Annotated in this window: 46 protein-coding genes, 10 tRNA genes and 1 other RNA gene (2 of these 57 only partly in view); 25 read left to right on the forward strand and 32 right to left on the reverse strand. The window is 72.0% G+C overall.

Features of this window, described 5'->3' with window-relative positions; all coding sequences use genetic code 11:
* Together OHA89_RS18035 and OHA89_RS18040 are read left to right on the forward strand one after the other, a co-directional pair.
* Positions 1-106: the final stretch of a TetR/AcrR family transcriptional regulator gene (locus tag OHA89_RS18035; RefSeq protein WP_266608674.1), read on the forward strand. The gene continues 671 nt to the left of window position 1, outside the view; 106 of the gene's 777 nt are visible here — the last part of the coding sequence; the start codon falls outside the window, past its left edge; its stop codon occupies positions 104-106.
* A 177-nt stretch (positions 107-283) separates the two neighbouring features.
* Positions 284-2,317 carry a sigma-70 family RNA polymerase sigma factor gene (locus tag OHA89_RS18040; RefSeq protein WP_406366627.1) on the forward strand — a complete coding sequence of 678 codons (2,034 nt, stop codon included), beginning with the start codon at positions 284-286 and terminating at the stop codon, positions 2,315-2,317.
* A 51-nt stretch (positions 2,318-2,368) separates the two neighbouring features.
* Here the strand turns inward: OHA89_RS18040 and OHA89_RS18045 are convergent, their stop codons facing one another.
* Positions 2,369-4,600, reverse strand: a complete 2,232-nt coding sequence (locus OHA89_RS18045; RefSeq protein WP_406366628.1) for an asparagine synthase-related protein — start codon at positions 4,598-4,600, stop codon at positions 2,369-2,371.
* A gap of 630 nt (positions 4,601-5,230) precedes the next feature.
* On the opposite strand from OHA89_RS18045, the gene OHA89_RS18050 reads away from it, so the two are divergent.
* The 4 genes from OHA89_RS18050 to OHA89_RS18065 all read left to right on the forward strand — a co-directional run bounded on the left by OHA89_RS18050 (position 5,231) and on the right by OHA89_RS18065 (position 10,532).
* A complete protein-coding gene (locus OHA89_RS18050) occupies positions 5,231-6,889 on the forward strand; it encodes a sporulation protein (protein ID WP_406366629.1) in 1,659 nt (552 codons plus the stop codon).
* A 30-nt stretch (positions 6,890-6,919) separates the two neighbouring features.
* On the forward strand, positions 6,920-8,152 hold the full coding sequence (gene lhgO, locus OHA89_RS18055; protein WP_215146356.1) for an L-2-hydroxyglutarate oxidase: 1,233 nt from the start codon (positions 6,920-6,922) through the stop codon (positions 8,150-8,152).
* Positions 8,153-8,245: 93 nt separating this feature from the next.
* Positions 8,246-9,058, forward strand: a complete 813-nt coding sequence (gene trmB, locus OHA89_RS18060) for a tRNA (guanosine(46)-N7)-methyltransferase TrmB (RefSeq protein ID WP_215146355.1) — start codon at positions 8,246-8,248, stop codon at positions 9,056-9,058.
* Positions 9,059-9,101: 43 nt separating this feature from the next.
* Positions 9,102-10,532, forward strand: coding sequence for a PrsW family intramembrane metalloprotease (locus tag OHA89_RS18065; RefSeq protein ID WP_266608681.1), 1,431 nt, complete (start codon positions 9,102-9,104; stop codon positions 10,530-10,532).
* Here OHA89_RS18065 and OHA89_RS18070 read toward each other — a convergent pair.
* The 3 genes from OHA89_RS18070 to OHA89_RS18080 all read right to left on the reverse strand — a co-directional run bounded on the left by OHA89_RS18070 (position 10,441) and on the right by OHA89_RS18080 (position 13,257).
* Positions 10,441-11,502 carry a M23 family metallopeptidase gene (locus OHA89_RS18070; protein ID WP_406366630.1) on the reverse strand — a complete coding sequence of 354 codons (1,062 nt, stop codon included), beginning with the start codon at positions 11,500-11,502 and terminating at the stop codon, positions 10,441-10,443. The two genes, OHA89_RS18065 and OHA89_RS18070, sit on opposite strands and share 92 nt — an antisense overlap.
* A gap of 297 nt (positions 11,503-11,799) precedes the next feature.
* Complete coding sequence (locus tag OHA89_RS18075; protein WP_406366631.1) at positions 11,800-12,996, reverse strand: PP2C family protein-serine/threonine phosphatase; 1,197 nt, start codon at positions 12,994-12,996, stop codon at positions 11,800-11,802.
* Positions 12,997-13,183: 187 nt separating this feature from the next.
* Positions 13,184-13,257 (reverse strand) — tRNA-Met (locus OHA89_RS18080).
* 301 nt (positions 13,258-13,558) lie between these two features.
* Between OHA89_RS18080 and OHA89_RS18085 the strand changes: the two genes are divergently transcribed.
* A complete protein-coding gene (locus OHA89_RS18085; RefSeq protein WP_406366632.1) occupies positions 13,559-14,827 on the forward strand; it encodes a hypothetical protein in 1,269 nt (422 codons plus the stop codon).
* A gap of 96 nt (positions 14,828-14,923) precedes the next feature.
* On the opposite strand, the gene OHA89_RS18090 is transcribed toward OHA89_RS18085, so the two are convergent.
* The 7 genes from OHA89_RS18090 to OHA89_RS18120 all read right to left on the reverse strand — a co-directional run bounded on the left by OHA89_RS18090 (position 14,924) and on the right by OHA89_RS18120 (position 22,026).
* A tRNA-Lys gene (locus OHA89_RS18090) sits at positions 14,924-14,996 on the reverse strand.
* Between the two features lie 76 nt (positions 14,997-15,072).
* Positions 15,073-17,397 (reverse strand): hypothetical protein, encoded by a 2,325-nt coding sequence (locus OHA89_RS18095; RefSeq protein WP_266608699.1) that lies wholly within the window; start codon positions 17,395-17,397, stop codon positions 15,073-15,075.
* A gap of 164 nt (positions 17,398-17,561) precedes the next feature.
* Entirely contained in the window at positions 17,562-19,895 is a 2,334-nt protein-coding gene (locus OHA89_RS18100; protein ID WP_257555216.1) for a DEAD/DEAH box helicase, read from the reverse strand.
* Positions 19,896-20,169: 274 nt separating this feature from the next.
* Entirely contained in the window at positions 20,170-20,739 is a 570-nt protein-coding gene (locus OHA89_RS18105) for a hypothetical protein (protein ID WP_257555217.1), read from the reverse strand.
* An 86-nt stretch (positions 20,740-20,825) separates the two neighbouring features.
* The gene (locus OHA89_RS18110; protein WP_266608702.1) at positions 20,826-21,200 is read right to left on the reverse strand and encodes a CrcB family protein; all 375 of its coding nucleotides are present in this window, start codon (positions 21,198-21,200) and stop codon (positions 20,826-20,828) included.
* Complete coding sequence (locus OHA89_RS18115) at positions 21,197-21,679, reverse strand: FluC/FEX family fluoride channel (protein ID WP_406366633.1); 483 nt, start codon at positions 21,677-21,679, stop codon at positions 21,197-21,199. Before OHA89_RS18115 ends, OHA89_RS18110 begins: the two co-directional genes overlap by 4 nt.
* Complete coding sequence (locus tag OHA89_RS18120; RefSeq protein ID WP_030012899.1) at positions 21,676-22,026, reverse strand: metallopeptidase family protein; 351 nt, start codon at positions 22,024-22,026, stop codon at positions 21,676-21,678. Before OHA89_RS18120 ends, OHA89_RS18115 begins: the two co-directional genes overlap by 4 nt.
* Before the next feature lie 127 nt (positions 22,027-22,153).
* Between OHA89_RS18120 and OHA89_RS18125 the strand changes: the two genes are divergently transcribed.
* The 3 genes from OHA89_RS18125 (at position 22,154) to OHA89_RS18135 (ending at position 22,438) form a co-directional block, all read left to right on the forward strand.
* Positions 22,154-22,226, forward strand: a tRNA-Glu gene (locus OHA89_RS18125).
* Positions 22,227-22,265: 39 nt separating this feature from the next.
* Positions 22,266-22,339: transfer RNA gene (locus OHA89_RS18130), tRNA-Asp, on the forward strand.
* 22 nt (positions 22,340-22,361) lie between these two features.
* A tRNA-Phe gene (locus OHA89_RS18135) sits at positions 22,362-22,438 on the forward strand.
* Positions 22,439-22,493: 55 nt separating this feature from the next.
* Here the strand turns inward: OHA89_RS18135 and OHA89_RS18140 are convergent.
* From OHA89_RS18140 to OHA89_RS18150, 3 genes are read right to left on the reverse strand one after another with little or no spacing between them, the layout of a single operon-like run.
* Positions 22,494-23,336, reverse strand: coding sequence for a cytochrome c biogenesis CcdA family protein (locus OHA89_RS18140; protein ID WP_406366634.1), 843 nt, complete (start codon positions 23,334-23,336; stop codon positions 22,494-22,496).
* On the reverse strand, positions 23,333-24,070 hold the full coding sequence (locus OHA89_RS18145; RefSeq protein ID WP_266608707.1) for a thioredoxin domain-containing protein: 738 nt from the start codon (positions 24,068-24,070) through the stop codon (positions 23,333-23,335). The genes OHA89_RS18140 and OHA89_RS18145 overlap by 4 nt, the downstream gene beginning before the upstream one ends.
* Positions 24,071-24,122: 52 nt before the next feature.
* Entirely contained in the window at positions 24,123-24,497 is a 375-nt protein-coding gene (locus OHA89_RS18150) for a hypothetical protein (RefSeq protein WP_266608709.1), read from the reverse strand.
* Positions 24,498-24,586: 89 nt separating this feature from the next.
* Between OHA89_RS18150 and hrpA the strand changes: the two genes are divergently transcribed.
* On the forward strand, positions 24,587-28,510 hold the full coding sequence (gene hrpA, locus OHA89_RS18155; RefSeq protein ID WP_406366636.1) for an ATP-dependent RNA helicase HrpA: 3,924 nt from the start codon (positions 24,587-24,589) through the stop codon (positions 28,508-28,510).
* A gap of 93 nt (positions 28,511-28,603) precedes the next feature.
* A tRNA-Asp gene (locus tag OHA89_RS18160) sits at positions 28,604-28,677 on the forward strand.
* 632 nt (positions 28,678-29,309) lie between these two features.
* On the opposite strand, the gene bldC is transcribed toward OHA89_RS18160, so the two are convergent.
* Together bldC and OHA89_RS18170 are read right to left on the reverse strand one after the other, a co-directional pair.
* A complete protein-coding gene (bldC, locus tag OHA89_RS18165) occupies positions 29,310-29,516 on the reverse strand; it encodes a developmental transcriptional regulator BldC (RefSeq protein ID WP_003949541.1) in 207 nt (68 codons plus the stop codon).
* A gap of 567 nt (positions 29,517-30,083) precedes the next feature.
* Positions 30,084-30,938 carry a hypothetical protein gene (locus OHA89_RS18170; protein ID WP_257555227.1) on the reverse strand — a complete coding sequence of 285 codons (855 nt, stop codon included), beginning with the start codon at positions 30,936-30,938 and terminating at the stop codon, positions 30,084-30,086.
* A gap of 182 nt (positions 30,939-31,120) precedes the next feature.
* Between OHA89_RS18170 and OHA89_RS18175 the strand changes: the two genes are divergently transcribed.
* The gene (locus OHA89_RS18175) at positions 31,121-32,215 is read left to right on the forward strand and encodes a Glu/Leu/Phe/Val dehydrogenase (RefSeq protein WP_308296749.1); all 1,095 of its coding nucleotides are present in this window, start codon (positions 31,121-31,123) and stop codon (positions 32,213-32,215) included.
* Positions 32,216-32,505: 290 nt separating this feature from the next.
* Entirely contained in the window at positions 32,506-32,766 is a 261-nt protein-coding gene (locus tag OHA89_RS18180) for a DUF3073 domain-containing protein (protein WP_031141582.1), read from the forward strand.
* Between the two features lie 84 nt (positions 32,767-32,850).
* Here the strand turns inward: OHA89_RS18180 and purM are convergent, their stop codons facing one another.
* Positions 32,851-33,921, reverse strand: a complete 1,071-nt coding sequence (gene purM / locus OHA89_RS18185) for a phosphoribosylformylglycinamidine cyclo-ligase (RefSeq protein WP_215146312.1) — start codon at positions 33,919-33,921, stop codon at positions 32,851-32,853.
* A 106-nt stretch (positions 33,922-34,027) separates the two neighbouring features.
* On the reverse strand, positions 34,028-35,545 hold the full coding sequence (gene purF / locus OHA89_RS18190) for an amidophosphoribosyltransferase (protein ID WP_215146310.1): 1,518 nt from the start codon (positions 35,543-35,545) through the stop codon (positions 34,028-34,030).
* Positions 35,546-35,692: 147 nt separating this feature from the next.
* Here purF and OHA89_RS18195 point away from each other — a divergent pair, with 147 nt between their 5' ends.
* Both OHA89_RS18195 and OHA89_RS18200 read left to right on the forward strand, forming a co-directional pair.
* Positions 35,693-35,788, forward strand: a complete 96-nt coding sequence (locus tag OHA89_RS18195; protein ID WP_324617183.1) for a putative leader peptide — start codon at positions 35,693-35,695, stop codon at positions 35,786-35,788.
* Positions 35,789-35,878: 90 nt separating this feature from the next.
* Positions 35,879-37,294: a sulfatase gene (locus OHA89_RS18200; protein WP_406366638.1), complete on the forward strand. Its 1,416-nt coding sequence runs from the start codon at positions 35,879-35,881 to the stop codon at positions 37,292-37,294.
* A gap of 22 nt (positions 37,295-37,316) precedes the next feature.
* Here OHA89_RS18200 and OHA89_RS18205 read toward each other — a convergent pair whose 3' ends face one another.
* The 6 genes from OHA89_RS18205 to purS form a co-directional block, all read right to left on the reverse strand.
* Positions 37,317-38,111, reverse strand: a complete 795-nt coding sequence (locus tag OHA89_RS18205) for an META domain-containing protein (protein ID WP_266608716.1) — start codon at positions 38,109-38,111, stop codon at positions 37,317-37,319.
* Positions 38,112-38,147: 36 nt separating this feature from the next.
* Positions 38,148-38,939: a maleylpyruvate isomerase family mycothiol-dependent enzyme gene (locus OHA89_RS18210; RefSeq protein ID WP_266608718.1), complete on the reverse strand. Its 792-nt coding sequence runs from the start codon at positions 38,937-38,939 to the stop codon at positions 38,148-38,150.
* 9 nt (positions 38,940-38,948) lie between these two features.
* Complete coding sequence (locus OHA89_RS18215; RefSeq protein ID WP_266608719.1) at positions 38,949-40,211, reverse strand: hypothetical protein; 1,263 nt, start codon at positions 40,209-40,211, stop codon at positions 38,949-38,951.
* A 116-nt stretch (positions 40,212-40,327) separates the two neighbouring features.
* A complete protein-coding gene (purL, locus tag OHA89_RS18220) occupies positions 40,328-42,577 on the reverse strand; it encodes a phosphoribosylformylglycinamidine synthase subunit PurL (protein WP_266608720.1) in 2,250 nt (749 codons plus the stop codon).
* Positions 42,574-43,278: a phosphoribosylformylglycinamidine synthase subunit PurQ gene (purQ, locus tag OHA89_RS18225; RefSeq protein ID WP_257555237.1), complete on the reverse strand. Its 705-nt coding sequence runs from the start codon at positions 43,276-43,278 to the stop codon at positions 42,574-42,576. Before purQ ends, purL begins: the two co-directional genes overlap by 4 nt.
* Before the next feature lie 2 nt (positions 43,279-43,280).
* Positions 43,281-43,526: a phosphoribosylformylglycinamidine synthase subunit PurS gene (gene purS / locus OHA89_RS18230; RefSeq protein WP_030009438.1), complete on the reverse strand. Its 246-nt coding sequence runs from the start codon at positions 43,524-43,526 to the stop codon at positions 43,281-43,283.
* Between the two features lie 326 nt (positions 43,527-43,852).
* Here purS and OHA89_RS18235 point away from each other — a divergent pair, with 326 nt between their 5' ends.
* From OHA89_RS18235 to OHA89_RS18270, 8 genes are all read left to right on the forward strand, one after another.
* Positions 43,853-44,170, forward strand: coding sequence for an Lsr2 family protein (locus OHA89_RS18235; protein ID WP_215146290.1), 318 nt, complete (start codon positions 43,853-43,855; stop codon positions 44,168-44,170).
* 88 nt (positions 44,171-44,258) lie between these two features.
* A tRNA-Gly gene (locus tag OHA89_RS18240) sits at positions 44,259-44,330 on the forward strand.
* Between the two features lie 79 nt (positions 44,331-44,409).
* Positions 44,410-44,485 (forward strand) — tRNA-Gly (locus tag OHA89_RS18245).
* A gap of 149 nt (positions 44,486-44,634) precedes the next feature.
* Complete coding sequence (locus OHA89_RS18250) at positions 44,635-45,597, forward strand: ABC transporter ATP-binding protein (RefSeq protein WP_406366641.1); 963 nt, start codon at positions 44,635-44,637, stop codon at positions 45,595-45,597.
* Complete coding sequence (locus OHA89_RS18255) at positions 45,594-46,358, forward strand: ABC transporter permease (protein ID WP_266608724.1); 765 nt, start codon at positions 45,594-45,596, stop codon at positions 46,356-46,358. Before OHA89_RS18250 ends, OHA89_RS18255 begins: the two co-directional genes overlap by 4 nt.
* A gap of 20 nt (positions 46,359-46,378) precedes the next feature.
* Positions 46,379-47,614 carry a sensor histidine kinase gene (locus OHA89_RS18260; RefSeq protein ID WP_406366643.1) on the forward strand — a complete coding sequence of 412 codons (1,236 nt, stop codon included), beginning with the start codon at positions 46,379-46,381 and terminating at the stop codon, positions 47,612-47,614.
* Positions 47,611-48,222 carry a response regulator transcription factor gene (locus OHA89_RS18265; RefSeq protein WP_266608728.1) on the forward strand — a complete coding sequence of 204 codons (612 nt, stop codon included), beginning with the start codon at positions 47,611-47,613 and terminating at the stop codon, positions 48,220-48,222. Before OHA89_RS18260 ends, OHA89_RS18265 begins: the two co-directional genes overlap by 4 nt.
* Positions 48,223-48,246: 24 nt before the next feature.
* Positions 48,247-48,319 (forward strand) — tRNA-Gly (locus OHA89_RS18270).
* A gap of 47 nt (positions 48,320-48,366) precedes the next feature.
* Here the strand turns inward: OHA89_RS18270 and OHA89_RS18275 are convergent.
* The 6 genes from OHA89_RS18275 to ffs form a co-directional block, all read right to left on the reverse strand.
* Positions 48,367-49,281 carry a phosphoribosylaminoimidazolesuccinocarboxamide synthase gene (locus OHA89_RS18275; protein ID WP_257555245.1) on the reverse strand — a complete coding sequence of 305 codons (915 nt, stop codon included), beginning with the start codon at positions 49,279-49,281 and terminating at the stop codon, positions 48,367-48,369.
* 106 nt (positions 49,282-49,387) lie between these two features.
* On the reverse strand, positions 49,388-50,869 hold the full coding sequence (locus OHA89_RS18280) for a N,N-dimethylformamidase beta subunit family domain-containing protein (RefSeq protein WP_266608730.1): 1,482 nt from the start codon (positions 50,867-50,869) through the stop codon (positions 49,388-49,390).
* Between the two features lie 201 nt (positions 50,870-51,070).
* A complete protein-coding gene (locus OHA89_RS18285; RefSeq protein ID WP_406366646.1) occupies positions 51,071-52,750 on the reverse strand; it encodes a hypothetical protein in 1,680 nt (559 codons plus the stop codon).
* A 300-nt stretch (positions 52,751-53,050) separates the two neighbouring features.
* Positions 53,051-54,304: a phosphoribosylamine--glycine ligase gene (gene purD / locus OHA89_RS18290; RefSeq protein WP_406366647.1), complete on the reverse strand. Its 1,254-nt coding sequence runs from the start codon at positions 54,302-54,304 to the stop codon at positions 53,051-53,053.
* Between the two features lie 61 nt (positions 54,305-54,365).
* Positions 54,366-56,507 (reverse strand): DNA polymerase III subunit gamma and tau, encoded by a 2,142-nt coding sequence (locus OHA89_RS18295; protein ID WP_406366649.1) that lies wholly within the window; start codon positions 56,505-56,507, stop codon positions 54,366-54,368.
* A gap of 53 nt (positions 56,508-56,560) precedes the next feature.
* Positions 56,561-56,659, reverse strand: an RNA gene (ffs, locus tag OHA89_RS18300) — signal recognition particle sRNA small type.
* Between the two features lie 107 nt (positions 56,660-56,766).
* On the opposite strand from ffs, the gene OHA89_RS18305 reads away from it, so the two are divergent.
* Positions 56,767-56,854, forward strand: a tRNA-Ser gene (locus tag OHA89_RS18305).
* A 130-nt stretch (positions 56,855-56,984) separates the two neighbouring features.
* On the opposite strand, the gene OHA89_RS18310 is transcribed toward OHA89_RS18305, so the two are convergent.
* Both OHA89_RS18310 and OHA89_RS18315 read right to left on the reverse strand, forming a co-directional pair.
* A complete protein-coding gene (locus OHA89_RS18310) occupies positions 56,985-57,413 on the reverse strand; it encodes a type II toxin-antitoxin system VapC family toxin (protein WP_266608736.1) in 429 nt (142 codons plus the stop codon).
* Positions 57,410-57,671, reverse strand: partial view of a hypothetical protein gene (locus tag OHA89_RS18315; protein ID WP_266608738.1) — the 3' portion only. Its footprint extends 14 nt past the window's final position; 262 of the gene's 276 nt are visible here — the last part of the coding sequence; its start codon lies beyond the right edge, outside the window; the stop codon is at positions 57,410-57,412. Before OHA89_RS18315 ends, OHA89_RS18310 begins: the two co-directional genes overlap by 4 nt.

Here is a 57,671-nt window from a genome sequence, read left to right on the forward strand (position 1 = left end):
GATAGCGACGGCAGCGCCCGCGCTGCCCGACCCGGCGCACCAGGCGGCGGCTTCGACACGGCTGCTCGACATCCTGCTCGAAGGGCTGCGGTCCCGGACGATGTGACCACCGCCGGGGGCGGTGTCCGCTCGCACGACCGTGCGTCAATGCACGTGCCCGTACGGGGTTTCGTCGAATTGTGCCCGGATGAGTGGATGGCCTGCGGAAGGGTTCGGCGCGTGGCCGCCGTGTGACACGCTTGATCGGTGTACCGGTTGAGTGTGTCGTGCGGGGGCTTCCGCGATGAACGTTGACGGGCGTGAAGAGCCACTCGGTGGCGCCGGCGGCGAGGTCGGGGCGGGCAGCCTGCCAGCTCGGCAGGTACCCGCGCAGCGCGATCCGGGAGGTCGGCACGCCGCCCCTGCGGGCATCGGTGGTGAGCTGCCACCGTCCGACGGGGACTTGATCGCCCGGATGCGGGGCGGTGACGACGGCGCGTACGAGGAGCTGTTCCGCCGGCACGCCGATTCCGTACGTCGCTACGCGCGGACCTGCTGCCGGGACGGGCACACCGCCGACGATCTGACCGCCGAGGTGTTCGCGCGGACCCTTCAGGCGGTACGGGGCGGGGCCGGGCCGGACCAGTCGGTGCGGGCCTATCTGCTCACCACCGTGCGCCGGGTCGCCGCGGCCTGGACGAAGACCGCCAGGCGGGAGCACCTCATCGAGGACTTCGCCGTCTTCGCGGAGCAGGCGTCCACGGGTACGGAGGGCGGGGCCGGGATGTCCGGCCTGTCCGGGGACGACACCCTCGAACTGGGCGCGGACGTCCGGGCGATGCACGAGGCCGAGCAGTCGCTGGCCATGCAGGCCTTCCGGAGCCTGCCGGAGCGGTGGCAGGCCGTGCTGTGGCACACCACCGTCGAGGAGGCCTCGCCGAGTGCGATCGCGCCGCTGTTCGGGCTGAGCGCCAACGCGACGGCGGTGCTGGCCAGTCGCGCCCGCGAGGGGCTCAAGCAGGCGTATCTGCAGGCGCATGTGAGTTCGGCGCTGAGTGAGGGCGGCGACTGCGCGCGGTACGCGGACCGGCTGGGCGCGTATGCGCGCGGCGGGCTGCGGATGCGGGCGGAGCGGGGGCTGCGCAAGCACTTGGAGGAGTGCGCGAAGTGCCGGCTGGCCGCCGGGGAGCTCAGGGACGTCAACGCGGGCATTCCCGCGCTGCTTCCGGTCGCGGTCATCGGATGGTTCGCCGCCGGGTACGCGGCCAAGGCCGCCGGGGTGGTGGCCGGTGGGGCCGTCGCCGCGGGCGGAGCCGGGGCCGCTGCGGCTGCCACGGCCGGGTCGATGGCCGGGGCCGGAGCCGCCGGTGGGGCGGCCGGTGCGGGTGCCGCCGGTGGAGCGAGTGCTGCGGGTGGGTCAGGAGGTGCCGCCGGCGGGGCTGCCGGTGGGGCCGGGTCGGGTGCCGGGGCCGGGGGCGCCGTGGTGTCCGAGGGGCTGGGGATGCCGGCCAAGGCCGCCATCGCCGCCGGGATCGCGGTCGCGGCCGCCGCCGGGGTGGTGTTCGCGCTGGCCGGGGACGACACCGAGCCTCAGGCCCAGGCGAAGCCCGCCCCCAGCGTGGCGGCGCCGGCGGTGCCGAACGCCCCCGCCTCGCCCGCGCCGAGCCCGCCCGAGGAGGAGCCGCCGCCCGCGCGGGGCTCCGTACCGCCGCGGCCGGAGGCCAAGCCATCGGCGTCGGCCGCGCCGGCTCCCGCCCCGCCGAGCCCCTCGCCTTCTTCCTCGCCGAGCCGGGAGAAGCCGTCGCCCGCCCCGTCTCCGAGCCGGACCTCGGCGAAGCCCAGCCCCGCCCCCACACCGCCCGCGCCGAAGCCGGCCCAGGGGTTCCAGCTGGCCCGGCTCGGTCAGTCGGTCTACGGGGACCACGACGGCCCGGAGATCCAGACCTGGCGCAGCAGCTGGGTGTGGCAGCGCTGGGGCCTGGAGGCGGGAGACCGGCGGTTCGGGCAGGGGATCACCGTGAACTCCCGTTCCTCCGTGGAGATCACCCTCAACCGGCAGTGCACCGCCTTCTCGGCGCACGCCGGGGTGGACGGCCTGTCGATGGTCACCTGGGGGTCCCCCCGGACGGAGTCCGGGGGAGGCTCGGTGCGGTTCTCCGTGTACGCCGACGGGCAACGGCTGTGGCAGTCCGCGGCCCTCGGTTACGGGGATCCGCCGGCGGCCGTGCAGGTCTCACTGGCCGGGCGCAAGACGCTGCGCCTGGTGGCGGAGAAGGCCGGCCCGGGCCACCTGCCCGCGCTGGCGAGCTGGGCCGACTCGGTGATCAGCTGCCGCTGAGCGCCCGGCGTCCGGGGTTCGGGGTTCGGGGTTCGGCGTCCCGCGTTCGCGTCAGGACAGGGCCGGGCGGTGCACGGGGACTCCCTCCGGCACCGCGCGGCGGCGGGCCGCGGACGTGCCCGTCCAGCAGGTGCCGCGGCGGGCCAGGAGGCGGTGCAGCCACAGCTCCATCGAGACGAGTTCCGCCAGCCCGTCGAGCGGGACGGGGCGGCCGTCCGCCGCGTCGAGCAGGGCCTGTTGGACGACCCGGGCGTCGATCAGCCCGGCGTCCGCGAGCAGCGGCGAGGTGAAGAGGGCGAGCAGGTCGCTCAGGGCGGCGCGCAGCCCCAGCCGGGTCGCCGTCTCGTTCGGGGTGTGGGCGGTGGCCCCCCAGCCGGGCGGGAGTTCCCGCACCCCGGCCGAGGACAGGACGGTGCGCAGGATCGCGGCACGGGCCCCGGGCTGGACGCGCAGGGATTCGGGGAGGCCGCGGGCGGCCCGTACGACCTGGTTGTCCAGGAACGGGGCGTGCAGCCGCTGGCTGCGGACCTCCACGGCCTGTTCGAAGACCCGGTGGTCCGCGGCGTGCCGGGCGAGGACCGCGCGGGCCCTGGCCTCTCCCGGCCGCAGCGACAAGGGAGGGCGGCCGGCCGCGGCCGCGAGACGGATCGATACTTCCGCCAGGGCTTCGCCCGTCAGCCAGCCCGCCGCCGGGCCCGGACGGGACCAGGTCAGGGCGGCCAGGGAGGCGTCCACCGGACCGGAAGCGCGCTGGGTGACCCCGCCTTCGCGGAGCCTGGCCGCGGCGGCTTCCATGCCCGCGCGGTACGTCGTACGGGCAAGTCTGCGGGCCGCGGAGTACACGGTCAGCGGCACCAGCAGGGACTCCCCGGAAGCGGATGCCGAGCGGGCCAGTGCCGCCACCGGGCGCAGCAGGTGGCGCCGGCGGCGGTCCATCAGGAGGTCGGCCAGGCGGGCGGGGTGCGCGTCCAGGACCTGGCGGGCGCCGTGGCCGGTGAAGTGGTCCGCGGAACCGGCGGCCAGCCGGCGCCGCTCGCGGGCGGCGAAGACCAGCGAGGGGCCGGGTTCGTCGGTCAGCGGACCGTCGAGTTCGGCGTACGGGAGGGCCTCCTCGGCGGCGGCCACCACGACGTGGTGCAGGCGCGGGTCGGCCGCGATGGCGCGGGCCCGCTCCAGTTCGTCCTCGCGGCCCTGCGGGGTGGCCAGGTCGTTGAAGGTGACCGCCAGCAGCCGGGCCCCGGCGGGGCTGGTGAGGGTGCCGGGCGCGCCGGGCAGGCCGGCCGCCAGCAGGGCCAGGGTCGCGGAGGCGCTGCCGCCTGAGAGGTCGGCGCCGACCCCCGGCGCCGGGGCGCCCCGGGCCGCACGCCGGTCGGCGGGGCCCATACCGGGTACGGGGCCGGGATCGTACGGCGGAGCTGCGTCGGGGGCATGGCGGGGGGCCGTGAGCCGGGCGCGCACGGCATCCACCAAAGCTTCCCGTACGCCCTCCACCGCGCGGTCGGGATCGGCCTGGGGCCCGGCCACGGCGAGCGAGGCGACGGGCTCGTAGCCGGTGATCTCGCGGGAGCCCTCGCGCAGGATGAGCGCGTGCCCGGGCGGGATGCGGCGGACCCCGGCGTACGGTGTGCCGTCGCCCAGTGCCTCCGGACTGTCGGGGCAGGCCAGCAGGGCGGCGAGATGGCCGATGTCGAGCTGCGCCTCGATGAGGTCGGCGAGCGGGAGGGCGGCGGTCGAGTACGCGGTGCCGCTGGCCCAGGGGGTGTAGAAGACGGGCCGCGCGCCCGCGAGGTCGCCGACGACGGTGATCCGGCGACCGGCCTGGACGACGGCGGTGTAGCTGCCGGACCACTGGGTGAGGTGGCGCAGGGCTCCGCCGCGAGCGGCGTAGAGGGCTCTTCTCAGCTCGGCGTCGGTGGCGCCGCAGCAGCCGAGGACCGCGAGCCGGGTGAAGGGGTCGGCCGGGTCGGCGGTGAGGGTGCGGATCTCGTCGGGGCGCCAGTCGCCGACGGCCCAGAGCGGGTCGGGGTCTCCCCACAGCAGCTGGGCTCCGACGGGGTGGACGGTGCGCTCGGCGTCCGCGCCGGGGTCGTCGGCGTGGGCGGCGTCCGCGATGCCGCCGTGCGGCGGGGCGCCGCCTCCCGGGTACCCGGTGTCGGGGTAACCGCCCTGGCCGGAGCCGTCTTTGGGCCCATGTCCGGAGTCACGGCCGGAGTCGCGGCCGAAGACGCGGCCGGCCGTGCCGAAGCTCGCGGCGATACTGCTCCAACCCACCAACCAGCGCACCGCCGCCTCCCCAGCCTGTGGGCACATGACCGGGGCACGGGCAGCACGGCGGCGCTGAGGGCGCGGTCGGCGGGACCCCGGGTGGCTCGGGTCCATGCTGCCACGGGACAGGCGTGCGAGAGTGATTAAAGGGGGCGCACATGCAAACGAACACGCCCCCGCCACGCGGTATTTGGCGTTCCGTTCCCCCCGCCCCATAGGTCGCTTTCGGCCATTCTTAGGCCGTCCTGAGAGCCGTCGGGGGCCGCCGGCCCCCGGGTGCGCGGGCGCGGTCCGGGAGGCGGAATCCGCCCCCCGGACCGTTCCGCCACCCGCGGGGATTGAGGTAGCGGCATCCCCCGGCCCGCCCGATCCGCGCAGCGGGCCGACCCACGCACCGCACATCGAATCGCCGGGTCCCCGGACGGACCAGAGCGCACGGGCGGGCGCACGGCCACACGGACGGAGCACGCGATGACACGTGCGCCCCGGAGACCAGGCCGGGGCGGACTGTGCAAACGGACAACAATCCCGCCATACGGAAGTCGGGGCCTTAACGCTTGGGAGGCGGGGAACTACGCTGGGTTTACGAAATGCCGGGCGCCTATGCCCCGGCGGCGTCTGCGTTCCGCGTGTGACGAGGGGTGGCGCATGTCCAGGGAGCTCCGCGAGCCCAATGAGAAGCTCGGCGCCGTCCTCGCCCTCGCGGGCATCAGCAACGCGGGGCTGGCCCGGCGGGTCAACGACCTCGGTGCACAGCGCGGCCTGACGCTTCGGTACGACAAGACGTCGGTGGCCCGGTGGGTGTCGAAGGGGATGGTGCCGCAGGGCGCCGCACCTCATCTGATCGCCGCCGCCATCGGCGCGAAGCTGGGGCGGCCGGTGCCGCTGCACGAGATCGGGCTGGCGGACGCGGATCCCGCGCCCGAGGTCGGGCTGGCCTTCCCGCGCGATGTGGGCGCGGCGGTGCGGTCGGCCACCGACCTCTACCGGCTCGACCTGGCCGGGCGGCGCGGCGGTGGCGGGATCTGGCAGTCGCTGGCGGGTTCGTTCTCGGTGGCGGCCTACGCGACGCCCGCCTCGCGCTGGCTGATATCTCCTGCCGACGGCTCGGTGGCGCGCGAGCCCTCGGGTGCGGGCGGCTCGGTTCTGACCTCCTCGGCTCAAGACGTGCCGGTGCACGACGCAGCGGCGAGCGACGCACCGGTACGCAAGACACCGGCCGTGGGACAGGTCGTCGGACAGGTCTCGGGACAGGCCACGGGGCAAGCCGCTGGACCGGCGACCGGTCCGACGACAGGGCCCGTGACGGGTGCGGCGGGAAGCCTGCCGGCTCCGCCGTCCACCGTTGTGCCCGCCCAGCCCGGACCCGAAACGCCCCGTGACCACGGTCAGCGCGTGGGCCACAGCGATGTGACCAAGCTGCGCGAGGCCGCCGAGGACGCCCGCCGCTGGGACTCCAAGTACGGGGGCGGGGACTGGCGTTCGTCGATGGTGCCCGAGTGCCTCCGGGTGGACGCGGCGCCCCTGCTGCTGGGCTCCTACACCGACGAGGTGGGCCGCGCCCTGTTCGGCGCGACCGCCGAGCTGACCCGGCTCGCGGGGTGGATGGCCTTCGACACCGGCCAGCAGGAGGCGGCCCAGCGCTACTACATCCAGGCGCTGCGCCTCGCCCGGGCGGCCGCGGACGTACCGCTCGGCGGATACGTCCTGGCCTCGATGTCCCTGCAGGCGACCTACCGGGACTTCCCGGACGAGGGCGTGGACCTCGCGCAGGCGGCCGTCGAGCGCAACCGCGGTCTGGCCACCGCCCGCACCATGAGCTTCTTCCGCCTCGTCGAGGCCCGGGCCCACGCGAAGGCGGGCGATTCCACGGCCGCGGGTGCCGCGCTGCGGGCGGCCGAAGGCTGGCTCGAACGCGCCCGGGCCGGCGACCCGGACCCGACCTGGCTGGGCTTCTACTCGTACGACCGCTTCGCGGCGGACGCGGCGGAGTGCTACCGGGACCTCAAACTCCCGCGGCAGGTAAGGCGTTTCACCGAACAGGCCCTGTCCCGGCCCACCGAGGAGTATGTACGGTCACATGGGCTGCGCCTGGTCGTGAGCGCGGTCGCCGAGCTCGAGTCGGGCAATCTCGACGCGGCCTGCGCGGCGGGCACCCGGGCGGTGGAGGTGGCGGGCCGGATCTCCTCGGCGCGGACGACCGAATACGTACGGGACCTGCTGCACCGCCTGGAACCGTACGGGGACGAACCGCGCGTGGCGGAGCTGCGCGAGCGGGCGCGGCCGCTGCTGGTGGCGCCCGCGTAGGGGCCGCGTGGCCGCGTTGTCGGTGGCGGGGTGCAGTATGCAGGGGTGGGAGGTGTCAGCGTGGGCGGCGGCGTGGACTGCGATGTGCTGGTGATCGGTGGCGGGATCGTCGGCCTGTCGACGGCGCATGCCCTGTCACGTCTGGCTCCGGGGACCAAAGTGGTCGTCCTGGAGAAGGAGGCCGGCCCGGCCCGGCACCAGACGGGCCGCAACAGCGGGGTGATCCACAGCGGGATCTACTACCGCCCCGGCTCGCTCAAGGCGCGCTTCGCGGTGCGCGGCGCCGCCGAGATGGTCAAGTTCTGCGCGGAGCACGGCATCGCGCACGAGGTGACCGGCAAGCTGATCGTCGCCACGGAGCGCGAGGAGCTGCCGCGGCTGCACGCGCTGGTGCAGCGCGGCCGGGAGAACGGCATTCCGGTGCGCGAGCTCGGCCCGGCGCAGATCTCGGAGTACGAGCCGGAGGTCCAGGGCCTGGCCGCGATCCACGTGGGCAGCACCGGCATCGCGGACTACGGCCGGGTGACGGCGCAGCTGGCCGAGTCCTCGGGCGCGGAGATCGTCTACGGCGGCGCGGTGGACCTGATCTCCCGCCGCGCATCGGCGGTGGCGGTCCGCACCACCTCGGGCCTGGTGGTCCGCGCCCGGGTCCTGGTGAACTGCGCGGGCCTCCAGTGCGACCGGATCGCCCGCCTGGCCGGAGACGACCCGGGCATGCGGATCATCCCCTTCCGGGGCGAGTACTACGACCTGACCCGACCGGATCTGGTCCGCGGGCTGGTCTACCCGGTCCCCGACCCCGCCTTCCCCTTCCTGGGGGTCCACCTGACCCGGGGGATCGCGGGCGGCGTCCACGTCGGCCCGAACGCCGTGCCCGCGCTGGCCCGCGAGGGATACGCCTGGTCCACCATCCGCCCGCGCGACATCGGCTCCGAGCTGGCCTGGCCGGGATCCTGGCGGATGGCCGCGCGGCACTGGCGGTACGGGGTGGGCGAGATCCACCGCTCGCTGTCGAAGCAGGCCTTCACCCAGGCGGTACGCCGGCTCCTGCCCGCCGTGACCGCGGCGGACCTCCGCCCCGCCCCGGCCGGGGTCCGCGCACAGGCCGTCCTGCGGGACGGCACGCTGGTGGACGACTTCCTGATCCGGGACGCCCCGCGCACGGTCCACGTGCTGAACGCCCCGTCGCCCGCCGCCACCGCCTCGCTCCCGATCGGCCGCGAGATCGCCACCCGCGCGCTGCGCACGCTCGCCTCGGCCTGAGGCGTCCCGGGAACGGGGGCCCGGGGCCCGGGGGCCCGCAGCGGCGGCCGGGGCCCGGCAGCGGCACCGCCCCCGTCGTAGAATCAGCGCATTGTGTCTGAGTCCTTGAACCCCCAGCCGCCCAGCCTCCCGGACGCCGCGCCGGAGGCGAACGCGTACGTGCCGCCCAAGTGGCGCACCGAGCCCCGCTTCCCCGACGGGCCCTCCCCGGATCCGGCCGGCTCGCACCACGAGCGGCGCATCCGGAGCTTCCAGCCCCGCCGCAGCCGGGTCACCACCGGACAGGGCGAAGCCCTGAAGCGCCTGTGGGGGACCTGGGGTCTGGACATCGACGGCCACGAGGTCATCGATCTGAAGACCCTCTTCGACGGCCTCCCCGTCGTCCTGGAGATCGGCTTCGGCATGGGCGAGGCCACCGCGCAGATGGCCGCCGCCGACCCCGGCACCGGCATCCTCGCCGCCGACGTCCACACTCCCGGGCAGGGCAACCTGCTCGCCCTCGCGGAGCGGGGCGGCCTCACCAACGTCCGGGTGGCCAACGGCGACGCCATCATCCTGCTCCGCGAGATGCTGCCGCCCGACTCCCTGGCCGGGATCCGCGTGTACTTCCCGGACCCCTGGCCCAAGGCCCGCCACCACAAGCGCCGGCTGATCCAGCCCGAGTTCCTGACCCTGGCCGCGACCCGCCTGGCCCCCGGGGGCGTGCTGCACTGCGCGACCGACTGGGAGCCGTACGCCGAGCAGATGCTCGAAGTGCTCACCGCGCACCCGGACTTCGAGAACACCCAAGACCACGGCGGCTACTCACCGCGCCCCGGCTTCCGGCCGCTCACCCGCTTCGAGGGCCAGGGCCTCGACAAGGGGCACCTCGTACACGACTTGCTCTTCCGTCGCACGGAGAACTGACAACGTCACTGCACGTGTCAGACCGGCTCTGTAGGGTCATGATGTGTTCCGAGCGCTCCCCCCTGTGCTCGCACGCCCGTCGGGCAGGGTCCGCACGTGCGTGCTCCTCGTCCTGCTCGCCGCCACTGGGATCACGATCCTCGAGCTCGTGCGGGAACAGACCGGCACCCCGGGCTTCTTCGTAGGTCTCGGTCTGGCCCTGGTACCGGTTGCGCCGCTCATGGCGGCCTTCCGGTGGCTGGGCCGGGCCGCGCCCGCGCCCTGGCGGCAGCTGCTGTTCTGCTTCGGCTGGGGTGCCTGCACCGCGGCGCTGATCGCGATACTGGCCAACAGCTTCGCGACCGAGTGGATAGCCGCGGCCACCGCGGACCCCTCCGATGCCGATCAGCTCGGCTCGGTGGCGATCGCGCCGGTGGTGGAGGAGACCGCCAAAGCGGCGGCCCTGCTCCTCGTCTTCCTCTTCCGGAGACGGCATTTCACCGGCCCCGCCGACGGTTTCGTGGTGGCCGGCTTCACCGCCACCGGCTTCGCCTTCACCGAGAACATCCTCTACCTCGGCAACGCCTTCGACGAGGACCTGTCCAAAGGCACCGGCATGCTCAACTCGATCACGGCCGCGACCTTCTTCGTCCGCATAGTGCTGTCGCCGTTCGCCCACCCGCTGTTCACGGTGCTCACCGGGCTCGGTTTCGGCGCGGCCGCGCTCAGCGCCCGCCGGGGGCGCAGGATCGTCCTGCCCCTGCTCGGCCTGGCGCTCGCCATGAGCCTGCACGCGCTGTGGAACAGCTCCTCGCGGCTGGGGGAGTACGGCTTCTACATGGTCTACGGCTGCGTGATGGTCCCGGTGTTCGGGCTGCTGCTGTGGCTGGCCGTGCGGATAAGGCGCCGGCGTCTGCGGGCCGTCGCAGGGGAGCTCGCGGTGTACGCGGCCGCGGGCTGGCTCGGTCCGGCCGAGGTCCCCGCCCTGGCTTCGATGCCGGCCCGGTCGCTGGCCCGCACCCTGGCCCGGCGCAGCGGGGGCCGGGCCGCCGCGCGGGCGGTCGCCCTGTACGAGGCCGACGCGGCAGCCCTGGCGCTGCTGCGGAACCGGGCGCGCCGCGGTGGCCCGGGGCGCGAGCCCGATTTCGCCGGACGGGAGCGGGAGTTGCTGGACCGGCTCTGGCTGCGCCGGGCGACGGCGGGTCCCGCGCTGGCCCGGGCGGCGGTCATGGAGGAGCTGCTTCCGCCGTGGTTCGACCCCCTGCCCCGGCCCGATACGGCGCCCGGGGCCGTGCGGACCGGCGTACCGGCTCCGCGGCGGGCGGGCAACGCCAGAACGGCCGGCCCCTGGGCAGGCTCTGCCTGGGCGGGCTCCGCCAGGACGGGCTCCGCCTGGGCGGGATTCAGACGTTCAGGCCCTTGGAGGTCAGCCACGCCAGCGGGTCCATCGTCGAGCCGCCCTTGCGTACTTCCAGGTGGAGATGGGGTCCTGTGACGTTGCCGGTGGCTCCGACGCGGCCGATGGTCTCGCCCGGGGAGACCGTGCCGGAGGTCACCGACATCGACGAGAGGTGGCAGTACCAGATCTCCGTCCCGTCCTCGAGCTCCAGCACGATGCGGTAGCCGTACGCACCGGACCAGCCGGCCGAGGTGATCTTCCCCGTGGCCACGGCCTTGGCCGGGGTGCCGGTGGGGGCGGCGAAGTCGAGGCCGGTGTGGTAGCCGGAGGACCACATGGAGCCGGCGACGCCGTAGTGCGAGGTGAGGGTGTAGGCGGAGGTGGGCAGGGAGTAGCTCCCGGCCAGTTTCGCGAGGCGCTCCTGCTCGGCCTTGGCCGCGGCGGCCTCCTCGGCCGCCTTGGCTTCTTCCGCTGCCTTCGCCTCGGCCGCGACCTTCGCTTCCTCGGCCGCCTTGTGCGCGGCCTCCAGCTTGTCCTTGGCCTCCTGGGCGGCGGTCTCCCGGGCGACGCGCTCGGCTTCCGCCTGGGCCTGCGCCGCGGCCGCGGCCTGCTGGGAGTCGGCCTGCTGGAGGATGCGGTTGCGCAGCACCTCGCCGGCGTCGGCGCGCCGGTCCGCCTGCTGCGGGATGATCCCGGTCTTCGCGGCCGTCCCGGCCGCCTGCCCGGAGCCGGCCTCCGCGTGCCGGACGTCGTCCCCGGTGAACCCGGTGATCTCGGCGCCGGAGCCGCCGGGCATCAGGTCGGGCAGGTCGGGCAGCGACGGCATGGATATCGCGACCTGGGGCCGGTCCTGGGCGGTGGCGATGCCGCTCGCGCCGACCGCCGCGATGACGCCGACGCCGAGGACTGTGGAGCTGCGGGCGAGTCCGCCGCGCTGCTTGGCCACGCGGTGCTTGCCGCGGACCGAACGGACCGAATCCTCGGTGGGATTCCACTCGCCCCAGGCACCCGCGCTCGGCGGCTCCTGGTTCTCGATGCCTTCAGGGGCAGGCAAGTTGGAGGCCACCGGGGCACACTCCTCATTGACGCGATCGCGCACGGCGCGGCGCCGTCTCTTGCGACGGCCGGGACGACCGCGCTGCGTTATCGAAAGGTAATAGACGGAGGGGAGTGATTCCAAGCTGTTGCGATTGATCGTTCACATCAATCAGCCACTCCCCGACGGGCTCTGGCCAGGACTTTTCGCCATGGAACCGGATCAACTCAGGCAAAATTCTGGCGACTCCGATATCACTCCAGCCACATCCGGATCATGACGTTCCGTCAGCCATCTTGCAGAGAGCGTTGCTTCCCTCACTGACCGTTACAGCCTGCCGTCGCGCCGCACCACCGGTACGGTCCGCCGCCGCTCCGGCTGCCCCTCGCCCGGCCGGCCCACCGCGAGCAGCGCCATGTCGTCCGTCGCCCCACCCCCGGTATGCCGGCGCACGTCGCTGCTGAGCGCGCCGAGCAGCGCCTCCGGCCCGGGGAAGACCCGCCCGCGCAGCCGGTCCGCCGGATCGTAGAAGGCCCCCGCCCGGTCCCGGGCCTCGGTCAGCCCGTCCGTGTAGAGCAGCAGGGTGGTCCCCGCCGGGAAGGCCCACTCCTCCGCCCGGTCCGGCCAGCCGCCCAGCTCCGCCATGCCGAGCGGCAGGGCCGGCTCGGCCGGGGCGAGGACCGCCAGCTCCCCGTCCGCCTGCAGCAGCAACGGCTCGGGGTGGCCCCGGTTCAGCAGCCGCAACACCTGCGTCTCCGGCGGGATCTCCCCGAGCACGCACGTCGTGAACCCCTCGACCGCGTCCAGGCTGTCGCGGCGGGTGCCCTCCCTGGCCAGGGCCCGCTCCAGCCGCCGCGCCAGGTCCTCCAGCGTCGGCTCCGTCTCCGCCGCCTCCCGGAAGGCCCCCAGGACCACCGCCACGGCTTCCACCGCGCCCAGCCCCTTGCCCCGTACGTCGCCCACCGCCAGCCGCACTCCGTACGGGGTCTCCTGGACGGCGTACAGGTCCCCGCCGATGAAGGCATCGGCCTGCGCGGCCTCGTACCGGGCGGAGACGTGCAGGCCCCCGATCCGCTCGGCGGGCGTGGGCAGTACGGCCCGCTGCGCGGCCTCGGCGATGCCGCGCGCGGAGGCGAGCCGCTCGCCGCTGCGCCGCACCACCCGGTTGATCAGGAGCGCCAGCCCGGAGACGGTCAGGACGGTCACCAGCTCGGTCAGCGCCTCAACCTTCCAGGTGGTGCCGTGGTAGAGGTGCAGCAGGATCACCGCGAGCGAGGCCAGCGCGCCGGTCGCGGCCGTGGCCCGGAGGCTGAACAGCGGGGCGGCGATCAGCGGGGCCGCCGAGAAGAAGGGGGATCCGGTGAAGCTGGGCGGGGTCAGCAGATCGAAGACCAGCCCGAGGGTGATCAGCACGGCCGGCAGCACCCGGACCACCTGCCGGGCCACACCGTTGGCGGCACCGTCCGCGCCCTCGCCCTCCGGGCGCTCGCGCTCGCCGTGGTCCTGCCGGCCCAGCCCCACCACGCTGCTCTCCTGCCGCCCGGTCGCTCGCACGGGTGCGGGCCGGCCACCGCCTCGCCCCTCAAGGCTGGCGGCACGCGTGCCCGTGCGGCGACCCGGCGGTGGCCGATCGGGTGACGAAGCGTGAGCTGACGGACCGGAACACGACGAAGGCCCGGTTCCCCAAGGGGAACCGGGCCTTCGTACTGAGTAGCGGGGGCAGGATTTGAACCTACGACCTCTGGGTTATGAGCCCAGCGAGCTACCGAGCTGCTCCACCCCGCGTCGGTAAACCCAACTCTAGCCCATCCGGGGGGAGGCCTCCGCCAATTAACCGCTCACCCACCCCCACGCCCCCCATAGCCCCAGGTCAGGAGGGTTCAACCGACCCCAAACCGGCATGCCGGAGCGAAGATCATCTCTGTTGCACGCTGGTGACACTGCGGGGATGGTTCCGGGATCGGCCGCGGGCGAAGATTCACCTGTCGCCAAGGCCGAGGGGAACACGAACCGGCGAGGCGACACCGACCACACCAACCGGCCCGGCGCTCTGCCGTGCCCATGTGATTCCTGGGGGGAGTCCACCATGTCCGTTCGCACCGCAGCCGCCATCGCAGTCGTCGCCGGCGTTGTCACCACTCTGCTGCCGCTCTCGGCCACCGCCGCGTCGGCCGCACCCACCGCCGACGACCACGCCGTGCTGCGTACGGAGATGGGTACTCCCGTCCCCAACGGTCCGCTGACCCGCGGCGGGGTCACCGAGACCTTCGACCTCACGGTGAAGAACCCGACCGGCAAGCCCGTCACGTACAAGCCGTGGATGCTCCTGGACCCGACCGGTCCGAGCCGGCTCCAGCACGACGACGTGGTCTTCAAGGTCGACGCGGTGGACGCCCCCGCGACCAAGTCCTCGATCGGCCAGCAGGACGGCGAGTGGCAGGGCATGTTCTTCCCGGCGGCCGCCACCCCGGGCGAGTCGGACAAGGGCTTCGACATCCCCGCGAACGGCAAGATGACCTGGAAGGTCACCCTCGGCCTCGGCGTGAACTACCCGACCAACAACGGGGACTTCAACCTCCGCGCCGCCAGCTACAACAACTCGGTGGCCGCCGACGGCATGGGCTCCCACCTCTTCAAGGTCGGCCCGCAGATCAAGACGGGCGAGCTGAAGACCTGGTTCAAGCAGGGCAGCTCCGACACGGGCGGCCAGGAGCACCGTGCGTACTGGGACCTGAACTACCAGGCCACCGGCGACGGCGAGTTCGCCACCGGCCTCGCGAGCAGCCTGAGCCTGACGCACCCGGGCGACGAGGCGGCCGACTTCCGCCTCCAGGCCCTGATCGACGGCCGCTGGCAGGACCTGAAGGCCGAGGACAGCCGCTACGCGCTGCCCGAGATCCCCAAGGGCTTCGGCGCGGCCTCCGGCGCCCGCACCCTGCCGCTGCGGGTCAGCCTGGGCAAGGACACCAAGATCAAGAAGAAGACCACCATCACGATGTCGGTCGAGGTCGCGCCGGCCAAGGGCAACACGTACCCGCTCAAGTCCGTCGAGGTGCAGTTCCCGCTCGTCCCGTTCGCGGAGCCGGCGCCCTCCTCGACCCCGACCACCACGCCGTCGGCCACGCCCACCAAGACCCCGGGCAGCTCCACGGTGGCGCAGCCGGCCGCGGCCACCTCCTCCTCGGCCGCCGCCGCGGGCAACACCCACGTGGCCACCACCGGTTCGGGCTCGCTGGCCGCCACCGGCGCCCAGTCGGGCACGGGCCTGTACGCCGGCCTCGCCGCGGCCCTGGTCGCCCTCGGCGCGGCCGCGGCCTGGCTCGGCGCCCGCCGCCGCCGGGGCATCTCCGCCTGACCGGCGCCCGTACGACGAAGCGCCCCACCCGATCACTTCGGGTGGGGCGCTTCGTCGTACGGGCCACGGAGGTTGTCCCCCGCGGGCCCTGAGCAGTAGGCCATGTCGGACTCGAACCGACAACCAACGGATTAAAAGTCCGCTGCTCTGCCAATTGAGCTAATGGCCCTCGGCGTGCTCACCCCAGAGCATAGCCGGACAGCGCCGGTCAGCCGATCGGGTATCGGCTGACCGGCCTGTCGGGGTCAGCGGACCGCGGGGAGCACCGCGCGGAACGGGACCGCGGTGACCTTGACCGAGCCGGTGGTCCGGAGCTCGGCGCCCTGGCCGTCGGCGGGCCTGGCGGTGAGCGTCCACTCGTAGTCGCCGGCGTAGAGGTAGGTCCCCCACTGGTTCTTGCCGTCCCACGCGGGGGCGATCACACCGCGCGCCTCACCGCCGCTGCGCACGACCGTCGAGATGCCCGAGGTCTTGTTGCGCACCGTCAGCTTCCACGAGGCGACGGGCTTGGACAGCCACCAGCGCGACGGCCAGCTCTTCGCGGTCTTGAAGTCCACCGTCGCGGGAACGTCCTGGTCGATCGCCGCGAGCGGGGAAGCCGAGCCGGTGACTCCGGCCAGGTGGACCGTCTCGCTCGCGTCCGTGTACGCCAGCCGGCCGCCGAACCGGTCGATGGTCCAGTCGTTGCCGTAGCTGTTGACGTACTGGGCGATCTCGCGTTCGCGCACCGGCGCGCCGGAGCGCAGGTTGTAGACCTCCAGGCCGACGCCCCCCTGGTGCACGACGTAGCCGTCGCCGAGCCGCACGCGGTGGCGCTCGGGCGTGAAGGGCAGCGGGATCCGCTTCGCGGACGGCAGGTGGAAGGCGGCGGCGCCGTCCCCGTAGAAGGAACAGGTGGAGTAGAACCAGCCACCGTTGACCGCGAGCTCGTACGGGCGGCAGCCCGAACCGAGGTCCACCCGCTGCGTGATCTGCCCGGTCCGCAGGTCCGTCCCGGCCACCACGCCCTTGTCACCCTCGGGCTGCCAGAGCACGGACCCCCACAGGACGGCGGGCGAGGAGGCGTTGACGTCCAGGATCTTCCCGGCGTCGATGTCCGCCACGAGGAGGCGGGAGGCGGAGTTCTCGGTCGCGACGATGAGCACGTAGCGGCCCGAGACGCTCTCGATGTGGCTCGGCTGCAACTGCGTCTTGCTCGCCAGGCTCACCCGGCGCACCGCGCCGCCCGCTCCGGCGTCCATCACGTTCACGGCGATTGCGCACGACGAGCAGTTCCCCGCGTCAACGGACGACAGCGAGAGGAACCGGCCGTCGCCCGTCGCGACGCTCCGGGTGCCGACGGCGTCCTGGACGCCGCAGACCTCCTCGTTCACCATGACGTCGCACTTCCACGAGGGTGTCTGGGACACCGTCGCGGGGCCGGACACCGAGGCCGTGTATCCCTGGACGCTCCGGGCGGGGTCGGTCTGGCCCACGGCCAGCTGCCCCTGGGCGAAGGCGAGGCCCACGCGGTCCGCGGGGTTCGGCGGAACGCGCAGGGCCTCCTTGATCACGGGAGCGCCGTCGGTTCCGGGCTCGATGCGCTGGATGCCCCAGTGACTGGAGTCGGTACCGCCGGCCAGGTAGGCGGCGCCGTCGGTTCCGGGCAGGATCGGGTCGCTCCCGGTCCGCGGCAGCAGGGTGCGCGTCGCTCCGCCCGCGACGGGTACCGCGGTCAGTCCCTGCGGGACCTGGGCGAGCAGCCAGTCGCCCACGGGCTGGACGGACTCCGCCCACGACGTGGCGAGGTCGACCGTGTGGCTCACCTTGCCGTCGGCGCGCGAACGCAGCGTCGCCTTGCCCGAGTTCTCCATCGCGATCCACTGCGAGCCGAGCCCGAACGTGACGAGGGCCGTGTCCGTGACACCGTCCGGCATCGGCACCGGGCGCAGGGTCGCCGTGGCGAAGTCGAGGAGGGCCACGGTTTCGCCGCCCTTGCCGTTCAGGTACGAGACCAGCGCGCCCTTCGCGTCGAAGGCCTGCACGCGGAAACGGGAGGTCCCGAACCTGTCGGGTGAAGTGACGACCACGTCCTTGCGCGGCTCGTTCTCCCGGCCGATGAGATGCAGGGTGAGCCAGCCCGCCTGGTCCACCTCCGTGGCGAGCACCTGGGTCGGTGAGAAGGCCTTGGCCCAGGCTCGGCCCGCAGGGGGAGTCAGCGTTTCGCTCTTGCCCGAGGCGAAGTCGTGCAGGTGCATCGGACCCGGTGTCGATCCGCCACTGGACTTCTCGCATACGACGGAGTCGCCGGAGGCCGCCCACCAGAGGTCCGAGCCGGACACGCTGCAGCCCGCGCCGGATGCTTCCCGGCCGTCCTTCAGGCTCCGCCAGAACCAGCTTCCGTCCCGGTACATCACCAGGCCCGTGCCGGCCCCGGAGACTGCCTGGCGCGCCGGGTCCTTGTGCGGCGGCGGCGCGATCGTCAGGTCGTCGGCGGCCGTCGGTCCGGCCGTGGCCGATACGGCCGTCAGGCCGCCGACCCCCATGGCCAGTGCGAGCGCGAGGGCGCCCAGCACACGTGAGCGTCTCATTGAAGTCCCACCCCCAGGAAGTGCGCAGGGGGTGGTCGCGATCCGCGTTGCCGTGCCCCCCACCGCAAAGTCAGTGGATCGTAGCAACACGCGACAAGGCCCCCACCACCAGCTTGAGTTCAAGCGGTCGTGGGGGCCCTGTCAGGGGTTCAGCTCAGCTGCGATCAGCCGTTGCGCTTCCAGCGCGGCTTGTCGTCGCGGCGGCCGCCGAAGGAGCCGGTCGAGCCGGAGCCGGACGGACGGTGGTCGTCGCGGCGGCCGTACGGGCGGTCGCCGGCGCCGCCGGAGCGGAAGCCACCGGACGGACGGTCGTCACGACGGTCGCGGTTGAACGGACGGTCGCCGCCACCGGAGCGGAAGCCGCTGCCGGAGGTGCGGTCGTCACGGTTGTACGTGCCGTTGCCCGTGGACGGACGGTCGCCACCGGAGCGGAAGCCGCCCGACGGACGGTCGTCGCGGCGGAAGCCGCCACGGTCGCCACCGCGGTCATCGCGGTTGAAGCCACCCGAGGGACGGTCGTCGCGACGGAAGCCACCGCCGGTCGGACGGTCGCCACCGGAGCGGAAGCCGCCACGGTCGCCACCGCGGTCATCGCGGTTGAAGCCACCCGAGGGACGGTCGTCGCGACGGAAGCCACCGCCGGTCGGACGGTCGCCACCGGAGCGGAAGCCACCGGACGGACGGTCGTCGCGGCGGAAGCCGCCACGGTCGCCACCGCGGTCGTCACGGTTGAAGCCACCCGACGGGCGGCCACCGCGGTCACCACGGTCACCGCGGTCGTCGCGGCGGAAGCCGCCACGGTCGCCACCACGGTTGTCGCGGTCACCACCGCGGTTGTCGCGGCGCTCGAAGTTGCCGCGGTCGTCGCGCTGGGCGCGCTGCTCCTCGCGGCGCTCCTGCGCGGCCAGCTCGGCGGCAGCGGCTGCGGCGGCAGCCGCGACCTCGGCCTCGGCGGCCTCGGCCACCTCGGCGACAGCGGCCTCCGGGTCCTCGCCACGCTCACGCGCGGAGCGGGCGACCAGGCGGTCGGCCTCCTCGCGCAGTTCCACGGCACGGCGCGACAGGCGCTCCAGCTGCTTGGTCAGCTCGGCGACCTCGCGCTCGGCCTGCTTCGCGGCGTTGTTCGCGGAGTCGGCCTGGACCTCGGTCAGCGAACGGGCACCGGTGATCTCGGCGACCTCGGGCTCGAAGGCGCCGGCGCCCTGGACGATGTGGCGCGAGGCGTCGACGCCCGCGTCCTCCATCAGGCGGAAGATCTGGCGGCGCTGGTGCGGCAGGGCCAGGGAGACCACGACACCGGACTTGCCGGCGCGGGCGGTACGGCCCGAGCGGTGCAGGTAGTCCTTGTGGTCGCCGGCCGGGTCCACGTTCAGGACCAGGTCGATGCCGTCGACGTGGATGCCGCGGGCGGCGACGTCGGTGGCGACGAGCGCGTTGACGTAGCCGTCCTTGAAGTCGGCGAGGACGCGGGTACGGGCGCCCTGCGTCATGCCGCCGTGCAGCGCGTCGGCCTTCACGCCGGCCTCGACGAGCTGCTCGGCGATGCGGTCGGCGCCCAGCTGGGTGCGGACGAAGATGATGGTGCGGCCCTTGCGGGCGGCGATGGCGGCCGTGACCGGCGCCTTGTCCTTCGGCTTCACGACGAGGACGTGGTGCGTCATGGTCGTGACGTTGCCCTGCGCGCTGTCGACCTCGTGCGTGACGGGGTTGGACAGGTAGCGCTTGACCAGGGTGCCGATCTCGTTCTCCATGGTGGCGGAGAAGAGCATGCGCTGGCCGCCGCCGGGGATCTGGTCGAGCAGCTCGGTGACCTCGGGCAGGAAGCCCAGGTCGGCCATCTGGTCGGCCTCGTCGAGGACGGCGATCTTGACGTTCTCGAGGGAGCAGGCGCCACGGTTGATGATGTCGCGCAGACGGCCCGGGGTGGCGACGAGGACGTCGACGCCACGCTCGAGGGCGTAGATCTGGTTGCTCATCGAGGTACCGCCGCAGACGACCTTCATCTTCAGGCCGAGCACGTCGCCGTAGGGCTGGAGGGCGTCCGCGACCTGCATCGCGAGCTCACGCGTCGGCGTGAGGATGATGGCGCGGGGCTTCTTCTTCTCGGTGTGACCGCCGGCCAGCGAGGCCAGGGTGGGCAGACCGAAGGAGAGGGTCTTGCCGGAGCCGGTGCGGCCGCGGCCGAGGATGTCCTTGCCGGCCAGGGCGTCCGGGATGGTCGCGGCCTGGATCGGGAAGGGGGCGGTGACGCCGTTCTGCGCGAGCTTGCGCACGATGCCCTCGGGCAGACCGAGGTCGCCGAAGGTGATCGTGGGCTCGGCGTCGGCGTCGGACTCGTCGTCGCCGTCGGCGTCGAAGGAGTCGATGGACTGGTCGGTCGTCACGTCGGCCTCAAGAGCCTCAATGGTCTCGTCGACCACAAGGGTCTCTACTGCGTCGACGATCTCGTTCGAGTCGTTCTCGGGCATGACGGCACGGTCAGAACTGGAAATGGACATGCGAAATGCGAAACCTTCCGGAGTCTCGGCACGCGCCCAAACTCCGTGAATCGCAAATCGACCGCCTCAATGCGGTCAGCCACGGCTAGGGAGAGTACGCGCCACACGGCGCTCTTCGGATTCGGCGCCGGGCAATGGGATCAAACGATCTATAACCATACGCACCCTCCCCCGGGTCTGGCAAGTCACCCCCGCAGAAACGACCCTGACCTGCGGAGATGCCTTGAGCCCGGGGGGCGGGCGGAGCGCGGCCGACGCCGGAACGGCCCCGCGATCACGACCCGGCTGGGGTGCTCGGCTCCGGCTGCGGGCTCGGCGGCGGCGGCGTGGGTTCCGTCACAGGAGGAGTCGTGGCCGGCGGTTCCGGGGTCGGGCTGTGCGACTGCTGCCCGCCGCCCGAGCCGCCGGAGCCGGAACCGCCCGAGCCACCCGATCCGCCCGAGCCACCGGAACCCCCGGATCCGCCCGAACCGCCCCCGGAGGGCTCCTGCGGCCCCTGGCCGCCCGCCCCGCCGCCCGGTCCCGCCGACGGCGAGGGCACTCCCGGCTTGCCGCTCGGCGCCCCCGGGCTCGGTGAGCCCCCGGTCGCGCCGGACGCCTTGCCGTCCTCCTTGGGCGTGCCGTCCTGGTTCCCCGTACCGTCCTTCGCGCCGTGCCCGTTGCCGTGCACCCCGGAACCCCGTCCGGCCGTGGACCCCCCGCCCGCCGCGGCGCCGCCGCGACCGTCGGCCGTGGAGGAGGGCCCGGGCTTCGCCGAGTCCTCGCCGACACTCATGCAGCCCGCCGTCGCCGCGACCGCGAGCGCGGTGACGGCCAGTCGGAGGGAAGCGGACAACTGGCGCACGAGGGCACCTCCGAGCCTGAGGGGTGAGCGGTCCGCATGACCGGGTCAATGTGCCCAACTCCCTTTGACCCGTAAGAGACACGCCCTCAGCCGAACAGCTGGTGCGCCACCTGCGACCCGAGGTGTACGGCGCCCAGCCCGACCAGCACCGATGCCGCCACGTTCGCCGCCGCGAGGAACTTCCAGCCGCGCTCGGCCAGCCGCAACGTCTCGTAGGAGAACGTCGAGTAGGTGCTCAGCGCCCCGCACAGACCGGTCCCCAGCAGCAGTTGCAGCCGCCCGGAGGAGCCCCCGGCCAGCAGCGCGCCGGTCAGCACCCCCATCACCAGGCAGGCGACCGCGTTGACCACGAAGGTGCCCCAGGGGAAGAACGAGTCGTGCCGCGCCTGCACCGCACGGTCCGTCAGGTACCGCAGCGGAGCCCCGACGGCCGCGCCCGCCACCACGAGCAGCCAGTTCACCGGGAGGCCACCCGGCCCCGGACCGCGAGGCGCGTCACCGAGGCCGCCGCCCACACCGCACCGAGCGCCGCCACCACCGTGAGCCCGGCGTACGCCAGCGCGGTGCCCGCCTCCCCCTCGTCCAGCAGGCGCGAGAAGTCGACCGCGTACGTCGAGAAGGTGGTGAAGCCGCCGAGGATCCCGACCCCCGCGAAGGGCCGGACCAGCGGATGCGGCGCCGTCCTGCCGCCCTCGCTGATCAGCACCATCAGTACGCCGACCAGCGCACAGCCGGCCGCGTTGATCACGAGGGTCGCCCACGGGAAGGCCCCGGGCCCGGCCGACCACAGCAGGGAGATCCCGTACCGCGCCGAGGCCCCGACCGCCCCGCCCGCCGCCACCGCCGCGAGCACCCGGCCCTGCGGCTCGGCGGCCTGCGCCGGCACGTGCAGGTCGACGTCCGGGTCGATGGCCTCGTCGCCGGGGACCGGCCGGGTCATCCGTAGCCCAGCGCGTGCAGCCGTTCGTCGTCGATCCCGAAGTGGTGGGCGATCTCGTGCACCACGGTGACCTCCGTCTCGGCGACCACGCTCTCCCGGTCCTCGCACATCCGCAACGTGGGGTTCCGGTAGATCGTGATCCGGTCCGGCAGCACCCCGGCGTACCACTCGCCGCGGTCCGTCAGCGGGGTCCCCTCGTACAGACCGAGCAGCTCGGGGTCGTCGGCGGGCGGTTCGTCCTCGACGAACACCGCCACGTTGTCCATCAACCGCGTCAGCTCCGGCGGGATCCGGTCCAGGGCCTCTGCGACGAGCTCTTCGAACTCCTCGCGCGTCATCTCCAGCACCGGGCCATTGTCCCCCCGGTGGGGCCGCCTCCCGCTTGCCGGGGAGAAACCGTTTTGGCGATCGCTCCCCGGATCCCATATGCTTCTCACGTCCCCGACGCGCTGGAAAGTGCCCGGCGGGCCTTTAGCCCTCATCGTCTAGTGGCCCAGGACGCCGCCCTTTCAAGGCGGTAGCACGGGTTCGAATCCCGTTGGGGGTACGCATTACCGTGTGCAAGACTTGGTCTCGCACACTGCAAGGTCCTGTGGAGCAGTTGGTTAGCTCGCCACCCTGTCAAGGTGGAGGTCGCGGGTTCAAGTCCCGTCAGGATCGCTGAAGCCGGAAACGGTTTCGTGGCTGGGTAGCTCAGTTGGTACGAGCGATCGCCTGAAAAGCGATAGGTCGCCGGTTCGACCCCGGCCCCAGCCACCATCAAGAACAGGAACGCCCCGTCCATCGGACGGGGCGTTCCTGTTTCCTACCGCGGTTACTCCATCTCCGCCGTCTCCGCCGTACGGGCCCTGCGACGCCACTGCGCCAGCCCGACGGCCGCCGCCCCCGCCGCGACCAGGCCGAGCAGCGCCCAGTCCGGGACCCCGTCCGCCACCGACCGGACCCACTGCTCCACCGCGAACGAGTCGTCCACGTCCAGCAGCCCCGGCAGGGCGCTCGCCCCGTCGAAGACCAGGAACATCGCGCCCAGGGCGACGAAGAACAGCCCGGACAGCAGCGAGGTGGTGTGCAGCTGGAAGCGGCCCACGCGCAGGGCCCGCCCGCGCAGCCAGCGCCGCCGGCCCAGCTCGAACCGCTCCCAGAGCAGGGCCAGCACGAACAGCGGCACGGCCATCCCCAGCGCGTACACCGCCAGCAGCAGGCCGCCGTAGACCGGGCTGCCGCTGACCGCCGCCACGGTCAGCACGCTGCCCAGGATCGGGCCCGCGCAGAAGCCGGCCAGACCGTAGACCGCGCCGAGGGCGTACACCGACAGGGCGGTCGTCGGCCGGATCCGCCCCGACAGCTCGGAGACGCGCCGGGAGGCGAACCCGAGTCCGAGGATCTGGGCGAGCCCGAGCGCGATGATCAGCCAGCCGCCGACGAGGACCAGCGCGTCGCGGTTGCCGTGGAAGAACCGCCCGGCGTACGAGCCGGCCGCCCCCAGCGGTACGAGGGTGCTCGCGAGGCCCGCGTAGAAGATCCCGGTCCGCGCCAGCAGCCGGGACGTGGAGTCGATCGAGTACGCGAAGAAGGCGGGCAGCAGCAGGGCGCTGCACGGGCTGAGCAGCGCGAGGAGGCCGCCCAGCAGGGCGGCCAGGTATCCGATGTGGGTCACGGGCGGGCCGCCGCCTTGGCTCGGGCGATGGCCGTGGTGAAGGCGTCGAGGGGCTGGGCGCCCGCGATGGGCTGCCCGTTGACCAGGAACGACGGGGTGGAGGTCACGCCGATGCGGTAGCCCTCGTCCTGGTCCTTCTTCAGAGCCTCCGCGGCCTGCTCCCCGGCCATGTCCTTCTTGAAGCGCTCCAGGTCTTGGACGCCCGCCTGCCCGGCCAGCTCCACGAGGCGGGCCTCGCCGAAGCCCTTCTCCTTGGACCCGTCGGCGTACGCGGCCGCGTGGAAGGCGGCGAAACGGTCCTGTTGCCCGGCGGCCCAGGCGGCCTTGGCGGCGGCCTCGGAGTCGGCGCCGAAGATCGGGAAGTTGCGCCACTCGATGCGCAGGGTGCCGTCCTCCACGTACTTCCTGACCAGCTCGGGCTCGGTGTCCCGGGCGAACTTGCCGCAGTAGCCGCACTTGAAGTCGGAGTACTCGATCAGCACGACGGGCGCGTCGGCCCGGCCGACGGCGAGCTTGTCGCCGGACTCGCGGCGGGCCAGCGCCTTCAGTTCGGCGACGGGGTCGGTACGGGGCGCGGCGGAGGCGCCGGAACCGCCGGAGGGCTTCTCGGCGGGGGCGGTGGAGGCCTGCCAGGAGACGAGGCCGAGGGTGATCGCGGCGATGGCGACCCCGGCGGCGATGTACAGGGGCTTCTTGGAGGTCTTGGTCTTGCGGCTGGTCTTGGAAGAGGACATGCGTGCTCCAGGGCTACGGGTGTGAGGAGGACCGGTGGGGTGACCGGTCCTCCTAGACCCGCATCACGGACAGCTCCACGGGGCCGGGCGCCGCCTGGTCGGGCCCGCGTACGAGATCCCGTACGGGTATCGCCCTGCCGTCCCAGGCCCGGTCCGCCGAGAGCCGTCCGGCGGCCGGGACGTGGGCGTGGTCGCCCGCGCGCGGCGGAACGGCCGGCGGCCGGCCGTGGTCCCCGGTTCCGGGGGCGCAGGACGGGCCGCCGTCCTCGTACGCCACCACCGCGTGGACCCTGGCGGCCGTGGCCGCCGGCCCGGGCGGCTGCGTCGCGGCGGCCGGCAGCGCACATCCCGCCAGCAGTGCCAGTACGGCGCCGAGCAGGCACCACACACGGCTGCGGCGGGACAAGGTGGGCTGCCTCTCACTCATACGGCCGGGGGATCGTCCCGAAATGGTACGGGTACGCCCCACAAATGCGTTCGCCACCCGGCGGCCCCGGGTGAGATCCTCGACCAGGTATGTCTACTTCCTTCGCCGCCCTGCAGACGCTTCTCGGTGAGATCTCCCTCCGCGACGCGCACCGCCTAGGCCGCCGCCTTGAGGGCGCCCGCCGTATCCGCAAGCCCGAGGCCAAGCAGGCCGTGCTCGACGAGATCGCCGCGGAGGCCGCGAAGGCCGCCGAGCGACTGGCCGGCCGTGCCTCGCGGATGCCCGAGGTCACGTATCCCGAGAACCTGCCCGTCAGCCAGAAAAAGGACGAGATCGCCGAGGCGATACGCGACCACCAGGTCGTGATCGTCGCGGGCGAGACCGGCTCCGGCAAGACCACGCAGATCCCCAAGATCTGCATGGAGCTGGGCCGCGGCGTCCGGGGCATGATCGGGCACACCCAGCCCCGCCGGATCGCCGCCCGCACGGTCGCGGAGCGCATCGCCGAGGAGCTCAAGTCCGAGATCGGCCAGACGGTCGGCTGGAAGGTCCGCTTCACCGACCAGGTGGACCAGGACGCGACCTTCGTGAAGCTGATGACGGACGGCATCCTGCTCGCCGAGATCCAGACGGACCGCGAGCTGCGCGCGTACGACACGATCATCATCGACGAGGCCCACGAGCGGTCGCTGAACATCGACTTCCTGCTCGGCTACCTGGCCACGCTGCTGCCGAAGCGCCCCGACCTCAAGGTGATCATCACCTCGGCGACCATCGACCCGGAGCGGTTCTCGCGGCACTTCGGGGAAGCCCCCATCGTCGAGGTCAGCGGCCGGACGTATCCGGTCGAGGTCCGCTACCGGCCGCTGCTGGAGGAAGATTCCGAGGACAGCGACCGGGACCAGATCACCGCGATCTGCGAGGCCGTGGACGAGCTCCAGTCCGAGGGCGCGGGCGACGTCCTGGTCTTCCTCTCCGGAGAGCGCGAGATCCGCGACACGGCGGACGCCCTGAACAAGCGGAACCTGCGCTTCACTGAGGTCCTTCCTCTTTACGCCCGCCTCTCGCACGCCGAACAGCACCGGGTCTTCCAGCAGCACACGGGACGCCGGATCGTGCTCGCGACGAACGTCGCCGAGACCTCCCTCACCGTGCCGGGCATCAAGTACGTGATCGACCCGGGCACCGCCCGGATCTCCCGCTACAGCCACCGCACCAAGGTCCAGCGCCTGCCCATCGAGCGGATCTCGCAGGCCAGCGCCAACCAGCGCAAGGGCCGCTGCGGCCGTACCAGCGACGGCATCTGCATCCGGCTCTACTCCGAGGACGACTTCAACGGGCGTCCCGAGTTCACGGACGCCGAGATCCTGCGCACGAACCTGGCCTCCGTCATCCTCCAGATGACCGCGGCCGGCCTGGGCGAGATCGAGAAGTTCCCCTTCATCGACCCGCCGGACCACCGCAACATCCGCGACGGCGTGCAGCTGCTCCAGGAGCTCGGGGCGCTCGACCCGGCGGAGAAGGACCCATCGAGGCGGCTCACGCAGATGGGCCGCCAGCTCTCCCAGCTCCCCGTGGACCCGCGCCTGGCCCGCATGGTCGTGGAGGCGGACAAGAACAACTGCGTCCGCGAGGTCATGGTCATCGCGGCGGCCCTGTCGATCCAGGACCCGCGCGAGCGGCCCTCGGACAAGCAGACCCAGGCCGACCAGAACCACGCCCGCTTCAAGGACGAGACCAGCGACTTCCTCTCGTTCCTGAACATGTGGCGCTACGTGCGCGAGCAGCAGAAGGAACGCGGCTCGTCCTCCTTCCGCCGGATGTGCAAGCAGGAGTACCTGAACTTCCTGCGGATCCGGGAGTGGCAGGACATCTACTCGCAGCTGCGCACGGTCGCCAAGACCATGGGCATCCACGTCAACGAGGCCGATGCCCCCGAGCAGAACATCCACGTCTCGCTGCTCGCCGGTCTGCTCTCGCACATCGGCCTGAAGGACACCGACAAGAACGAGTACCTGGGGGCGCGGTCCGCCAAGTTCGCGATCTTCCCGGGCTCGGCGCTCTTCAAGAAGCAGCCGAAGTTCCTGATGTCGGCCGAGCTGGTGGAGACCTCGCGGCTGTGGGCCCGGGTGAACGCCAAGGTGGAGCCGGAGTGGGTGGAGCCGCTCGCCCAGCACCTGATCAAGCGCACCTACAGCGAGCCGCACTGGGAGAAGGACCAGGCGGCCGTGATGGCGTACGAGAAGGTCACGCTGTACGGCGTGCCGATCGTGGCCCAGCGGAAGATCAACTACGGCCGGATCGACGCCGAGGTCTCGCGCGAGCTGTTCATCCGCAACGCGCTGGTCGAGGGCGACTGGCGGACCCACCACAAGTTCTACGCCGACAACCGCAAGCTCCTCACCGAGGTGGAGGAGCTGGAGAACCGGGCGCGGCGCCGCGACATCGTGGTGGACGACGAGACCCTGTTCGACTTCTACGACCAGAAGATCCCCGCGCACGTGGTCTCCGGGGCGCACTTCGACTCCTGGTGGAAGCACAAGAAGCACGAGGAGCCCGAACTCCTCGACTTCGAGCGGGAGATGCTGCTCACCGAGAAGGCGGCCGGGGTCACCAAGGCCGACTACCCGGACTCCTGGCGGCAGGGGCAGCTGAAGTTCCGGGTGACCTACCAGTTCGAGCCGGGCGCGGACGCGGACGGCGTGACCGTCCACATCCCGCTCCAGGTGCTGAACCAGGTCACCGACGAGGGCTTCGACTGGCAGATCCCGGGTCTGCGGGAGGAAGTCGTCACCGAGCTGATCCGCTCGCTCCCGAAGCCGATCCGCCGCCACTACGTCCCGGCGCCGAACTTCGCCGGCCGCTTCCTGGACACGGCGGTGCCCTTGCAGGAGCCGCTGCCGGTCACACTGGCGCGCGAGCTCCAGCGGATGGTCGGGGTCCCGGTCTCCGCCGAGGACTTCGACCTCAGCCGGATCCCGGACCACCTGAAGATCACCTTCCGGATCGTCGACGAGCGCCGCAAGAACCTCGCCGAGGACAAGGACCTGGAGGCGCTGAGGCTGCGCCTGAAGCCCAAGGCCCGCCAGGCCCTCTCCAAGGCCGCCGCGGCCACCGCCGAGCGGGCGGGCGGGGAATCGGTGGAGCGCACCGGGCTGACCGACTGGACCATCGGCACGCTGACCAAGGTCTTCGAGACCCGGCGGGCCGGCCAGCCGGTGAAGGCGTACCCGGCGCTCGTGGACGAGGGCGCGAGCGTCTCCGTACGGCTCTTCGACACCGAGGCCGAGCAGCAGCAGGCGATGTGGCTGGGCACCCGGCGGCTCATCCTGCTGAACATCCCGGTGAATCCGGCGAAGTTCGCCTCGGACCACCTGACCAACCAGCAGAAGCTGGCCCTGTCCAGGAACCCGCACGGCTCCATCCAGGCGCTGTTCGACGACTGCGCGACCGCGGCGACCGACAAGCTGATCTCCGACCACGGCGGCCCCGCGTGGGACGAGACGGGCTTCCGCAAGCTCTACGAGGCCGTGCGCGCCGACCTGGTGGACACGACCGTGCGGACGGTCGGGCAGGTGCAGCAGGTGCTGGCCGCCTGGCAGGCCTGCGAGCGGCGCCTGAAGGCCACCAGCAGCCTCGCCCTGGTCGCCAACCTCCAGGACGTGAAGACGCAGCTGGCGGCGCTCATGCCGACCGGCTTCGTGACGCTCACCGGGCTGCGCAGGCTGCCGGACCTCATGCGCTACCTGGTGGCGGTGGACCGGCGGCTCCAGCAGATGCCCACGGGCGTCCAGCGCGACACCACGCGCATGGAGAAGGTCCACGAGATGCGGGACGAGTACCTGTGGCTGCTGGAGCAGTTGCCGAAGGGCCGGCCGGTCCCGGAGGCGGTCACCGAGATCCGCTGGATGATCGAGGAACTGCGGGTCAGCTACTTCGCGCACGCGCTCGGGACGGCCTACCCGATCTCCGACAAACGGATCGTGAAGGCGGTGGATGCGGCGGCTCCGTGACCGGCCGGGTGACCGGCCGCGTGATCCGGTTCGACTGCACCCCCTGAGCTGCGGTACAGTCTGATTCGCAGCCGCCGAGCGGCCGCAAATCAAGGACCTGTGGAGCAGTTGGTTAGCTCGCCACCCTGTCAAGGTGGAGGTCGCGGGTTCAAGTCCCGTCAGGTTCGCAGAAACGTCAGGGCCCGTATCCCCCAGGGGATGCGGGCCCTGACGCGTTGGCGGGGAAACCCGCTGGGCGGCCTTGGGGAGACTCCCGAGACTCTTGAGGCTCCCCGAGGCTTCTGAGGCCCGCGCGGGTCCGTCGGCGCCCTCCCGAACCTCCCGCACCCGTTCCGGCGTCCACGGGCGATCTGACGGCCGTCACACCGGGCCGCGCCGGGCCTCCCGGCCATCCGGTCCGGCGCCACCGCGGCCGCCACCGCCCGCGCCGCCGAGAATCCCCCGTTCGCATGATGCGCTCCGCGGCTCACGTCCCCTTACGGGGTGCATTCCCGTGAATACAAGAGTGATCATCTGTGACGGGAGTCACCGCATGAGTTTTTGAGATGTGTACTTTTATCGCACTCATACACCCGCTCGATTTAATATGTGCAATGGCACCTACTCCGCCGGTGACCGCACGCCAGCCCGACACCGCCCTGACCTGGGCATAAAAAAGATCGCGCTGGACCCGGCGGAGTCCAGCGCGATCGACGACCAATGAACCTGTTGGGGCAGGTTCAGTCGTATGAAGCTATGTGGGTTTCATCGGATTGGGGGACCCGATATAGACCCGTTAAAGCAGGGGTGCTGCGGAACCTCAGGCCTCGCTGCGCTGCTGCGGAATTCCCGCAAGCAGTGCGCGAACCTCGGCCTCGCGGTAACGGCGGTGTCCACCCAGGGTGCGGATGGACGTGAGCTTGCCAGCCTTGGCCCAGCGGGTCACCGTCTTCGGGTCCACGCGGAACATCGTGGCAACCTCAGCCGGGGTCAGCAGCGGCTCGGCATCAGGGGTGCGAGCGGTCATGAGCGGCCTCCTCGGGAGAACCGAACCATCTCGGTTCTTTCCTCTAAATTCTGCACCTTGGCCCGCGTTGCCCGAAATGGACATACGCGGGCCGAGTCGGTTATAGGACGAACGGCTTGTCCTCGGCACTACAACTACACCATCCGTCCAGCCCCAAGGGCCAAACCGACGGAATTGCCCTCCGAGGTGTTCATCAGCGGCGGAAGCCGATGGACCGTCCCATAACGGACAGTCACCCCACTGTGACGATCAGTCACAGAGCGATCAGGAGTCGTCAGACCCCCCGTAGAGCGCAATGCCGAGCATTCCGCCCTTAGTTGGGCGGAAGGAACCCTCCCCGGACTCCTTGTCCTATTTTGGCACGAGGGTAGGGGAAGGGCGCAAGGGTGTAGATAGTGCGGTCCGTCACGCTTGGGCCAATGGCCCGTATCGGGACGTAGGTCCTGGTACTACGTCCCTAAAGACATGATCAAGCCCCTGATCAGCCACTTATGGCTGATCGACCGATACGCGGGGGTACGTACGGGTCCTCTTGGGCCCGATCGGAGCACGATCGGGCTTCGGGGACTAATTCGCGAACAGTCTCTCCCGGACCGCCCTCCACCGCTCCGCCAGCTCCTCGTAGACCTCGGCCGCCCCCTCCGCGTCCCCCGCCCGCAAGGCCGCGATGCCCTCCGCCAGCTCCCGCGCCGACCGGTCCGCCGCCAGCCGGTCCGCCGGCAGTGCGTGCAGCAGCCCCCCGTAGTCCAGTTCGACCATCGACCGCGGGTGGAACTCCTCCAGCCAGCTCCCGACCTCCACCAGGCCGTCGGCGAGCATCCCGTACCCCTCCGCCTCCCGCAGGGTCCGCAGGGCCCGCGCCAGGCGCCGCCGCGCCTGCACCATCGGCGTCCGGTAGCGCAGCCGCTCGCCGGGCAGGTACTCCCGCTCCTGGTCCGCCACCAGCACGAACCAGCGCAGCGGGACCTGCCACACCCCCGTACGGATCCACGGGCGCGCGTCCGGGTTCCGCTCGCGCCAGCGCTCGTACTCCTCGGCCGCCTGCAGACGCAACGGCGGCGGGAGCGCCGCGTCCAGGACCGGGAGCGGGAACCACTCCACCAGCTCCTGGAGCGCCAGCCAGCCGCGCAGCCGGGTGCGCCACGGGCAGACCAGCAGCACCCCGTCCACCTCCGCCGTGAAGGCGTCCGCGCTCTCGTGGGCCGGCACCCCCACCACGGGCACCCGAACCAAGTCGGTGAGCGACCGGCGCAGTTCGTCCTGGGCGGTCGGGGCCTTCCCGCGCCGGGCGTAGTCGGCCCAGTGCGACCGCTCCGGTTCCGGGAAGGCAACCAGGGGCTCGTAGACGCGCAGGTAGGAGGCGTACGGGACGGCCGGCGCCGAGCGCGCGGAGGGCAGCAGGGGATCGGGAGATTCGCTCACGCTCTCGTACTCCCCTTTTTGCGGCTCCGCTACCTTCGGCGCGCCCGTGACACGGGAGTGTTCCGATCCTCGGACAGGCGGTCCCCGCGCCGTCCGCAGGTCTTACGCTGCTCCCAGCACGCCCTCCCCCACCCGCAGGGCGGGCGTCAATCCGCCGCATCTCTTCCATGGGAGTCACCACCGTGACCGAAATGACCGACGGCGTCCTGCACACCCTGTTCCGTACGGAACAGGGCGGCCACGAGCAAGTCGTGCTGTGCCAGGACCGAGCCACTGGCCTGAAGGCCGTCATCGCGATCCACTCCACCGCCCTGGGCCCCGCCCTCGGCGGCACGCGCTTCCACGCGTACGCCTCGGACGAGGAGGCCGTCCTCGACGCGCTGAACCTCTCCCGCGGCATGTCGTACAAGAACGCCCTCGCCGGTCTCGACCTCGGCGGCGGCAAGGCCGTGATCATCGGGGACCCCGACATCCTCAAGACGGAGGAACTGCTGCTGGCCTACGGCCGGTTCGTGGAGTCCCTCGGCGGCCGCTACGTGACCGCCTGCGACGTCGGCACGTACGTGGCGGACATGGACATCGTGGCCCGCGAGACCCGCTGGGCGACCGGCCGCTCCCCCGAGAACGGCGGCGCGGGCGACTCCTCGGTGCTCACCGCCTTCGGTGTCTTCCAGGGCATGCGCGCCAGCGCCCAGCACCTGTGGGGCGACCCGACCCTGCGCGGCCGCAAGGTCGCCGTGGCGGGCGTCGGCAAGGTCGGCCACTACCTGGTCGAGCACCTGCTGGAGGACGGCGCCGAGGTCGTGATCACGGACGTGCGGGAAGAGTCCGTGCGCCGGATCCTCGACAAGCACCCCGGCAAGGTCACGGCGGTCGCCGACACGGACGCGCTGATCCGCGTGCCCGGTCTGGACATCTACGCCCCGTGCGCGCTGGGCGGCGCCCTGAACGACGAGACGGTGCCGGTCCTGACGGCCAAGGTCGTCTGCGGAGCGGCGAACAACCAGCTCGCCCACCCGGGCATCGAGAAGGACGTCTCGGACCGCGGGATCCTCTACGCGCCCGACTACGTGGTCAACGCCGGTGGCGTGATCCAGGTCGCCGACGAGCTGCGCGGCTTCGATTTCGACCGCTGCAAGGCCAAGGCGGCGCAGATCTTCGACACCACGCTCGCCATATTCGCACGTGCGAAGGCGGACGGCATTCCGCCGGCCGCTGCGGCCGACCGGATCGCCGAGCAGCGGATGGCGGACGCCCGCTCCGCGCGCGCGGTCTAGGCACCTCCCGGGGCTCCCGGATGCGCCCGCCGGGGTGCGGCGAGACGGAACTCACTGCACTTCGGCGGGTCGCGGGCCAGGAAAGCGTTAAAATCGCGGTTGACCAGCGAGGACGGGGCGCCTTGTTGGTTCTGCACCGGGGCGCGTCATGCGGGCGGCGTACCGTATGGCCGCGGAAGCAGGTACCGTTAAACCCCTACGGACGGTCTCTCCACGGAGAGCCCGCTCCGAACCATGAACGCGTGTCAGACTCTGGGGCCGTCGAGCCCCGTCACCGAGGGGGTCGAGCCATGGGGCGCGGCCGGGCCAAGGCCAAGCAGACAAAGGTCGCCCGCCAGCTGAAGTACAACAGCGGCGGGACTGACCTCTCGCGTCTGGCCAATGAGCTGGGCGCATCGCCGACAGAGCCGCTGCCTATCAGCGAGCCGGTCGAAGTCGATGACGATCTGGACGACGACGACCCGTACGCCAAGTACGCGGATCTGTACAACAGCGATGACGACGACGAGGACGAGGAGTCCGGTCCGTCGGCACAGCGTCGCGGCGCTTGACGCTTTCTCGAGAGCGTCTGCACAACAGGGTCAAAGACTGAAACCCGGTCCAGGGCATCGCCCCGGGCCGGGTTTCAGTGCTGCTCAGCTCGCGTAGGAACCGGTCAGGGTGGCGCCCTCGGCGTGGTCGCCGCGGTCCAGGATCTCGCCCGCGACCCAGGCGTCGACGCCCCGGTCGGCCAGCGCGGTCAGGGCCACGTCCACCGACTCGCCCGGGACGACCGCCATCATGCCGACGCCCATGTTCAGCGTCTTCTCCAGTTCCAGCTGCTCGACCTGACCGGCCTTGCCGACCAGGTCGAAGATCGCGCCGGGGGTCCAGGTCGAACGGTCGACCGTGGCGTGCAGGTGGTCCGGGATCACCCGCGCCAGGTTGGCCGCGAGGCCGCCGCCCGTGATGTGCGAGTAGGCGTGCACCTCGGCCGTACGGGTGAGGGCGAGGCAGTCGAGCGAGTAGATCTTCGTGGGCTCCAGCAGTTCCTCGCCCAGGGTGCGGCCGAGCTCGGCGACTTCCTGGTCCAGGGACATTCCGGCCCGGTCGAAGAGGACGTGCCGGACCAGCGAGTACCCGTTCGAGTGAAGGCCGGACGAAGCCATCGCGATGACGGCGTCACCCGTACGGATGCGATCCGCACCGAGCAGCCGGTCGTACTCGACGACACCGGTGCCGGCGCCCGCCACGTCGAAGTCGTCGGGGCCGAGCAGACCCGGGTGTTCGGCGGTCTCGCCGCCCACCAGGGCGCAGCCGGCGAGGACGCAGCCCTCGGCGATGCCCTTGACGATGGCCGCGACACGCTCGGGGTGGACCTTGCCGACGCAGATGTAGTCGGTCATGAAGAGCGGCTCGGCGCCGCAGACGACGATGTCGTCCATGACCATCGCGACGAGGTCGTGGCCGATGGTGTCGTACACGCCGAGCTGGCGGGCGATGTCGACCTTGGTGCCGACCCCGTCGGTGGCGGAGGCGAGCAGCGGGCGCTCGTAGCGCTTGAGGGCGGAGGCGTCGAAGAGGCCGGCGAAGCCGCCGAGGCCGCCGAGGACCTCGGGGCGCTGCGTCTTCTTCACCCACTCCTTCATCAGCTCGACGGCGCGGTCTCCCGCTTCGATGTCCACGCCTGCGGCTGCGTAGCTGGCACCGGTGGTCTTCTCTGTCATGACAGGAGAGAGCTTTCGTGTCGTTACTGCGGGTGGTGCTGGGCCCCCGGAGAAGCCTCAAAAGGGAGGGCCCAGCGCAGGTTGAGCCGGCGAAACCGAGGAGCGCCTACGGGCGGCGGAGCGCGTCGGCGGCGTCCGTGCCGCCGGCCAGCTCGGACTCCAGCAGCTGCTTGCCCAGGAGCTGCGGGTCGGGCAGCTCCATGGGGTACTCGCCGTCGAAGCAGGCACGGCAGAGGTTGGGCTTCTGGATGGTGGTCGCCTCGACCATCGCGTCGAGCGAGATGTACGAGAGCGAGTCCGCGCCCAGCGACGTGGCGATCTCGTCGACCGTCATGCCGTTGGCGATCAGCTCGGCCCGGGTGGCGAAGTCGATGCCGAAGAAGCACGGCCACTTCACCGGCGGCGAGGAGATCCGGATGTGGACCTCCGCCGCGCCGGCCTCGCGGAGCATCTTGACCAGGGCGCGCTGGGTGTTGCCGCGGACGATCGAGTCGTCGACGACCACCAGGCGCTTGCCCCGGATGACTTCCTTGAGGGGATTGAGCTTCAGGCGGATGCCGAGCTGGCGGATCGTCTGCGAGGGCTGGATGAAGGTCCGGCCGACGTAGGCGTTCTTGACCAGGCCGGAGCCGTACGGGATCCCGCTGGCCTCGGCGTATCCGACGGCGGCGGGCGTGCCCGACTCCGGCGTCGGTATCACCAGATCGGCGTCGACCGGGGCTTCCTTGGCCAGGCGCCGGCCCATCTCGACACGCGAGAGGTAGACGTTCCGGCCGGCGATGTCGGTGTCCGGGCGCGCCAGGTAGACGTACTCGAAGACACAGCCCTTGGGCTTCGCTTCCGCGAATCGGGAGGTCCGCAGGCCGTTCTCGTCGATCGCGATGAGCTCGCCCGGCTCGACCTCGCGGACGAAGCTGGCGCCGCAGATGTCGAGGGCGGCGGTCTCACTCGCGACCACCCAGCCGCGCTCCAGGCGGCCGAGGACCAGCGGGCGGATGCCCTGCGGGTCACGGGCGGTGTAGAGGGTCCCCTCGTCCATGAAGACGAGCGAGAAGGCGCCCTTCACCTTCGGGAGGACCTTGGTGGCCGACTCCTCGATGGTCAGGGGCTTGCCGTCCTCGTCGGTCTGGCCCGCCAGGAGGGCGGTGACCAGGTCCGTGTCGTTGGTGGCCGCCACCTGGGTGGCGCGGCCGTCCTGACGGGGGAGGTCGGCGACCATCTCGGCAAGCTCGGCGGTGTTCACCAAGTTGCCGTTGTGACCCAGGGCAATGGAGCCGTGGGCGGTCGCACGGAAGGTGGGCTGGGCGTTCTCCCAGACGGAGGCTCCGGTGGTCGAGTAGCGGGCGTGACCGACCGCGATATGACCCTGGAGCGAGCCGAGAGAGGTTTCGTCGAAGACTTGGGAAACGAGGCCCATGTCCTTGAAGACGAGGATCTGGGAACCGTTGCTCACAGCGATTCCCGCGGACTCTTGTCCGCGGTGCTGCAGTGCATACAGTCCGAAGTAGGTGAGCTTGGCGACCTCTTCACCCGGAGCCCAGACACCGAAGACGCCGCAAGCGTCCTGGGGGCCCTTTTCTCCGGGGAGCAGGTCGTGGTTGAGTCGTCCATCACCACGAGGCACAGCACAAGTGTAGGCGAGGTCGACCACTGGTCCGAATTCGGGAGCCCCGGGAAATGTCACAGCACAGAGGGTGACCGGGCCGCTGCGTCTCGGTATCCGGATTCCTTTGTTGACAGCCGTATGGGCATTCGTACAGGCTCTCGCCTCATGCAGCCTCTCGGTGACCGCACCGTCACCCTCGTCGAGCGCCGGCACGTGGACCTGGTCCGTGTCGCGAGCGCCATCTGTCGCTGTTCTGCGTAGTCACACGCCGCTTTTCCTTTCCCCTTTTCTCCTGCCTCCGCCCCGGCATGCCCTGCGCTGCCGGGCGCCAGGCCGTGCCTTGGAGTACCTGTGACCTCGTACGAACCCCATCTGTCCCGGCGTGCCTTCGGCGGGGCGGTCGGCGTGAGCGCCGCCGCGGCGGCCGTCGGAGTCGGCGCTGCCGCCCCCGCCCAGGCCGCCGAGGCCGCGCAGGAGCGGGAGTTCCGCGCCGCGCGCGGGCGGCAGTCCCGGCGTCCCAACATCCTGTTCATCCTGGGCGACGACCTGGGCTGGGCGGACCTGTCCTCATACGGCTCCACGCACATCAAGACCCCCAACCTGGACCGACTGGCCCGCCAGGGCGTCCGGTTCACCGACGCGTACTCGGGCTCCGCGACCTGCTCTCCGACCCGGTTCAGCCTGTACACGGGCCGCTACCCGGCCCGCACCAAGGGCGGGCTGGCCGAGCCGATCGCCGACAAGTCGGCGGGCCTGGAGCCCACCCACCCCACGCTGGCCTCGCTGCTGAAGGAGTCCGGCTACTCCACCGCGCTGATCGGCAAGTGGCACGCGGGCTACCTGCCGGACTACAGCCCGCCGAAGTCCGGCTGGGAGGAGTTCTTCGGCAACTTCGGCGGGGCGCTGGAGTACTACTCCAAGCTGGGCCTGGGCGGCGAGTACGACCTCTACGAGGGCGACGCCACCTACCGGGACCTGCGCTACTACACCCGGATCATCACCGAGCGGGCGAGCGAGTACGTCTCGCGCGACCACCACGGCAAGCCGTGGCTGCTGAACCTGAACTTCACCACCCCGCACTGGCCTTGGATCGCCGAGGGGGACACGGAGGAGAGCGCGGAGATCGTCCGCCGGATCAAGGCGGGCGACGCACGGGCGCTGTGGCACCAGGACGGCGGCTCGGTCGAGAAGTACCGGCAGATGGTGGAGGACCTGGACCGGTCGGTCGGCGAGGTGCTGAAGGCGCTGAAGCGCTCCGGGCAGGAGGACAACACCCTGGTCGTGTTCTCCAGCGACAACGGCGGCGAGCGCTTCTCGTACAACTGGCCGCTGTCGGGCAACAAGGCCTCGCTCCAGGAGGGCGGGATCCGGGTGCCGAACATCGTGCGCTGGCCCGCGCGGCTGGACGGCGGGCAGGTCAGCCGCGTCCCGGTGTTCAGCCCGGACTGGACGGCCACGCTGCTGGAGGTGGCCGGGACGCGGCCGCACCCGGCGTACCCGCTGGACGGGGTGAGCCTGGCCGGGTACCTGCTGCGCGGCGAGGAGGTCGCCGGGCGGGACCTGTTCTGGCGGGTCCGCGGGGAGCGGGCCCTGCGGCGCGGCGACTGGAAGTACTACCGCGGCAAGGCGGGCCGGGACCAGCTGTTCAACCTGGCCGGGGACGTCCGCGAGCAGGCCGACAAGGCCGCGCTGGAACCGGCCCGGCTGGCGGAGCTGCGGTCGGCCTGGGAGTCCGTGAACGCGGAACTGCTGCCCTACCCGGCCTGACGCACCCGGGTCCGGGCCGCGCTCATTCGGCCGCCGTGGCCCCCTTGGCGGTGAGGCCCTTGCCGTCGGGCGCGGTGAGGGTCAGGTTCTGACCCTGGATCTTCCAGGTGAGCGGGCCGCTGCCGAACAGCGCGGTCAGCGTCCGCTCCACCTCACCGGCCGGGCCCTCGCAGGCCATCCGGGTCGTGGTGAGCGGCCCGAAGGTGACCGTGGGACCGTCGACGGTGGCCTTGGCGCTGAACCGGTTGCAGCCGAGGCTGCCGCTCGCCGTGCCGTCGGTGGTGAGGGTGAACCTGGCCTTGCCGGCCGCCTCGGCGGGGACGGAGGACACGGTCGCACCGTCGACCAGCGAGTCGACGGTCCACTCCGTCGCGGCGAGCGGCGCGTCCGGGGCCGGGGGCTGGGAGGTCAAGGCCATCGTGCTCCCGTCGGCGGTCTTCAGCGTGAGCCGGTCGGGGCCCCGGTCGATGGTCAGCCGGCCCTTGAAGAGCTGGGCGAACGCGGTCTCGAACTCCTGGTTCTCGCAGGCCATGTTGGTCGTCGCGCCCGGGGTCACAGTCAGGGCGGAGGAGCCTTCGGGGACGACCTTCGCCGTGAAGCCGTTGCAGCCGTAGTTGCCGGTGGCCTCGTCCTGCTTGAGGTCGACGCGGGCGGCCGCGGGTGCGTGCAGGGTGCGGCCGCCGGTGGTGAGGGACTCCACGGACCAGGAGCCGACGGGGTCGGGGAGCGGGCTGCTCCCGGCGTCTTCGGACTGACCGCACGCGGCGAGCGCGAGGAGGAGGGCCAGGCCGGTCGGAAGGTGCCTGAGGGTACGCATGACGATGGGACGGAGCGGGCGGCCGGGCGGTTCCGCTCAGCTCATCAGGGGGAGCAGCGCCGACAGGTCGGCCCGCTCTCCGCTGGCCCTGACCTGCGCCTCGTCGAGGGCCGCGGCCCAGTGCGTACGGCCCGTCGCGAGCCGGATCCAGGTCAGCGGGTCGGTCTCCACCACGTTGGGCGGGGTACCGCGGGTGTGGCGGGGGCCCTCGATGCACTGGACCACCGCGAAGGGCGGGATCCGTACCTCGACCGAACCGCCCGGCGCCTTGAGGGCGAGGGCGTCGGCGAGCAGCCGGGTGCAGGCGGCCAGTGCCTGGCGCTCGATGGGGATGTCCGCTCCGGCGGCCCGGTTCAGGTCGTCGGTGTGGACCACCAGCTCCACGGTCCGGGTGACCATGAAGTCGGCCAGGGTCATGTCGCCGATCCACAGGTCCAGCACGCGTGCGCCGGTGTTGGCCTCCAGCGCCTCGGCCATGCGGGTGGCCGCCCGCTCGTACAGCTCGGGGAGCGGGGCCCCGGCGAGGGTCTCGCGGGCGGCCTCGGAGATCTTCCCGGCGAGGGAGGCGGTGGCGGAGGGCCACTCGACGGCGGTCAGCTCGACGACGGCGGCGGGCGGCCGGGCGAGGCCGGCGGCCAGCGAGTCCGCGATCCACGCGATGTGCGCGGCGAGTTCGCCGACGGTCCACTCCCCGAGCCCGCTGGGCCGCGCCAGCTGCTCGGGCGTCAACTCGCGCACGGCGTCGGCGACATGCCCGAACTGCGCGGTGACGGCCGCGCGGATCCTGACGGGGTCGAAGGCACGCGGCTTCTTCTTGGCGGGCGGCATGACCCGACCCTACTCGGGCCCGGGCAGCACGAGCCCGGTGCAGCCGCGGCGCTGGGCGGTGTCGGTGGCGTAGGCCTTGAACAACTCGTCCAAGCGCGGGCCGAGGACGGACCGGTAGTCGTACGGGACGGTCATCGTCAGGGTGGCCGGCCGCTCCTGGCAGGTCATCGAGCCGTAGAGCACGTCGCCGAGGCGGCCCGCCTTGCCGGGGATCACCGGGTCCGGGCTGTGCCTGCCGGGGGCGGCGACCGCTGCCGCGTCGTCGCCGAAGTACGACCGGGTCCGGACCCACCACGGTGCGACCCGCAGGACCGCGTCCAGGTTCACGTGGGCGCGCTCCTCCTCGCTCAGCGTGGGGAAGAGGCGCTTGGTCGCCTCGGGTCCCACCGCGAGCAGGCAGCCCTCCTCGCGGGCGGCTCCTCCGAGGGGCACGCCGGCGGCCCTGTCGGGCAGCCTGATCCGGTCCGCCGTACGCAGGTGGGCGGCGTACCAGCCGCAGCTGTCCGACCGGTCACCCACCGGGCCGAGATCGGCAACGGGTGCGGGCAGCTGCTCCGGGAGTTCGGGCAGCTGCGTCCGGCAGCCGAACTTCGCGGCGGCGCCCTCCGCGGCATGCCGGGCGAGACGGGCCAGGACCGGGCGGTCACCGGCCTCGTGCCGGGTGCTCGGGGAGGTGGCGGTCACGATCAGGGTGGTCGTACCGGCCTTGGCCGGCTGCTCGCACCGGGCCACGACGGTGACGTCGTCGGGACCGTAGTCGCCGAGCCGGCCGTCCCCGAGCGGCATCCGGTCGGGCAGCCTGGTCCGAGCGGTCATATCGCCCTGCGAGCCGGGGCGCATGGTGGCGAAGGGGTCCCTGGAATCGTCGGCGGTGTGCAGGGCTCGCGCCTGCGGCAGCCCCTTCAGGGCGAGGGCGAACTGGCTGAGCCGCACGTCCCGGCCCTTTCGGTCCTCCAGGCGGCTCAGCACACAGTCGTCGGGAATCGTGTCGAAGTCGATGGTCCTCGGCTCCTCGCCGCCGAGGACCACCCGGTCGGTGCCGCCGTCCAGGCTCATGACCGTCTCGGCGTCCACCAGCCCGGCGCACGCCTGGGTTATCAGCGCGCGGCTCGCCTTGCGGTCCTGGTGGGTCTCGTACGAGTCGTACAGCGCCCAGCCGCCGAAGACCACGCCGCCCATACCCGCGATGCACAGCAGCAAATTGACCGCATTGCGCCATCGGCCCCGATCCGGCAGCACCCCACCGCCGGAAGGCTCCAGTGGTTCGAACATCCCTGACCCCCCGCTCTTGCAACTGCGACGACGCGGCTGACCGTACCAACCACCGACGACAACGCAGAGGCCCCGCCCACAGGGTGGGCGGGGCCTCGTACAGCCGAGGGCGGTGATCAGGCCAGCAGGGCCGGGATCGTGGCCTCGTGGGCCTCGCGGAGTTCGGTCAGGGGGAGGGTGAACTCGCCCTGGATCTCGATCTCCTCGCCGTCCACCACGCCGATGCGGGCGACCGGGAGGCCCCGCGCGCCGCACATGTCGGTGAAGCGGAGCTCCTCGCTGCGCGGGACGGACACGATGGCCCGGCCCGCGGACTCGGAGAACAGGAAGGTGAAGGCGTCCAGGTCCTCCGGGACCACGATCCGCGCGCCGTTGCCGCCGCGCAGGCAGGACTCGGTGAGCGCCTGGATCACGCCGCCGTCGGACAGGTCGTGCGCGGCGTCGATCATGCCGTCGCGCGATGCGGAGATGAGGATCTCGCCGAGCAGCTTCTCGCGGCCCAGGTCCACCTTCGGCGGCATGCCGCCCAGGTGGTCGTGGACGACCTGGGACCAGGCCGAGCCGCCGAACTCCTCGGCCGTGTCGCCCAGCAGGTACAGCAGCTGGCCGGCCTCCTTGAAGGCCATCGGCGTACGGCGGTTGACGTCGTCGATCACACCGAGGACCGCCACGACCGGGGTCGGGTGGATCGCGATGTCGCCCGTCTGGTTGTAGAGGGAGACGTTGCCGCCGGTCACCGGGGTGCCCAGCTCCAGGCAGCCGTCCGCCAGACCGCGGCAGGCCTCGGCGAACTGCCACATGACGTCCGGGTCCTCGGGGGAACCGAAGTTCAGGCAGTCGGAGATGGCGAGCGGCTTGGCGCCGGTCGCCGCCACGTTGCGGTACGACTCCGCCAGCGCCAGCTGGGCGCCCGTGTACGGGTCGAGCTTGGCGAAGCGGCCGTTGCCGTCGGTGGCCATGGCCACGCCGAGGTTCGACTCGGCGTCGATGCGGACCATGCCCGCGTCCTCGGGCTGCGACAGGACGGTGTTGCCCTGCACGAAGCGGTCGTACTGGTCGGTGACCCAGGACTTCGACGCCTGGTTCGGGGAGGAGACCAGGGCCAGGACCTGCGCGCGGAGCTCTTCCGAGGTCTGCGGGCGGGGCAGCTTGCCCGCGTCGTCCGCCTGGAGCGCGTCCTGCCAGGAGGGGCGCGCGTACGGGCGGTGGTAGACGGGACCCTCGTGGGCGACGGTGCCCGGGGGCACGTCCACGATCTGCTCGCCGTGCCAGAAGATCTCGAGGCGCTCGCCGTCGGTCACCTCACCGATGACGGTGGCGATGACGTCCCACTTCTCGCAGATCTCCATGAAGCGGTCGACGTACTGCGGCTCCACGATCGCGCACATGCGCTCCTGCGACTCGCTCATGAGGATTTCCTCGGGCGAGAGCGTCGCGTCGCGCAGCGGGACGGTGTCCAGCTCGACCCGCATGCCGCCGGAACCGGCGGAGGCCAGCTCGCTGGTGGCGCAGGAGAGCCCGGCACCGCCGAGGTCCTGGATGCCGGCGACCAGCTTCTCCTTGAAGATCTCCAGGGTGCACTCGATGAGGAGCTTCTCCTGGAAGGGGTCGCCGACCTGCACCGCGGGGCGCTTGGTGGGCTTGGTGTCGTCGAAGGTCTCGGACGCGAGGACCGAGACGCCGCCGATGCCGTCGCCGCCCGTGCGGGCGCCGTAGAGGATGACCTTGTTGCCGGGGCCGGAGGCCTTGGCGAGGTGGATGTCCTCGTGCTTCATCACGCCGATGCAGCCGGCGTTGACGAGCGGGTTGCCCTGGTAGCAGGCGTCGAAGACGACCTCGCCGCCGATGTTGGGCAGGCCCAGGCAGTTGCCGTAGCCGCCGATGCCCGCGACGACGCCCGGCAGGACGCGCTTGGTGTCGGGGTGGTCGGCCGCGCCGAAGCGCAGCGGGTCGACGACGGCGATCGGGCGGGCGCCCATGGCGAGGATGTCGCGGACGATGCCGCCGATGCCGGTGGCCGCGCCCTGGTAGGGCTCGATGTACGAGGGGTGGTTGTGCGACTCGACCTTGAAGGTGACCGCGTAGCCCTGGCCGACGTCGACGACACCGGCGTTCTCGCCGATGCCGACGAGCATGGCGTCGTTCTGCGGGACCTTCTCGCCGAACTGCTTCAGGTGGACCTTGCTGCTCTTGTACGAGCAGTGCTCGGACCACATGACCGAGTACATGGCGAGCTCGGCGCCCGTGGGGCGGCGGCCGAGGATCTCCCGGATGCGGGCGTACTCGTCCTCCTTGAGGCCGAGCTCCTTCCAGGGCTGCGCCGCGTCCGGGGTCTCGGTGGCGTTCTTGACCGTGTCGAGGCTCATGCGTTGACCAGCTTCTTCAGGACCGAGGTGAAGAACGGGAGGCCGTCGGTGCGGCCCGTCCCGATCAGCGGCTCGACCGCGTGCTCCGGGTGCGGCATGAGGCCGACGACGTTGCCCGCGGCGTTGGTGATGCCGGCGATGTCGCGCAGCGAGCCGTTCGGGTTACCGAATCCATCAGCGGCTTCGCCGCGGACCAGGTACCGGAAGGCCACGCGGCCTTCGGCCTCCAGCTCGTCGAGCGTGCGCTCGTCGGCGGTGTAGCGGCCGTCCATGTTCTTGAGCGGTACGGAGATCTCCTGGCCGGCGGTGTAGTCGCCGGTCCACGCGGTCTCCGCGTTCTCCACCCGCAGCTTCTGGTCGCGGCAGATGAAGTGCAGGTGGTTGTTGCGGAGCATCGCCCCCGGCAGCAGGTGGGCCTCGGTGAGGACCTGGAAGCCGTTGCAGATGCCGAGGACGGGCATGCCGCCCTTGGCCTGCTCGATGATGGTGTCCATCACCGGCGAGAACCGGGAGATGGCTCCGGCGCGCAGGTAGTCCCCGTAGGAGAAGCCGCCCGCGAGGACGACCGCGTCGACCTGGTGCAGGTCCTTGTCGCGGTGCCAGAGCGAAACCGGCTCGGCCCCCGCGAGGCGGATGGCGCGCAGCGAGTCACGGTCGTCGAGCGTTCCGGGGAACGTGACGACTCCGATGCGAGTGGTCACCCTCAGGCCTCGACCTTCACGGTGAAGTCTTCGATGACGGTGTTGGCGAGGAAGGTTTCGGCCATCTTGTGGATGCGGTCGAGGGCGGCCTGGTCGACCGGTCCCTCCACCTCGAGCTCGAAACGCTTCCCCTGGCGGACGTCCGCGATTCCCTCGAAGCCCAGGCGCGGCAGTGCACGCTGCACCGCCTGGCCCTGGGGGTCGAGGATCTCCGGCTTGAGCATGACGTCGACTACGACGCGTGCCATCGGGCACTCCCGTGTGTGGTTGGTGCGAAGGCGGTTCCCTCAGCGTACCCGGCCGAAATTTCTACGCGGGTAGATATGCGGGAGCCGTGATCACCGAGCCGTTTCGGCTTCACCAACGCTTCGCAAAATCCGACGGAAAACCACGCGTCCGGCATTGCGGCGGGACACGCGGAGAGAATTAACTGGGCTTCGCAATGCAATGGGAATCGGGGTACAAAGGAATCACCTGAGATTCCGCCTCAAAGTTGCATTGCCCCGAAACATCCACACAGTCGACATCGCCCCACGTCAACAGGTGGCGACGTCGCACGAAGGGACCGATATCCGTGGCGCAGCGCGTAGTAGTCACGCTCTCCGACGACATCGATGGCGGAGAAGCGACGGAAACGGTCGTGTTCGCTCTGGATGGTAAGTCGTACGAGATCGACCTCAATGTGACCAACGCAAAGAAACTGCGGAAGGGCCTCGAGCCCTTCGTGGCCGCCGGCCGCCGGCAGTCGCGTTCGGGGAAGGCCTTCAAGCACACGTCCATCGCACCGGACCCGGCGGTCGTCCGGGCCTGGGCCCGGTCCAACCAGTTCGAGGTGCCGCCCCGCGGCCGCATCCCCAAGAAGATCTACGAGGCCTACAACGCGGCCCACTGAGGGCCGATTTGCCATCCACCCCCCTCCGTCGGCTAGTGTGTGGATCACGCCAAGGGGCCAGACCGCAGGTCAAAGCCCCGAAGGTCGTGCGGGTGTAGTTCAGTAGCAGAACATCCTCCTTCCAGGAGGAAGGCGCAGTGTGCGATCCCTGTCACCCGCTCTGCATCGGTTTACCGACCACCACCGTGGATCAGGTAGAGTGATGCTCGCATTGCTCACGCAGTGCACGCAGTAAACCTGCGGACGTAGCTCAGTTGGTAGAGCACCACCTTGCCAAGGTGGATGTCGCGCGTTCGAGTCGCGTCGTCCGCTCCATATGAAGAAGGCCCCGGTCATTACAACCGGGGCCTTCTTCGTGTTTCCCTTCCACTGCCCCCGCTGGTCCCCTATGCCCTGACAAATGTCATCGCGGATCATGACAGCGCGCACTGCCCCGGCCGTCCGGGCGGCGCGAGGCTGGGTTCATGACTGACACCGTGATCGACGTCGAGGGGCTCCGCCGCGGCTACGCCGGCGGCTTCGAAGCCGTACGGGGCGTCTCCTTCTCCGTGGCCCGCGGCGAGATGTTCGCCCTGCTCGGCACCAACGGGGCGGGCAAGACCTCCACCGTCGAGCTGCTGGAGGGACTGGCCGCGCCGAGCGGCGGACACGTCCGCGTCTTCGGCCTCGACCCGTACGCACGGCGGGCCGAGGTCCGCCCGCGGACCGGGGTCATGCTCCAGGAGGGCGGTTTCCCCTCGGACCTCTCGGTCGCCGAGACCGTCCGGATGTGGGGCGGGGTCACCACCGGCGCCCGGCCGGCGGCGGAGGTGCTGGAGCTGGTGGGCCTGGGCGCGCGTGCCTCCGTACGGGTCAAGCAGCTGTCCGGCGGTGAGCGGCGGCGCCTCGACCTGGCGCTGGCCCTGCTGGGGCGGCCCGAGGTGCTGTTCCTGGACGAGCCGACCACCGGCATGGATCCCGAAGGACGCCGGGACACCTGGGCGTTGGTACGGGAACTGCGGGACCAGGGGACCACGGTGGTGCTCACCACGCACTACCTGGAGGAGGCCGAGGAGCTCGCCGACCGGCTGGCGATCCTGCACGAGGGGGAAATCGTGCTGTCCGGCACCCCGGCCGAGGTGACCGCCACCCGGCCCGCCCGGATCCGCTTCACGCTGCCGGCCCAGGTGCCCGCGGCCCGGCTCCCGCTGTCGCTGCACGCGGCGGCGTACGGGCAGCGCGTGGAGATCCGTACCGGCCGGCTCCAGGAGTCCCTGACCGAACTGCTGCGCTGGGCCCACGACTCCGGGGTGGAACTGGACCGGCTCGACGCCCGGTCCGGCTCCCTGGAGGAGGCCTTCCTGGAGATCGCGCAGGGCCGCCGCACCGACGACGGCATGGCCGACCCGGCCGGCACGGACCACGCACTGGCAGGAGCAGCCCGATGAACGCCCTGACCCTGAACCCCGGCCGGCTCACCGCGCTGGGCCGCAGCGAGCTCACCCTGCTCGTGCGCAACCGGGCGGCCCTGAGCGTGGCCCTGCTGATGCCGCTGCTGATGGTCTTCGTCCTGCGCTCCACCCTGGGCGGGGCTCAGGGCGCGGCAGCCGTCGGCGAAGCCACGCTGACCGGCGGGATCGGCATGGTGCTGCTCCTCGTCGTGTACATGAACCTGGTCTCCGCGTACGTGGCCCGGCGCGAGGAGCTCGTGCTCAAGCGGCTGCGTACCGGCGAGGCCAACGACCTGGAGATCCTGGCCGGGACCGCGCTGCCGTCCGCCGCCCTCGCGATCGGCCAGATCGCCGTCCTCGCGGTCGCCGGGGCGGCCGCCCTGGACGTGCGGACGCCGCGGAATCCGTTGCTGCTCGTCGCCGGTGTCCTCGCGGGGATCGTGCTGCTGGCCGGGATGTCCGCGCTGACCAGCACCGTCACCCGCAACGTGGAGAGCGCCGGCCTCACCACGCTGCCGCTGTTCCTGCTGAGCGCGCTCGGCTCGGGGATGTTCGTACCGCTGGACCGGCTGCCGCAGTTGCTGGCCTCCGTGTGCGAACTGCTGCCGCTCAGCGGGGTGATGGCCCTGGTGCGGGCCGGGTGGAGCGGTGGCGCCCAGGCCCATGACCTGCTGGGGGCCGCGCTCAACACGCTGGCCTGGGTCATGATCACCGTGTTTGCTGTGCAGAAGTGGTTCCGCTGGGAACCGCGCCGCTAGAGGAGTCGGGGGACGGGACCGTGTCAAAACTGACGGGGTGGTGGAAGAACCGCAGCAGTGCGGAGAAGATCGAGCTGTACTGCCGCTGGTCGTGCCATCTCTTCATCCTCCTCGAGATCTTCTCGTTCGGACTGCTCCCGGTGGCCGCCGAAGGCGCCAAACGGCCCGTGCCGGCACTGGCCCTCTTCCTGCTGGTGGTCGCCCACGCGGTGCTGTGCGGAGTGGCGTACTCGCGGGCGATGGACTGGGCGGTCGGGCGGCGCGAGCGCCCGGTCCGGCTCTCGGTCACGCTCGCCGCGACGACGGCGGCCTTCGTGGTGACGGTGCTCGCCCTGCGCGCGTACGGGGTGCTCTCCGAGCCTGCGGTGGCCCCGCAACTGATCGTGGGGGTGGCCGGCTTCGGGAGCGGGGCCCTGGTGATGTGCCTGCCCTCGGTGCGGCAGATGCGGTACGTCGGTCCGGCCTTCGCGGGCGGCACGGGGCTGGTGGTGCTCGCGCTCGGACTATCGGTCGGCGAGGCTGTCGGGTACGTGATCGGCGTGCTGATCTCCGCCCTCTTCTTCTCACTGGCCTGCGGTTTCACGACCTGGCTGCTCAAGGTCGTCTGGGAACTGGACCGCTCCCGCGAGGCCCAGTCGAGGCTGGCGGTGGCCGAGGAGCGGCTGCGTTTCGGGCGGGACCTGCACGACGTGATGGGCCGCAATCTGGCGGTGATCGCGCTCAAGAGCGAGCTGGCGGTCCAGCTGGCGCGGCGCGAACGCCCGGAGGCGGTGGACCAGATGATCGAGGTGCAGCGGATCGCCCGGGAGTCCCAGCGAGAGGTACGGGACGTCGTGCGCGGCTACCGGGAGGCGGACCTCGCGGTGGAGCTGGAGGGTGCGCGCGGGGTGCTGAGCGCGGCCGGAATGGACTGCCAGGTCGACTTCGAGGCCGGGCGGGCGCTGCCTTCAGAGGTGCAGTCGGCGCTCGGCTGGGTGGTGCGCGAGGCGACCACGAACGTCCTGCGGCACGGGGACGCGCAGAGCTGCCTGATACGGCTGACGGCGCCCGAGGCCGGTGCCGTGACGCTGGTGGTGGAGAACGACGGGGCGCCCGAGGCTCCCGCCGGGCCGCCGGGGTCGGGACTCGCCGGGCTGCGGGAGCGGCTCGCGGTCCTGGACGGAACCCTGCGGGCGGGGCTGGTGGCCGGCGGCCGCTTCCGGCTGTGCGCCGAGATCCCGAGCGCACACGTGCAAGGACTGGAGGTGCGGGCGTGAGCCCCGTACGCGTACTGCTCGCCGACGACGAGCATCTGATCCGCGGGGCGCTGGCCGCCCTGCTGGCGCTGGAGGACGACCTGCTGGTCGTCGCCGAGGCGGCATCGGGGCCCGAGGCCCTGGCGATGGCGCGGGCGCACCGGCCGGACGTGGCGGTGCTGGACCTCCAGATGCCGGGGGCCGACGGTGTGAGTGTGGCCACATCGCTGCGGGCCGAACTGCCCGACTGCAAGGCCATGATCGTCACCAGTCACGGCCGTCCCGGGCACCTGAAGCGGGCCCTGGCGGCGGGGGTGCGGGCCTTCGCGCCGAAGACCGTCTCGGCGCAGCGGCTGGCCGAGCTGATCCGGACCGTGCACGCCGGAGGGCGTTATGTGGATCCGGAGTTGGCGGCCGACGCGATCAGCGCGGGGGACTCGCCGCTGACCGCCCGGGAGGCGGAGGTGCTGGAACTCGCGGCGGACGGGGCGCCCGTCGCGGAGATCGCGGAGCGGGCCCGGCTGTCGCAGGGGACCGTACGGAACTATCTGTCCTCGGCGGCGACGAAGCTGGGCGCCGAGAACCGTCACACGGCAGTGCGTCTCGCACGCGAGCGAGGTTGGGTATAGTGGTTCTCGCGTTACGGCGCACCTGCGGACATAGCTCAGTTGGTAGAGCACCACCTTGCCAAGGTGGATGTCGCGCGTTCGAGTCGCGTTGTCCGCTCAGAACGAAGAAGCCCCCGGTCCTGCGACCGGGGGCTTCTTCGTGTCTCAGGCCTCGCTCTGCCAGGTCAGGCCGGTGAGCCGCTCGTAGGCCTCGACGTACTTGGCGCGGGTCTGCTCGACGATCTCCTGCGGGAGGGCCGGCGGCGGGAGCTCCCCCTTCGGGTCCCAGCCGGAGTCCGGGGAGGACAGCCAGTTGCGGACGAACTGCTTGTCGAAGGAGGGCTGGGTGCGGCCCGGCTCCCACTGGTCGGCCGGCCAGAAGCGGGAGGAGTCCGGGGTCAGCACCTCGTCGGCGGCGACCAGCGTGCCGTCCTTCGGGTCGAAGCCGAACTCGAACTTGGTGTCGGCCAGGATGATCCCGCGCTCGCGGGCGATGTCCCGGGCGCGGCCGTACACGGCCAGGGTCGTCTGGCGCAGCAGGGCCGCCGTTTCGGCGCCCGCGGTACGCGCGACCTCCTCGTACGAGACGTTCTCGTCGTGCTCGCCGACCGCGGCCTTCGCCGCCGGGGTGAAGATCGGGGCGGGCAGCTCGGAGCCGTCCACGAGCCCTTCGGGAAGGGCCAGCCCGCAGACCGTACGGGTCTGCTTGTACTCGGCGAGGCCGGAACCGGTGAGGTAGCCGCGGGCCACGCACTCGACGGGGACCATGTCGAGGTTGCGGCAGACCAGCGTGCGGCCGGCCCAGTCGGCGGGGGCGCCGGCGGGCAGGTCGGTGGAGATGACGTGGTTCGGGACGAGGTCCGCGAGCTGGTCGAACCACCACAGGGAGAGCTGCGTCAGGACGCGGCCCTTGTCCGGGATCTCGGTGGGCAGCACCCAGTCGAAGGCGGACATGCGGTCGCTGGCGACCATGACGAGGCGGTCTTCCTCGTCGCGGTAGAGGTCGCGCACCTTGCCGGTGTGGAGGTGGACGAGGCCGGGAACCTCAACCGGCTCGGGCTTTTCGACGAATCCGGACACGGGGTCTCCCTGTGGGTCTGTACAAGCGCAAACCCATTCTCCCGTACGGGGTCGCGTGCCCGGGCAAGCGGGGTGTCGTGCGGGGTCTCGGCGGGCGCGTCGGTCCCTAGTCCCTCTTGCAGATGCGGTCGAGGAGATTGGCGGTGGCGCGCTGCACGCGCTCGTCGACGTGGCCGGGGCGGTCGAGAGCCGGGGACCAGGCGAAGGTGCCGGACGCGAAGACCAGGGCGCCGCTGGGCGCCCGGTAGAGCGAGGTCTCCTGGTGGCGGCGGTGGTTCTCGGTGTCGAGGTACGGGGAGTGCGCGAGCAGGATCCGGTCCTGGTGCTCGGGGAGCTGGGTGCGCGGGAAGTACCGGTCGGCCTCGCCCGCGACCAGGCCGGGCAGCTCGTCGTTCTCGCCGGCGCCGGTGGAGTCCCAGAGCCAGTGCGTGGCGTTGCGCACGATCAGGGGCGCGGGCTCGGGGACCCGGCCCGCGTACTGGATGCCGAGCAGCTGCTGCTCCGGGCGGTCGACCTCGCGCCAGAGGCTGGGTCGCCCCGGGCCACGGCGTTTTCGGCAGGTCAGGAGCCTGTCCTCGACCCCGGAGGGGGAGGGCGCGAGCTCGACCTGCCAGTACATGGTGTTGGCGGAGAGGAAGACGAGGGAGGTGCCGTGGTCGCGGGCGCGTTCGACGGTGCGGCGCATGGGGACGGACCAGTACTCGTCGTGGCCGGGGAAGACCAGGCCGCGGTAGCGGGTGGGGTCGACGCGGCCGGCGTGCAGGTCGCGGGTGTCGGCGTAGGCGAGGTCGTAGCCGTAGCGCTCGGCCCAGCGGATGAAGTCGTAGGCGTGGCCGACGTGCAGGGGGAGGCCGGCGCCCGCGTAGGGGCGGTCGAAGGAGACCGTGTGGGCCGCGTCCTGCTCGCCGAGCAGCCGGCCGTCCTCGTCCCAGGCGTGGTAGAGGCTGGCGCCGGTGCGGCCGTCCTCCGGGTAGAGGTTGTAGGCCTGCCAGGTGATGTCGGGGAGCAGGAGCAGGAGGTCGGCGGGGTGGTCGTCGCGGACCGTGAAGGGGATGTGGGAGCGGTAGCCGTCGGCGGTGGTGAGGACGGCCACGTACGCGCCGACGCTCCAGTAGGACGGGACCTGGAGGCGCCAGGACAGCCACCAGTGGTGGCAGGAGACGGTCCGGTCGGCGGCGAGGGGGGCCGGCTGGACGATGCCGGAGAGGCGGGGACTGGTGGTGATCTTGGAGGCGCCGTCGCCGCCGTAGTGCCCGATGCGGTAGACGTCGACGGAGAACTGCTGGGGCGGGTCGACCGTGATGTGGAAGTCGATCGCCTCGCCGGGGGCCACGGCGCCGGTGGAGGCGAAGCCCTTGATCTGGCGGTACACGTCGTCGGCCGTGCGGGGGCCGCCGTTGCCGCCGCGGGCGCGCGGGAGCTGGCCGGGGGCGAGCGCCGGGTCCACGTACCAGGGGACGACCTGGCCGGTGTCGTCGAAGTAGAGCTCACTGCCCCGGAACCAGGGCAGGGGGCCCTGTCCGAAGGGGTCGGTCACCGCGTGCGCGAGCGCACCTGACTCCCAACGCCGGATCTGGTCCGCACCCATAACCGTTCCCCTCCCTCGCTCCCCCCGTACGGGCATGCATCGAGCCGGTCCCAGCACATCACATAACGCACGCACTCCGTCACCGTTCGTCGCGAATTGACGTGATCGGAACAGAGGGATCCGATTATTCGTGCGATCGGTAGCCCGTCGGGGGAGGGTGTCGGGCGTCGTCAGATGCCCGTCAGACGCAGTCAGATGCCGTCAGACGAGGCGGACGGGCTTCTCGGGGCGGACGCCGAGGTCAGCGAGCCAGTCGCGAAGGGGCTCCGGGTCGCCGTCCTCGACCAGGCACAGCACGCGGGGCGCGAGGTCGGAGCGGCGGACTCCGCCGACGAGCAGGACCGGGCCGTCGAGCCAGTCCAGGCCGGGTGCGGCTCCGGCCGAGTCGACCGCCGCACAGCACACCATCGCCGTCACGTGGTCGGCCAGCAGGTCCCGGCCGCTGCGCGGCGGCTGGAGCGGGAACAGCGGCACGGCGTCCGCGCCGCGCTCCTTCCCGGCCCGGGCGGCAGAACCGGCGGCGTGCTCCTCGCGGGCCAGGTCCCCGCTGAGCCGTCCGGCCAGCGCCTCCCCGGCCGCGCCCGCACCGGCGGGGTCGGTGAGATAGTCCAGCACCCGCTCCAGCGTGGGCCCGGCGAAGCCGTCCGCGGCGGCGGGGGCGGAGGCGGGAACCGCGGCGGCCGGCGGCGCGGCCGCGACGGCCAGGGCGTCCAGCGCCGTGTGCAGGCGGGCCGCCTCCGTACGCCACTTGCGGTCCACGACCTCCTCCGGATACGCCGCCCAGTCCACCGGGGACCACTCCGGTCCGGTCTGGGCCGGACCCCCGTGGAAGAGCCGCGCGGCCAGCAGCGAAGCCGCCTCGTCGACCGCACCGGGCTGCTCCAGCAGGTCACAGGCGGGGCGCTCGCCGAGCCTCGAGGTGAACCCGTCGGCCAGCCGGTCCCGGCGGGACAGCTCGGTCAGCGCGGAGACCACCCCGGCGTCGAGGTGCGCCGGCCAGCGGCCCATCCGCCAGGCGGGCAGCGCGACCCGGGTCAGCAGCCGGTCCCAGCCCGCGTAGGCGAGGCCGACCTGTTCCTGGGCGACGATGCGCAGCCCGTAGTCCACACCCTGTGCACGCTCCGAGGCGGCGGAGGCCACCCCGCGCTCCATCTCGGCGGCGTCCACCCGGCACAGGCGCAGCAGCAGCCGGGCAGGTCCGGCGATCCAGCCGAGGCCGCGCCGGCCGCCCACGTCCACGGCGGCGTCCAGCCCCCGCACGAACCCGCGCGCGTCGGCTATGTCCGGGTGCGCCGAAGGTCCCGTACCGGCGACGACCGGCGCGAGGACGGCGCGCAGCTCTGCGACCCGCATCCACCAGAGGAACGGCGAGCCGATCACCAGCACCGGGGCGGCACCGGGATCGGACTCCGGGCCGGCGGGTCCGGCTATGCCGGCGGATGTACGCGCGGCGCCGCGGCGGTGGGCCGCGTGGGTGCGGTCCTCCAGCCAGCTGTCGCAGTCGGGGGTCAGGGCTATCGCGGAGGGCGCCGGCACGTCCATGCGGTCGGCCAGGTCCCGCACCAGCCGGTAGAGATCGGGGGCGGCGGCCTCGGAGAGCGGCACCGTCGGCGTCACGGCGGGGCTCGCCCGCAGCACCACCGCGGCGAAGATCCCGCCGACGAGCAGCACCAGCGCGGCGGCCGCGCAGACGGCGAGGGTCACCGCGGGCCAGGGGTCACCGGCCAGCCGGCCCGTCATCCGGGCGGCCACCAGCACCACCGCGAGGGCGGCGGGCAGCAGCCCGACGGCCAGGGCCCTGCTGCGAACGCGCAGCACGGCCAGGGCACGGGAACGCGCGGACGGCACGCCCACTTCCATGATCGAACCGGTTCCGGACACGGCCGGACCTCACCCCCTCTGCCCTGCGGCGGCTTTGCTCACTCCCCCACTGTGACACCCGCCACTGACATCGCAATGCCGGTGGGCCAAGTGCCGGAATGAGTGCCGGAATGCTTGCGCCGCACCCTAGTTGGGGCACGCCCGGGCGTCAGGCAGACCGGAGGACGATCACCCGATGGAATGGCTTTGGGTAAAGGTGGGTGCGTTCGAACGCGGCCGGATGCAGTCGCACGCGAACGCGCCCGCGGGCCCGGGCGCACCTCGTGCGCACCGGGCCCGCGGGGGTTGCTCTGCCGCAGCTCAGGGGCGTGCGGCCGCCTTGGCGGCGATGTCCGTACGGTGCTGCGAGCCGTCCAGCCGGATGCGCGCGACGGCCTTATACGCCTTCTCGCGGGCCTGTGCCAGATCAGAACCGGTCGCCGTCACCGAGAGCACGCGGCCCCCCGCGCTGACCACCGAGTCGCCCTCGCGCCGGGTCCCGGCGTGCAGCACGTACGCGTCGGGGGCGTCCTCGGCGGCCACCTCGGCCAGGCCCTCGATGACGTCGCCCGTGCGCGGCGTCTCGGGGTAGTTGTGCGAGGCGATGACCACCGTGACGGCCGCGTCCTCGCTCCAGCGGAGCGGGGGCTGGACGTCCAGGGTGCCGTTGGCGGCGTTCAGCAGCACGCCCGCGAGCGGGGTGCGCAGCCGGGCCAGGACCACCTGGGTCTCGGGGTCGCCGAAGCGGGCGTTGAACTCGATGACCCGGGTGCCGCGACCGGTGATGGCCAGCCCGGCGTACAGCAGTCCGGAGAAGGGGGTTCCGCGGTGGCGGAGCTCGTCGACGGTCGGCTGGAGGACCAGCTCCATGACCTCGTCGACCAGCTTCGGGTCGGCCCAGGGCAGCGGGGAGTACGCGCCCATGCCGCCGGTGTTGGGGCCCTCGTCGCCGTCCAGCGCCCGCTTGAAGTCCTGGGCGGGCTGAAGCGGGACGACGGTCACGCCGTCGGTGATGGCGAAGAGAGAGACCTCCGGGCCGTCGAGGTACTCCTCGATGACCACGCGGTCGCAGCCGAGCGCGTGGGCGCGGGCGGCGGCGCGGTCCTCGGTGACCACGACGCCCTTGCCGGCGGCGAGGCCGTCGTCCTTGACGACGTACGGGGCGCCGAAGGCGTCGAGGGCCTCGTCCACCTCCTCCGGGGTGGTGCAGACGTAGCTGCGCGCGGTCGGAACCCCGGCCGCGGCCATCACGTCCTTGGCGAACGCCTTGGAGCCCTCCAGCTGCGCCGCCTCGCCGGACGGGCCGAAGACGGGGATGCCGGCGGCGCGCACGGCGTCGGCGACTCCGGCGACCAGCGGGGCCTCCGGGCCGACGACGACCAGGTCGGCGCCGAGTTCGATGGCGAGAGCGGTGACGGCGTCGCCGTCGAGGGCGTCGACCGGGCGGAGCTCGGCCACCTCGGAGATGCCGGCGTTGCCGGGAGCGCAGTACAGCGCGGAGACGTCGGGGTCGAGGGACAGAGAGCGGCACAGGGCATGTTCGCGGGCGCCGCCGCCGATGACGAGGACCTTCACGCTGCTCAGCCTAGCCCGGACGGCGCAGCCGCCTTCGTGCGGCCACCCCAATCAGCGGGGGCTACTCATTCGTGTATTCCTCCACAACGGTGGCTCCGAGCTCGCGCACGATCAGGTCGTGTCCGGTCAGCGCGCTCTCCACGAGGTCCGGATCGTCCTCCTCGGCGAAGTCGTCCTCGGGGGCGACCGGCGGGGGCGCCTGCTGTACCGGGGGCTGCGGGGCGGGAGCGGACTGCTGGGGCGGCTGCTGTTGCGGGTACTGGGGCGCGGGGGCCGCCGGGGCGGGCTGTGCCGGGGGCGGCGGGCTGTAGGCGGGGGCCGGCGGGGCGGCGTAGGAGGAGGCCGAGGAGGCCTGGGCCATGGGGGCCGGGCCACCGCCGCCCACCACGGCGTCGATCTTCCAGTTGACCTGGAACTGCTCGGCCAGGACCGCCTTGAGCACGTCCTCGCTGCCGCTGCTCGCGAAGTTGTCGCGGGCTCCGGCGTTGGGGAAGCCGAGCTGCAGGGTGGTGCCGTCGAAGCCGGTGACCTGGGCGTTCTGGCTGAGCAGGATCCAGGTGAAGCGGCGGCGGTTCTTGACGGCCTCGAGGACGCCGGGCCACATCGCCTGGATCTGCCCGACGCCGGCCGCCATGCCCGGGGAGGGTGCGGGGGCGGCGGGAGCGGCTGGGGCCTGGGCCTGGGGGGCCGGTGCGGGGGCGGCGGGAGCGGGAGCCGGGATCCCCTGGCCGGGCGCGGCCGCGCTGGGCCAGGCACCGGGCTGCGCGGCACCGGGCTGCGCGGCTCCGGGCCACGCCCCGGGCGCGGGGGCAGTGGGGGCGGGGGCTGCGGGCGCGGCGGGGGCTGCGGCGGGCACGGCCTGAACCGGCGCCTCCGGCTGCGCGGGTGCCCGTACCGGCTCGGGGGCCGCGACCGGCGCCGGGGCCTGTACGGCGGCCCGCGTGGCGGCGACGCCCCCGCCGGCGGGGGCCATGGGGTGCGCCTCGGGCCCGGGCACGTAGCCCATGGCGGTCACGGCGGGCGCGGGCGCGAAGGCGGCGGCAGCCCCGCTGCGCTCGAGGCGGTCGAGCCGGGCCTGGAAGGACCGCTCGTCGCTGAAGGCGGCGGGCAGCAGCACGCGGGCGCAGATCAGCTCCAGCTGAAGCCGCGGCGAGGTCGCGCCCCGCATCTCGGTGAGGCCGGTGTTGACGAGATCGGCGGCGCGCGACAGCTCGGCGGCCCCGAACACGGACGCCTGTGCCTGCATCCGCTCCACGACATCGGCGGGGGCGTCGATCAGCCCCTTCTCCCCGGCGTCGGGCACGGCGGCCAGGATCACCAGGTCCCGCAGCCGCTCGAGCAGGTCGGCGACGAACCGGCGCGGGTCGTTCCCGCCCTCGACCACCCGGTCGACGACCTCGAAGGCGGCGGCCCCGTCCCCGGCGGCGAAGGCGTCGATGACGGAGTCGAGCAGCGAGCCCTCGGTGTACCCGAGCAGGGAGGTGGCCATGGCGTATGTCACACCGTCGTCGGCGGCGCCGGCGAGCAGCTGGTCCATGACGGACATCGAGTCACGCACGGAGCCGGCCCCGGCGCGCACGACGAGCGGCAGCACGCCGTCCTCGACCTTGGCGCCCTCGCGGCCGCAGACCTCGCCCAGGTAGTCCCGAAGGGTGCCGGGCGGCACGAGCCGGAAGGGGTAGTGGTGCGTCCGGGACCGGATGGTCCCGATCACCTTCTCCGGCTCGGTGGTGGCGAAGATGAACTTGAGGTGCTCCGGCGGCTCCTCGACGACCTTCAGCAGGGCGTTGAAGCCCGCCGAGGTGACCATGTGGGCCTCGTCGATGATGTAGATCTTGTACCGGCTCGACGCGGGCCCGAAGAAAGCCTTCTCGCGCAGGTCACGGGCGTCGTCCACGCCACCGTGCGAGGCGGCGTCGATCTCGATGACGTCGATGGACCCCGGCCCGTTCCTGGCCAGGTCACGGCAGGACTGGCACTCCCCGCACGGGGTGGGAGTGGGACCCTGCTCACAGTTCAGGCAGCGGGCGAGGATGCGCGCGCTGGTCGTCTTTCCACAACCGCGCGGCCCGCTGAACAGGTACGCGTGATTGACCCGGTTGTTCCGCAGGGCCTGCATCAGCGGGACAGTGACATGCTCCTGCCCGATGACCTCGGCGAACGACTCGGGGCGGTAGCGGCGGTACAGCGCAAGGGACGACACGTCTACGAGGTTATCCGGGCCCACCGACATCGGCGGCCCACAAGGCCCCCGGAACGCAAAGCGCCCCCCACGCACCCGCCAGAGCCCACTTACCCTTGCTGCCTTCCGGCCCTGGGGGAGTTGGGTGAGATAGCGCCACGTGAGGGGCTGACCCCACCCTAGCGGATGCACGCCCCCGGAATCGACCCCGTCCCCGCCCCCGCTCCCCGCGGACGATCACGTTCGCGAGCACCCCTCAACGTCTTGTATTGTTTGCGGCGGAGGATTCGCCTAGTGGCCTAGGGCGCACGCTTGGAAAGCGTGTTGGGGGCAACCCCTCACGAGTTCGAATCTCGTATCCTCCGCCAGTGCCTCACCGGGCACTTGAAGGCCCCGACCGGGAAACCGGCCGGGGCCTTCTGCGTTCCGTGGTCTCACTTCGAGTCTCATTTACTTGCCTCGCAGCCGGACATTTCCGTGCGTTCCGGCCTCGACGGCCTATCCCTCGTACTCCCAAGGGTTCAACAGGAGTGCGCCTGATCGCGCCAGATGCTTGATGTTGCGGCTCACCAGCGTCCAGCCGTTCGCCAGCGCGGTGGCGGCGATCAGCGCATCGGGTGGATCGATGCTGGTTCCGGAACTCTTGAGTCTCCGGTGAAGAGCGAGGTAGGCGAGTGCCTCCCGCTCTCCAACAGCGACGATCCGGTCGCGGTACTGATCACGGATGTCCATGAGCGCCCGCTCGAAAGCGGTACGCCGCACCAGATCTGCTGTCCCCTCGATGCCTGCCTCGATCTCTGCGATCGTGAGGACGCTCAGATAGAGGGCAGGAGCCGGCACCGACCGAGCCCAGGCGACGACGGCCGGAGCAGGCCTCGGCCGGGTGGTGATCTCGGCGACCACATTGGTGTCGAGCAGATAGATCACTCGCCATCCGCCTCGTCGTCGTAGGACCGCTGCCCGAACTCCAGCCCCTCGAACGGGGCCGCCATGAGCCGTTCGAGAAACCCGTCGCTGCCCAGGGTTGCCCAGCGGTGAAGCATGTCGGGCAGGGCATCGATGTCGGTGTCGGCGAGCTCGGCATCGAAGTGCCCGAGCTGCTGCTCGGGCAGAGACTCCCGGATCTCCCGGATCGTCCGGAGCGGATGAAGCTCCTCAGGTCTGCGCGGCGGGAGCGGCAGATTC

The organism is Streptomyces sp. NBC_01546 (assembly GCF_045208355.1).
GTDB lineage: Bacteria > Actinomycetota > Actinomycetes > Streptomycetales > Streptomycetaceae > Streptomyces.

Excerpts from the sequence above, each read along its gene's own strand:
- OHA89_RS18280 (WP_266608730.1), bottom strand. The coding sequence starts at position 50,869 with ATGGGTGCGGACCAGATCCGGCGTTGGGAGTCAGGTGCGCTCGCGCAC.
- OHA89_RS18205 (WP_266608716.1), bottom strand. The coding sequence starts at position 38,111 with ATGCGTACCCTCAGGCACCTTCCGACCGGCCTGGCCCTCCTCCTCGCG.
- OHA89_RS18215 (WP_266608719.1), bottom strand. The coding sequence starts at position 40,211 with ATGTTCGAACCACTGGAGCCTTCCGGCGGTGGGGTGCTGCCGGATCGG.
- OHA89_RS18210 (WP_266608718.1), bottom strand. The coding sequence starts at position 38,939 with ATGCCGCCCGCCAAGAAGAAGCCGCGTGCCTTCGACCCCGTCAGGATC.
- OHA89_RS18250 (WP_406366641.1), top strand. The coding sequence starts at position 44,635 with ATGACTGACACCGTGATCGACGTCGAGGGGCTCCGCCGCGGCTACGCC.
- bldC (WP_003949541.1), bottom strand. The coding sequence starts at position 29,516 with ATGACCGCTCGCACCCCTGATGCCGAGCCGCTGCTGACCCCGGCTGAG.
- OHA89_RS18050 (WP_406366629.1), top strand. The coding sequence starts at position 5,231 with ATGTCCAGGGAGCTCCGCGAGCCCAATGAGAAGCTCGGCGCCGTCCTC.
- purL (WP_266608720.1), bottom strand. The coding sequence starts at position 42,577 with ATGAGCCTCGACACGGTCAAGAACGCCACCGAGACCCCGGACGCGGCG.
- OHA89_RS18115 (WP_406366633.1), bottom strand. The coding sequence starts at position 21,679 with ATGACCCGGCCGGTCCCCGGCGACGAGGCCATCGACCCGGACGTCGAC.
- OHA89_RS18100 (WP_257555216.1), bottom strand. The coding sequence starts at position 19,895 with ATGTCCATTTCCAGTTCTGACCGTGCCGTCATGCCCGAGAACGACTCG.
- OHA89_RS18040 (WP_406366627.1), top strand. The coding sequence starts at position 284 with ATGAACGTTGACGGGCGTGAAGAGCCACTCGGTGGCGCCGGCGGCGAG.
- OHA89_RS18150 (WP_266608709.1), bottom strand. The coding sequence starts at position 24,497 with ATGAGTGAGAGGCAGCCCACCTTGTCCCGCCGCAGCCGTGTGTGGTGC.
- OHA89_RS18085 (WP_406366632.1), top strand. The coding sequence starts at position 13,559 with ATGTCCGTTCGCACCGCAGCCGCCATCGCAGTCGTCGCCGGCGTTGTC.
- hrpA (WP_406366636.1), top strand. The coding sequence starts at position 24,587 with ATGTCTACTTCCTTCGCCGCCCTGCAGACGCTTCTCGGTGAGATCTCC.
- OHA89_RS18195 (WP_324617183.1), top strand. The coding sequence starts at position 35,693 with ATGCAGCCTCTCGGTGACCGCACCGTCACCCTCGTCGAGCGCCGGCAC.
- purM (WP_215146312.1), bottom strand. The coding sequence starts at position 33,921 with ATGACAGAGAAGACCACCGGTGCCAGCTACGCAGCCGCAGGCGTGGAC.
- OHA89_RS18145 (WP_266608707.1), bottom strand. The coding sequence starts at position 24,070 with ATGTCCTCTTCCAAGACCAGCCGCAAGACCAAGACCTCCAAGAAGCCC.
- purS (WP_030009438.1), bottom strand. The coding sequence starts at position 43,526 with ATGGCACGCGTCGTAGTCGACGTCATGCTCAAGCCGGAGATCCTCGAC.
- OHA89_RS18180 (WP_031141582.1), top strand. The coding sequence starts at position 32,506 with ATGGGGCGCGGCCGGGCCAAGGCCAAGCAGACAAAGGTCGCCCGCCAG.
- OHA89_RS18255 (WP_266608724.1), top strand. The coding sequence starts at position 45,594 with ATGAACGCCCTGACCCTGAACCCCGGCCGGCTCACCGCGCTGGGCCGC.
- OHA89_RS18095 (WP_266608699.1), bottom strand. The coding sequence starts at position 17,397 with ATGAGACGCTCACGTGTGCTGGGCGCCCTCGCGCTCGCACTGGCCATG.